Source organism: Streptomyces sp. ICBB 8177, assembly GCF_003144095.1.
Classification (GTDB): domain Bacteria; phylum Actinomycetota; class Actinomycetes; order Streptomycetales; family Streptomycetaceae; genus Streptantibioticus_D.
Map to the genome: position 1 here is coordinate 1,244,875 of NZ_NSKH01000023.1, position 57,671 is coordinate 1,302,545.

Here is a 57,671-nt window from a genome sequence, read left to right on the forward strand (position 1 = left end):
GTCGGTGGCGCCGGTGGCGGGCATGCCGCCCGATCCCGTGCCGGGCATCATCGGCATGCCGCCGCTGCCGGCCAACTTCTCTTCGTCCGCGCCGAGTTCGCCGGGGAATGCCTCGGCTTCGTCGTCGGTGGGGAGGTTGTCGAGTCCTTCGCCGCCTGCTTGGGTGCCGTTGCCGCCGATGTCGTCGGCGACGCCGGGGTCTCCGGTCCAGGGTTCGGCGTCGGAGTCGAGGAGTCCTGAGGCGTCGCTGGGATCGGTGGCGCCGGTGGCGGGCATGCCGCCCGATCCCATGCCGGGCATCATCGGCATGCCGCCCGCCCCGGTCCCGGTGCCGCCGGGGAAGCCCTCCGCCTCCTCGTCGTCGAGGGCGCCGGGCGACTCCAGCGCGTCGTCCAGCGTGGCCGGCGTCTTCAGCTCGCCGGGCAGGCCCGACTCCTTGGCGAGGTCACCGGGGAACGCCTCGGGCGCGTCGTCGCCGAGTGCGTCCGGAGAGCCGAGCGCACCGGTGCCGCCGACCCCGGTGTCGCCGGGGAAGTCCTCGGGCGCCGCGTCGTCGCTCCACGCCTGCGGGTTCTCGTCGGCCAGCTTCTCGTCCGGCGAGAGCCCGTCACCCGTGCCGGTGCCGAGGCCGCCGAGGAACGCGCTCGGCGTGAGCGTCGGCATGTCGCCGCCCCCCACCCCGTCGCCGCCCTGGAACGGGGTGGGGTTGAGCGCCCTGTCCAGCGCCGCGGGATCGAGGGCGTCGTTGGCCAACCCGTCGTCCGCCCCGCCCAGATCCGGCGCGTCACCCCCGACGCCCGTTCCGCCGCCGAACGGGGCCGGCGACGCCGCCAGGGCGTCCATCGGGCTGAGGGCGTCCATCGTCGGGGCGTCCACGCCGGTGGTGTCCGGGACCGAGAACTGCTGCGGCGTGCCGGGATCGACCGCCTGCAACTGGGGGGTCGACAAGTCCGGATCGGGAACGTCCGGGGTGTCGTCCGGGGGAGTGTCGGTGGGGTTGGTCACCGGCGTCGGGTTCTTCACCGAGTCGATGGTGACCTGGTACTCGCCCGCCAGACTCTTGAGCACCGCCCGCATGTCGTTGGTCATCATGTCCACGAGTTGGGGCTTCTCGTGGATCGGGATCAGCCCGTTGCTCATGGGCTGCACGCCCATCTTCACCGCCTGGTCGGCGTACCAGGAGTCGATGTCGGCGATCTTCGTCTGGGCGTTGTAGAGGTTGACCGAGTTGTCCGCGAGCTGCTGCGGCACGGAGTTGCCCGCCTCGCCGCCGGAGAGCACGTCGACCGTTGCCTTCACCTGACGGGAGAAGGTGTTCATCATGTCGAGGAACGCGTCGGCGGCGTCGCCCTTCCACGGCCCGTTGTCACCGGCCAGGGCGGTGGCCTGGTCCGCAAGGCTCTTGGCGATGCCGGCCAGCACGGTCTGGGCGTCGAGGAAGTACCCCGCGGCGTCCATCAGGGACTGGGGGTCGGCGATGCCCTTGGCGCGGGACTCGTTCGAGGACGAGTCGGTTCCGGCGGACATGCCGTTGATGGCCGCCATGATCTGCTTCCAGTCCCAGGAGTCGTAGTCCTGGATCGACCCCGGATCGCTGGTGGGATCGCCGAAGGTGCCGTCGTCGGTGGTGCTGAACCCGCCGCTGTCGTCCGGGCTGTCACTCATGTGTTGCCCCAGTCTCCGCTCACGCCCGTGTCATGCCCGCCGTCCCCCGGTGCCGAGGTGCCCGGCACCGGGGGACGGCGAGACCGTCCGTCAACTGTTCCCGCCGCTACCGGCCGTGCCGCCGGCGTCGGTCATCATGGTGGTGAAGTCGCTGTCGGTGCTCTGCATGGCGTTCTGCAGGTCCGTCGCCTTCATCGTCCCGGCCTCCTCCAGGGTCGTGTACTTCTGCGCCAACTGCTTCACGCCGTCGCGCAGATCACCCAGACCCTGGGCGAGGTCCTGGAACACCTTGATGTACTGCTCCTTGAGCCCGGAATCCGCGTTGAGGCCGTTGACCTTCGTGCGGATCTGGTTCGCGTGGTAGAACGCACCCGGCTCGGCCTGGACGCCCTGCAGCTTGGTCGCGGCGTCCTTCGCGGGCTGGATGAGCTTGTCGACGTTGTCAGCGAACAACAGCATCGACGGGGTGTCCACGCTCGTGCCGCTGCCGGGCGCCCCCGAACCGCCGGGCACGTTCGGCGCGTTGAAGGGCGTCGCCTGTGGCAACGTGCCGTGGCCGGCCGGCACCGTGGTGCCGCCGTCGTACGCCTTCGGCTGGTAGGGGGGCGGCTGCTTGTGCGGCTGCCTGACGGGAGGGACATACATCCGGCGTCACCCCCAGAGCTGAACGCCCTGGCGTTCACCGTTGGAGTAGTACTCGTTGATGGTGCCGAGCATCTGGGTGGCGGCGGCGGCCTTCTGGGTCATGTCGGCGGCGGCGGCGTCCCACTGGGCCTTGACCTGGGCGTAGGTCTGCTGGGCGTCGCTGGTCCACTCGCTCAGGTTGACCTTCGACTGGTTGTCGAGGTCGGCGAGGGTCTGGTTGATGCGCTGGGTGATGGAGTTCATCTCGCCGACGATGTAGTCGACCTGCTCCATCTGAACGGTGTACGTGGCCATCTTCTGTCCGGCTCCTTCGCGGGGGACGGCGGTATGGGTCGGAAAGCGGGTGTCAGGAGGGGAAGCCCGGCAGGCCGATGCTGCCGGAACCCATCTGCTGGGCGACCTGCTGGGCCTGCTGCTGGGTGTTCTCGTGGGTGTTGGCGTACACGTTGGTGTTCTGCGCCAGCTTCTCCAGCATGGTGCGCAGCGCCTGGTTGACCTTGTCGAAGTCCGACAGCCACTCCTGCATGGCGTTGTGGTAGATGGTGGCGGCCTCGCCGGTCCAGTTGGACTGCAGACCCTCGATCTGCCCGTCCATCTGCGCGTACGAGCTGGTCGCCTCGTCCAGAGCGGTCTGGAACGTCTGCTGGGCCGCAGTCATTCCCTGCAGTTCGACTGACGTCAGTGCCATCGTGTGGTCCCTTCGTGTCCAGCGGCGCCGGCCGGGGCCGTTGACAGCGACAGCGCACCCGTTGCGGGTGCGTGTCCGCGCCGGTTGATGGGTGGTTCACCCGCCGGCCGCCGCGTCGCGCGACCTCGCGCGCGTCGCGGCGGTGGCGGACGCTTCATGTGCGCACCAGGGATTCCGCTTCCTGGGGCGGTGGCCCCGCCGGTCCCGGCGGTGGTTGCGCGGGGCCGGACGCGGGGCTCGGTGGGCTGGTGGTGTCCGAGGGCGCCGAGCCTTTGCCGGAGCCTGTCGGCGCCGGGGCCCGGGGCAGGTCCGGGACGGAGACGGTACGGGTACGCGCGCAGGCCACCAGGCGTTCGGCGAGCCGGTGCGCCTCCCAGGCACCGCCACGCGGCGGCGACGCCTCGAACGACGCCGCCAGCACCTTGGCCGCGTCGTCGGCCAACTTGAAGCCGTAGTCCCGCATGCGACCTCGGGTCAGCTCGATCGCCTGCTCGGCCGTGTACGGCTCCAAGCGCAGGTATTCGGCGAACTCCTCGGCGATGCTCGCCCGTTCGGCCATCAGGGCGCGCAGCCCTTCGGGCGAGCCGCACAGGGCCAGCACGGTGTCGCCCGGCACCGCGGCCAGGCGGCCGAGCCCGTCGAGCACCGCGCTCCGCTCGGCCGGTGACCGGCGGCCGAAGGCCTCGTCCAGCTCCACCACCAGCACACCGCCCTCCGCCTCCGTCAGCGCGGCGGCCAGCAGGTGCGTGGGCTGCTCGGGCCAGCGCACCGGCACCGCGGACAGCTTCACCTCGTGCACGGTGCCCGACGTCAGCAGTCCCGCCTCGGTCAGGCAGCGCGCGTAGACCCGGGCCAGCGCCCTGCGCCCACTGCCGGGCGCGCCCTCCAGCACCACGTTGGCCTGCGCCGACAACGGCTGGGCCCGCTGCTCCCGCGCCGCGCCCAGCGCTTCGAGCCGGGTGAGCAGCGCCGCGCGGGCGGCGTCCAGGCCGGTCATCGCCGCGAGCTTCCGCAGCCCGCCGGACGGACCGTCCTCCCCGGCCGGTCGCCCACTCGACGGGCGCGCCGCACCGGACGGCCGGGCGGCGGCGGAGGTCCTCGCGCCCGTCGTGGCATCGGGCGCTGCCCTCGTGGCCGGCGCGCCGGTGCCGCCCTTCGCCGCGTTCGGGTCGGCGGGGACGGTGATGACGTCGGCGCCGGTGAGGCGGGAGAGTTCGTCGTCGTGGGTGGGGGGTTGAGTGGCGAGGCGGGAGGCCTGGCGGCTGATCATTTCTTCGAAGACCTGGCGGGCGACGCGGCCGTTGCCGAAGGTGGCGGTCTTGGGTACGTCCTCGAAGTAGCGGTTCAGCGCGTCCAGCGCTGAGGGGGTCAGTTCGTAGTAGTGCTTGCCGCACAGTCCGCGCACGATGGTGACGAGTTCGGTGGGGCTGTAGTTGGGGAATTCGACGGTGCGGGCGAAGCGGGAGGCCATGCCCGGGTTGGAGGCGAGGAACTGGTCCATCTGGGCGGAGTATCCGGCGACGATGACGACGATTTCGTCGCGGTGGTCCTCCATGAGTTTCATGAGGGTTTCGACGGCTTCCTGGCCGAAGTCGGGTCCGGTGCCGCGGGACTGGTTGGTGAGGGTGTAGGCCTCGTCGATGAACAGGACGCCGCCGAGTGCTTTGTTGAAGACTTCGGTGGTCTTGATGGCGGTGCCGCCGATGATCTGGGCGACGAGGTCGGCGCGGGCGACTTCGACGATGTGTCCTTGGGCGAGGATGCCGAGTTCGGCGAGGACGGCGCCGTAGAGGCGGGCGACGGTGGTCTTGCCGGTGCCGGGGGGCCCTGCGAAGACGAGGTGGCGGCTCATGGGGGGCATGGGCAGGCCCATCTCCATGCGCCGCTGGGTCATCTTGTTGAGGTTGATCAGGCCGGTGACCTCGCGCTTGACGCTCTCCAGACCGACCAGCGCCTCCAACTCCGCCAACGGGCCGGTGGACACCTCGCCCGCCGCCCGGGCGTCGGGCCCTCCCGGCTGCTGCGCGCCGTCCGCGGTGGTGGCGGTGCGGCCGTGCGGGTCGCCGCCGGTGTCGACGCGTTCCACGGACACCTGGGCGGATTTGAGCTGGTGGACGGGGCGTCCGCCGTTGTCGCGCACTTCGCAGTCGTGGACGCGTACCGGTTCGTCGGTGTTGCAGCGCACGCCGTCGCCGCCGTTGTCGAAGACCGCGCAGTTGGTCAGCTCGGCACGCGACGACGCCTGCACGGTGACCCCGTGCCCGCGGGCCCCGTTGATCCGGCATCCCACGGCGGTCAGCGCGCCACCGCTCGTCACCCGCACACCGTCGGAGTCCGACCGGCTGAACTCGCTGTCACGGGCGGTCAGTTCGGCCTCCGCGCCGACGAGCGTGAGGCAGCCGGTGAACTCGCAGCCGTCCACCTCCGCACGCGCCCCGGACGCCAGCGCGAGACCCGTACCGCCACCGGAACGCAACCGCACCGACGACAACGCACCGACCGCACCCTCCTCCAACTCCACCCCCACCGCACCACCGACCGCCAGCTCGGCGTCCCGCACCGTCAACCGGGCACTCGCCCCCGTCGCCCGCGCGGCGGGGCCGCCGCCCTCGGTCGTCAGACGCTCCAGGACGGCTTCGCCACCGGCCGCGTGCACGGCCGCCGTCGCCGCGTCCTCCACAGTCAGCCCGGCGCACTCGGCGTGTGCGTCCTTCTCCACGAGCAGCCCGACCGGAGTACCGGTCACACGGCACTCCTCCAGCCGGGGCCGTCCGCCCGGCGCCACGTGCACGCCCTCGCGCCTGGCCCCGGACACCACGCACTCGCGCAGCACCGGAGCGCAGCCGGTGCCCACGTGCAGCGCCTGGCCACCGGAGCCGGTGAACACACAGCGCGTCAGGGCGACGTCGGAGGCGCTGGTCAGGTAGGCGTCCAGCGCCGCGCTGCCGGTGACCTCGACGCCGGTGAGCTGCGCGCGGGCGTTCTGCTCGACGGCGAGAGCGGGCTTGCCCGTGCCGGTGACACGCGTGGCCTCGACCGTGACGGTGGCCTGCCCGTTGGCGCAGATGCCGTTGCCACGGGCCCGGTCCAGCTCGCACTCCCGCAGCGTCAGGCGGCCGTGCTCCGCGACGACGACGGCGGAGGAGGCGACCTCGCTGATCCGGGAACGTTCGACCGCGTTGCCACCACCGGAGGTGACGACGATGCCCGCGCCCTGGGAGTTGGTGATCCGGCAGTCGCGCAGCGCGATCACGCCGTCCTGCCACGCCAGGACGGCGGCCCAGGCCTCGCCGGACAAGTGGCAGGCGTCGAGGGCGGCCTGTCCGCGCCGTACGTCCAGCACGGGGACCTCGCGGTCGGTGCCGGACAGGTGCAGGCCGGTGAGCTGCACGGCCTCGGTCTCCAGCACGAGGGTGCTGCCGCTCGCGGAGGTGATCTCCACCGTTCCCGCGGCGCCCTCGGCGGCGAGCGTGACCGGGCGGGTGACGTAGAGAGTCTCGTCGTAGCGGCCGGGGGCGATGGTGATCAGGGCACCGTCGGGCGCGTCCGCCAAGGCGTCCTTGACCGCTCGGTAGGTCCCCGGACGATCCGGGGACACCAGTAGCACGGACCGGCTCACAGCTTCGCTCCCTCGTCAGACACACTCACACCGCCATCGGCTCCCGGCCGCCGCACCCGAGCACCGCCGATCAGGCCCGGAGGCGTCGCCAGGGGCCCTTCCTCGCGGCGCTCGCCGCGCTTGCCCCGCGCCGCGGTGTCCTCGCTCCGGCGCAACGCGGAGACCGCCCGCTCCAGTCCGTCCAGGGCGATCTCGTCCAGCGGCACCCGCCGGACGTCGACCCTGCCCTCGCCGTCCATCTCCGAGGGCGACAACTCCCGCATCAGGACCGGGCCTTCACCGTCCGAGGCGCGCAGCACCTTGAAGGTGGTGCCGGGCAGGAAGACGATGCGGAAGGGGTCGGCCGGGTCGATGAGGGCGGTGCGGCGGGCGGTCATCGACCAGATCAGGAAGTCGGTGCCGTCCGGCGGGCCGGGGCGCGGGGCGCTGTGCGCGGTGCAGAACGCCCACTCCGTGGCGAGCCGCCCCTCGCGGTACCAGTCGCGCTCGGCCGCGGTGGTCCGGGCGCGCAGCAGCGCCGCCCCGCGGTACGACGGCAACCTGCGCAGACCGGCCGCCACGCACCGGGCGAGCGGCACGTGCGGGCCGACCGAGGCCGACCGCACGGCCTCGTCGACCTGCGCGCTGTCGCCCGACAGGTACAGCCGTACGGCCACCAGGTCGGTCAGCGCGTCGGCCGCCTCGCTCCGGCTGCCGCCCCGCAGGCCCGGCGACTCGGACATCACGCGCGAGACGGTGCCCGCGACGGCGTTGTACTGCGCGCTGAAGGTGCGCCGGACCCAGTCGCGTTCCTGGCCCGTGCCACGCTCCGGCGGAACGGCGCAGGCGGACGTCTTCGGCACCGGCTGCACCCGGACCCCGGCCGCCGCCGCGCGGGGCGCGGCGGCGGGACCCTCGGCGGGCACGGGCCGCGCGGGCGAGGGCCCGGCCGGCCCGGCGGGAGCGCCCGGTCCCGGGCCGGGATCCGGCTCGACGGCACGCGTCGGGGCGGCGGCCGGTGAGTCGGACTCCAGACGGATCATCCGGGCGGGCGAGGGCGCCGCCGGACGCGCGGGCTCGCGAACCGCGGGCGCGGCCTGCGCCACCGCGTCGGGTGGAGGGGACGCCTCCGGAGCCTTCGGCGCGGCGAGCGCGTCCGGGTCACGCGGTGGCTCAGGGCCGCGTGGCGGTTCCGGTGCGCCGGGCGGCCCGGACGCCACGGGCAGGCTGGGCAACTCGGGCCCAGGGAGGGCGGAAGGCTCGGGCGTGCGGTCGGACGCCGCCGGGTCCTGCCGCCCGGCACCCGGCGTCACGTACGGCAACGGCTCGCCGGTGGGCGGCTGTTCGGGAGCACGCTCGGGTCCGGCGGGCGGGGCGTCCCGCTGCGGGACGGGGGCCGGCGCGGGCGCGGGTGCTGCGCCCGTGGCGGGCGGCGGCGTGGCCTGTCGTTCGGCGGTCGTCCCCGAAGTCGCCACGGCCGTGCGTCCCTCGTCCGCCACCCCGTCACCGCCCCCCGCCTCCGGGGCGGTGTATTCCGTGCTGGGCAACGGAGTCGACGGCACGTCGGTTTCGGTGCGGGCGGACTGCGGTGCCGGAGCCGGTGCGGCGGGGGCGGCGGCGTCGGGACGGCTGACGACGGAGGCGTACGACGGGTCGTCAGGGTTGAGGCTGGCCAGCGCGGACGCGGGGCCTCCCTGCGTCTCCCGCGGCGCCGCGGTGTGCTCCTGCGCCTCCGGTACGGCGGACTCCGGCGTCCAGGGCGCGATGTCGGCCGGACGGCTGTGCACCCCGCGGGCCGGTGCCACGACGGCCTGCGGCCCTGAGGCCGCCGGGTCCTGCGGCGACCACAGATAGGCGTCCTCGGCCGGCCCGGACCGCACGCCCGGCTCGTCGGCGGGCGCGACCGTGAAGCCCTCGCGCGTGTCGGGGTCGAGCTTCCAGAGCATGTCCTCGGCGAGCGAGCGCATGCGCTCCTCGGTCCCCGGGACGCTGCGGTCGTAGAGGATGGCCGCGTACCCGGGGGTCGCGGGGATGCGGCGCACGGCGTCGCCGTCGGCGGGCTCGGTGTGCGGGCGCATCCACAGACCGCTCTGGACGACTTCGAGCACCGCGTCGGAGGCGTACTCGTAGACGCCCGTGGTGATCTCCGGCACGCCGTACAGGGGTGCGCGCAGGCCGAACAGGGCGGGCGGCGGCGCCGAGCGGGACGTGCGCGGGAAGTACATCAGCTCGCTGACGAACGGGCGGGCGCCGAGCGTGCCGTCGCAACCGACGGACACCACGTCGGGCGAGTCGAGACCCCGGCGCGGAGTGACGGGCAGGCCCGCGTACAGCACGACCTGCTGGCGCAGCGTGTCGGCGAGGTGCTGGCCGAGCGACTCTGCGGTGTCGGGCAGCGCGACCGGCCCGAAGTGCAGGAAGCGGACCCAGGAGCGGGCCGACGGCAGGACGGTGTCCCACCACCGGATGATGTCGGTCAGCGGCAGGGGCGGGCAACCGGGGGCGCCGAGGACGGCCGTGAGGATGTCCGGGTGGCTGGGCAGGTGGTCGACGAGCCACTGGCGGCCACCGGGGAAGGCGTCGGTGGAGCGGTTGTGCAGCCACACGCCGCTGGGGACCGGCTCGACGACGGCGTGGCTGCTCGTGGTCCAGGGCCGGTCGAAGGTGGAGAACTCCCAGCGGGGCTTGGGGAAGCGCTGCGAGTCGCGTTCCGGGGTACGGCCGGGGCGGTAGCGCAGCCACCCCGCGCCGTGGTCGCTGGGTACGAACAGTCCGCCGTCGGCGGTCGGCAGCACGTGGCCGTCCGCGGCGAGCACGAGGCGGTCGAGGCGTTCCGCGACGTGCTGCGCGGTGCGCCGGGCCTCTTGCGCGGTCGCGCGTCCGAAGACCAGGCGCAGACTCGGCCCGTACGGCGTCAGGTGCCGCGCCAGCGCCTCGGCGGAGGCCTCCAGCGTGCCGAACGGCAGGTCGACGACGGCCAGGGCGTGCTGGGGGTCGGGGGCGAGCCGGGTCGCGAACGCGACGGCGCGCGGGTCGGGTTCGCCCTTGGCGTGGACCAGGACGGCGTGGCCGGCGCCGCGGCTCTGCAACGCGGTGCCCGCGGTCTTGACGCCACCGAGGCCGATGCGCACGCCCCTCACCCGGCCTTCGCCGAACCGGTGGGCGCCGGACGCCTGGACACCGACGGCGCGGGGGCACTCACCGCCGCCCGGCGGCCACTCGCCGCCCTGGAGCCCCGGGCGGCCCCGGACCCGCCGCCCACCGGCGCGGACGCGGGCGCCGGCGCGGACGCGGACGCTGACGCGGGCGCACTCGGCGAGGCCGCGGGCTGCTGACCCTGCACCGTCGCCGCCGCGGCCGTACGGTCGAGCGCCGGCCCGTGCGGCAGCGCCGCCAGCACGCTCCCCGGCAGCGCCGTCTCGGTGCCGCCGCCGATGCCGAGATCCTGCGCGGCGGAGGAGTCGCCGAGCGGGTAGGCGACGCCCTGGTCGGTGATGAGCCAGGTCTGCGGGTTCGACGCCTGCGCGGCCAACTGCCCCTGGTCGACGGCGTAGACACCGTGTGAGGGCGGTACGAGGACCGGGTCGGCACCGGTCGCCGCCGCGCCGGACTCGACCGCCGCCTGCGCGGTCAGCCGTGTGCCCTGCGAGGACTCGCGCAGGCACACGGCCCGCGTGGTCGTGTCCACCGACGGGGCGTTCAGAACGTCCGGCAGCGCGCTGGTCATCGACTGGTCGTCGGAGACGCGGGCGGCGGCGATGTCGGACACCGAGACCTGCCGCGGCGCCGGTGCGCCGTGCTGCGCCGCGAGCAGTGCCGCCTCCGTGGCGCTGACCGGGGCCACGCCCGCCGACGTCATCACGTAGAAGCGCTTGGCCCCCGCCGCAGATGTGCTGAACAACTGGCCGACGGTGGACGGCTGCCCGCCGACCTGCCCGGCGGACTTGCCCACGCCCTCGATCCGTGCCGGGGCGAGCGCGACCCCGGTCGGTACCCCGGCCAGCCAGGCGGCGGGCGCCGCGATGGAGCGGTCGGCGTCCAGCCCGAGGGCGATCAGCGTGGAGTCCGACGGCACCGGGTACTTCGTTCCCTGCCACAGCACGTAACGCGTGCCGTCCGGCGCGGCCAGCAACGCCTGCTTGCCGGAGGGGAAGGCCGCGGCCCGCGCGCCCGGCGCGAAGTCGAAGACCTGACCCGCCGCCAGGTCCGGACGCAGGCAGTCGGTCCACGACGGCGACAGCAGGTTCGCGGCCGTCGGCACGGAGTCGGGGGCGCCGTCGATGCCGACCGGCGCGCCGTGCGGTACGTCCGCCAGCGCCTTCGACGCGACGGTGCGCACCGCCGCGCCCTTGCCGGTGAGCAGCAGCGCGGAGGCGTAGTTGCGCACCGGGCGCAGTTCGCCGCCGAGGTAGAGGTAGCGGTTGCCGGTCTCCTTCTCCACGATGATCGAACCCGGCTGCCGCCAGGCCGCGGTGGTCACCGGCGACAGCTTCCCGTAGATGAGGAACCCGACGCTCAGCAGGACGACGATGCCCGCGCCGAAGAACGTGCCCAGGGCGGCGCGTCTGGTCGGGCTGTCGCCCCGGCCCGGGTCGCCGGTGACGAGAGCGGTGGCGAGGCGGCCCATGGCGAACTGGTACGCCTGCATGTGATCGCGTCGTGTCTGCACGGTCGGTGTCTCCCTCTGCCTCGGTCAGCTCGTCAGGGAGCGGAAGGCGGAGTAGGCGTGCAGGGCTTGCAGCAGCAGGGGCAGCAGCGCGATCGCCGTGATGGTCTCCAGCAGGTCGCCGCTGTGCCCCCACACCGGCAGCAGCCGCCCGGTCGGCAGCCGCCAGGCGGCGGCCAGCACGGCGGCCACGGCCGCGAGGAGCACGACCACCACGGCGAGCCGCGCCCCGGCACCGAGCGGCGCGAAACGGGCGAGCGCGACGGTGATCAGGCCGAGCGCGCCGGCCACGACCATCGGCACGCGCTGCGCCGAGCGGTTCAGGCCGCGCGAGCGCAGCAGGACGGCACCGGCGAAGACCAGCGGCAGCAGCCAGCCGATCCAGCCGCTCTCGCGCGTCATGTACCAGAAGCCGGCCACGTACACGAGCGCGGAGGAGACGCTGAGGGTGTCCAGGTAGGCGCTGGCGGCCTGGACCTGCTCCTGGATCCGCTCCCCGGAACCCGGCTCGATGTCCTCCTGCAACTCCTCGGCGTTGTGCGGCAGTCGGGGCACGCGCAGCCGGGACATGCGCAGCGACAGCCGCGGCCCGAAGTGCCCGAGCACGAACATCGCGACGGCGACACACGTCACGGCCTGCGCGCCGTGCCATCCGGTGGCCCGCATCAGTCCGGTGCCGACGGCGGCGGCCAGCGCGGTGAGCAGGACGGTACCGGGGACCACCAGCGGCAGCGGCCGCAACGCCAGCAGCGCGGCCGCCAGGACGACCACGCACACCGCCGCCGCCAGCACCCCGGGCAGCCCGGGTGCGTAGCCCCCGTGCGGTCCGTGGCGGAACGTCAGTCCGGCCAGGGCACCGAAGGCGATCGAGCCCAGGCCCGCCACCAGTACCGTGCCCCGGTCGGCGTCCAGTCGCGCCGCGGCCACGCACCCGGCGGCCAGTGCGACGGCGATCGCCCCGGCGCCGACCGCGGTCCCGGTGCCGGGGCCGAAGCCCAGCAGCGCGGCGGCCAGCGCGGGCATCGCCAGGACGGCCATCGCCAACGCGAGGGCGCGGGTCAGCCGGGGCGTCCAGCGGCCGGGCAGCGCGTCGACGGCCTGGGCGACGCCGTCGGCGACGTCGTCGAAGTGCAGCGCGGGCAACGGCTCCTGCGCGGGCCGCAGATGCAGGACGTCACCGTGGCGCAGCCCCAGCGTGGCGGGTGTGCCGTCGGCGTCCAGCGGATCCTCGCCGAGCCGTTGCAGCACCCACGGCGTCCCGCGTTCCGCGGGGTCCTTCGTCACGTGCCGCGCCAGCACCGGGAGCAGCGCGGAGACCGGAGTGCTCAGCGGGATCGCGAGATCGGCCCGCCCGGCCGGTCCCACGACCGTGACCCGGCACACCTCCGAGGCCGGTGCGGTGACCGCATGTGCCGTGGTCATCGGGTTGCTCCTGGGGTGCGGTGGTTCGGCAGGGACGGGAGCGGACACGGGATGCCGCCATGGGCGAACGGTGAACGGCGCGTCGGCAGGGCACGGGTCACGGGGTCACCAGTCCGGTCTGGACGAGTTTGACGGAGCGGCGGGTGACGAGTTGGGCGCGGCCCTGGGGGAGGGTGCGGGGTTTGGCCTCGCCGAGGAACTTGCCCTCTTCCTTGGGGTAGGAGAAGAGGAGGGCGGGGTTGCCGAGTTCCCACAGGCGGCGCAGGACGGGGTCCATCATGGCGCGGATGGCGCCCGAGGTGCTGCGGGCGACGACGAGGTGCATGCCGATGTGCAGGCCCTGGGCGAGGAGGGGGACCAGGGGTGCCATGGGCGAAGGGGCGCCGGGGGTGCCGGAGAACAGGTCGTAGTCGTCGATGAGGACGAACAGCAGGGGGCCTTCCCACCAGTCGCGGCGGGCGAGTTGCTCGGGGCTGACGTCCGGCCCCGGGACCCGCTTGCCCACCGACACCGCCGCGTTGCCGGCGAGTTGGGTGAGGGCGTCGCTGTCGACGACGTAGCCGACGCGGTACTCCTCCGGCACGGACTTGAGCAGGCCTCGACCGGGGTCGGCGACCATGATGCGTGCCTGGTCGGGCGTGTAGCGCGAGGTGATCGACCGGATCATCAGGCGCAGGGCGTTGGTCTTGCCGGTCTCCCCGTCGCCGAAGACCATCAGGTGGGGGTTGGTGGAGAAGTCGTGCCAGGTGGGTTCGAGGCGCTGTTCGTCCCAGCCGAGGCACACGCGCAGGTCGCCTTCTGCGGGCGGGAGCTGGGCGGCGGGCAGGCGGGTGGGCAGCAGACGGACGCCCGGCGCGGGGTTGCCGGTCCAGAAGGTGTCGATCTCGGCGACGGCGGCTTTGGTGGCGGCGGTGAGGTCACCGGTCTCGCCGGAGCTGTCGAGGCGGGGGAGCGCGGCCAGGAAGTGGTGTCCGCCGGCGGTCAGGCCGCGTCCTGGCTGGTGGGGGACGGCGGCGGCGATGCGGGAGCCGACCTCGGATTCCATGGAGTCGCCGAGGCGCAGTTCGAGTTTGGTGCCGAGCAGATCGCGCAGGCGGGGGCGGATCTCGGACCAGCGGACGGCGGCGGCGACGACGTGGAGGCCGAAGGACAGGCCGCGGGCGGCCATGTCGATGACGCGGGCTTCGAGGTCCTCGTAGTCCTGGCGCAGGGTGCCCCAGCCGTCGACGACGAGGAAGACGTCGCCGTAGGGGTCGTCGATCTCTCCGGACGCCTTGAGCGCGCGGTAGGCGGTCATGGATTCCAGGCCGCGCGAGGTGAACTCCTCTTCGCGCTTTTCCAGCAGTTGGGTGAGTTCGGCGATGGTGCGCAGGACGCGGTCGCGTTCCAGGCGGGTGGCGACGGATCCGACGTGGGGCAGGCCCGCGGTGGAGACCAGTCCGCCGCCGCCGAAGTCGAGGCAGTAGAACTGGGCTTCTTCGGGGGTGTGGGTGAGGGCGAGCGAGAGCATGAGGGTGCGCAGGGTGGTGGACTTGCCGGTCTGGGGTGCGCCGACCAGGCCGATGTGGCCGTCGGCGCCGGACAGGTCGGCGACCAGCAGTTCGCGCAGTTGCTCGTAGGGTCGGTCCACGATGCCCAGCGGCACCTTGAGGGAGGACAGGGCGGGATGCCCCGAGGCGCTCATGCCGCGCACGGGGTCGGGGACGATGCCGGGCAGGAGCTGGTCGAGGCTGGGGGACTCGGTGAGCGGGGGCAGCCACACCTGCCGGGCGGGCGGGCCGCTGTCCTCCAGCCGCCCGATCAGCACCTCCAGCAGACTCTCCTCGGCCTGCGGTTCGGAGCCCGGGGCCGGCTTCTCCGGCTCGCGTTCGGCGGCCCGCAAGGACTGCCCGGCCAGCTCCGCGAGGCTTTCGTCGGCACGCTCGGACAGCAGCGCGCCCTGCTGCTCCAGGCCGAAGACGGTGATCTCCTGGCCGACCCTGGCCTGTTCGGCGCTGCGCTCGGCCTCGGACGGCGGCTCCGGCGCGGGGCCGGAGACGTAGGCGGCCTTGAAGCGGACCAGGTTGGTGGTGTCCACCTTGAGGTAGCCGTTGCCGGGGGCGGACGGCAGTTCGTAGGCGCTGGAGACGCCGATGACGCTGCGCGACTCCATGGAGGAGAAGGTGCGCAGGGCGATCCGGTACGACAGGTGGCCCTCCACCTTGTGGATGCGGCTCTCGTCCAGCCGTTGCGAGGCCAGCAGCAGGTGGACGCCGAGGGAGCGCCCCAGCCGTCCGATGGAGACGAACAGGTCCACGAACTCCGGCTTGCTGGCGAGGAGTTCGGAGAACTCGTCGACGATGATGAGGAGGGAGGGCAGCGGGGTGAGGTTGGTGCCGGCCGCGCGGGCCTTCTCGTAGTCGTAGAGGCTGGAGTAGCCGGATTCGCGCAGGAGTTCCTGGCGGCGGATCATCTCGCCGTTGATGGAGTCGCGCATGCGGTCCACGAGGTGGATCTCGTCGGCGAGGTTGGTGATGACGGCGGAGGTGTGCGGCAGGCGGTCCATGCCGAGGAAGGTGGCGCCGCCCTTGAAGTCGACCAGGACCATGTTGAGGACTTCGGAGGAGTGGGTGGCGACCAGGCCGAGGACGAGGGTCCGCAGCAGTTCGCTCTTGCCGGAGCCGGTGGCGCCGATGAGCAGGCCGTGGGGTCCCATGCCGCCTTGCGCGGACTCCTTGATGTCCAGCTCGACGACCTCGCCCTCCTCCGTGACTCCCAGCGGGACGAGCAGCCGCGCGGACTGCGCCTGCCGGGGACGCCACTTCGCCGCCACGTCGAACGTGCGCGGATCACGGATGCCCAGCAGCGCCGTCAGGTCGAAGTCCGACTCCAGCGGCCGGTCCACCAGGTCGACGCTCCCACTGGTACGCATCGGTGCGAGGGTGCGCGCGAGGGTGTCGGCCCGCGTGAGGCCGAGGGCGTCCGCGCGCGCCGAGACGGTGCTGTCGCCGGAGGGGAACTCGACCTGCCCGTCGCGGGTGGTCAGGCGCAGGACTTTCCGTCCGCCGGTCATGGCGCCGGTGGCGTCGAGCAGGACCACGTTGCGCAGCCCGCCGTGCAGCAGCCGGGAGCTGTCCGGCAGCCGCAGGCCCTGCGCGATCACCACGACGAACGGCTCGGCCACGCTCGGGGAAGCCTCCGGATCGTGATCGGGCCGGTCGCGTACGTCGGAGCCCAGCAGGTCCATCAACGTGTCGTGGTCGTCGGCCGCCAGCCGCACCGGCCCCGCGTCGTCCTCCTCCTTCGGGTGGGCGTTGTGCGGAAGCCACTTGAGCCAGTCCCACTCCTCACGGGCCGACGCACCGCCCAGCAGCGCGATGCGCAATTCGTCGGGGGAGTGGAACACCGCCAACTGCCCGATCATCGCGCGTAGCAGGCCGAGTGCGGGCCCACCCTCACCGGCGAACTCCACACTCGTGAACCGGCGCAGCGCCACCGGGATGGGAAGCTGCGGCACCGTCTGGTGCGCCTTGGTGAACCGCCGCAGCGAGATCGCGGTCAGCGGCTCCAGGTCCTCCACCGGCTTGGTCTGCGGCGGGACAAACTCCAGGGCCGCACGCCGCGTACCCAGGCCGATGCGCACCCGCCCGAAGTCCTCGTGTCCCGGCCGCCGCTCCCACAACCGGCTGCCCATCGCCAGCGCCCACAAGTCCGCCGGATCAGGGTTGTCCCACAGCAGTGCCGCACGCTGCTGCGCCGCCGCCGCCCGCGCCTGACGGCGCTTCTGCGCCAGATACCGCAGATAGTCACGCCGCTCGGCACGCATCCTGCGGCGCCGCTCACCACCGGCCCGCCCGATCTGCGTCAGCGTCATGCTGACCATGGCGATGCCCATCATCCCCGACATCATGTACGTCGTCGGACCGGCACTGCGCATGGAGAACATCAACACCATCGCACCCGTTCCCAAACCCATGGGCAGGTACATCAACGCCGAACCGAAATCAGCGCTCGCCGGCTCCCCCAGAACCGGCGGCTCCGCCAACTCGACCTGTCCCTCGGGCAGCTGGGGACCTTCGACGCGCGGTGAGCGCTTGGCCACCACGGTGCTCAATGCGTGAAACCTCTCTGACGGGCGCATGTCACACGGCTCCTTGTCGATCGTAGCCGCGTCAACTGGTGACGATGAGTTCAACTGATGAAGACGGTGACTCCCCCGGTGGGGTGACAATACGCCTGGATCGCTCGCGTCCGGTGAACGGTCGTTGAACTCGTGAACGTCATTTGAGTAAACGTTGCCTGGACGTTGACCTGTTGTCGCCTGGTGGGCGCGTGGTCGCTGAGCGGGTCGAACGCCGGTCGCTCAATTGCCGTCCGAATGACCCGGGGGGGCGTCCGGTGGGTGCGAGTGCTGCGTATGGCGCGGTCGCCGCGTGCCGGACGGTTCGCGCGGTGGTGGGGCCGTGGCTGTAGGCGCGTTCGGGCGCCGGTGCGCGTGGTGCGTGGTCGCCATGGCCACCCCTCCCGACGGGCGTGCGGCCTCCCGGACCCCGGGATCCGCAACTGCCGCTGCGTACTGTCACTTTGAGCCGCGCCAAATCGGAACGCAACCCCTCGCGCGAGGGGTTGCGCGTCGCCGTCGTCTCTGCCGCCTCACGGTACAACCGTTGGCACGTTCGTCAAACGCCCGGGTCGGCGTCGCCCCTGTTGAGAGGCTTGCCGCAGGGGTCTTCCCGGCGCCTCAAATTACGATCAACACCGTTGACGCGGCACCGGGGAGAGGTGGCCGTTGGATGTGTTCCGCGGTGGCCGTGGCTTACTTTTTGACGTCACGTCACATTGCCTCTGTGGCTGCTGTGTGTTCTCCATCACGGCTGCGACCGCGTCGGCGACATGCCGGGGCCTGGTGCCGCGGGCCGCGTGGTGGCGGTCATTCGCGTTCGACGCCGGGTTCTCGCGCCGGCAGGCCGCGCAGCAGCGTGTCGAGGAAGAGTTCGAAGCGCGGTGCGGCGTCACCGAGGTCGAGCGGGTTCTCGTGGATCGCGAGCCAGCTGACCACGGAGGTGATGAAGATGTACCAGCTCTGTTCGGCCAGTTCGGGGCTCACGCCGGCACCGGCGAAGGCGGTGACGACCTCGCGCCGCAGCCGTTCGAAGGGCCGGGCGGCGTGGCGGTGCGGTCGTGAGGTGCGGGTGGCGTAGCCGGGCACCGCGAGGAACCGGTCGTGCATGGCCCACGCCACCTGCGCCAGCCAGGCCCGCCAGTGCCGTCCGTCCGGGCCTTCCGGCGGCAGGACCCGCTCGACCATGACCTCGCTGACCAGGTCGAACAGCTGGTCGCGGTTCCTGACCCAGCGGTAGAGCGCGCTGTGGCTGGCCCCCAGGCGCCCGGCCAGCTCGCGCATCGTCAGCTCGTCGAGGTTCCCGCTCGAAAGGGCGGCCTCGACGATCCGCTCGCGGCTGAGCTGCGCGGGGCGTCCCGGGTGGGGTCGGTGTGTCGCGGCGTCGGCCATGGCCGGACTCTACGAGACCGCCGCCTCGGTTCCCCGATTGGCCGGAAGTCGCCCTCGGGTGAGAACCCTCACTCCGGTATTAGTGACCACTGGTTACTAAATCGGTTACGCTCGCGGTCCGCCCGGCGGTCCCCGCACTGCATCCGGCGCCACCCGCGTGCGGACGACCGACCGGCCCAGCCGTCGGGACGCCGCGTGCCCGGCCACGCCAAGAGGCCGCAGGAGCGCGCCCGTTCGTCCCGTCCCGTCCACCACGTCGAGGAGTGCCATGGAACCGCTCGATCCCACGACGCCGTCCGCAGGCCGCGCCGAGGCCGTCCCGCCCGAGGGCACCACACTGCTGCTGAGCGACGACGAGGTGCGCGAGGCGTGCCGGATGCCCGCGGTGATCGACGCCGTGGAGACGGCGCTCGGCGAGGCCCCCGGTCCCGCACTGGCACTGCCGCCGCGCTCCGACCTGGAGGCCGGGAACACCTTCTTCCGTGTGCTGCCCGCCATCCTGGGCCGCGCCGGCGTGCTCGGACTGAAGATGCTCCACGGATCGTTCGAACGCGGCGTGCGGTACCTGCTGGTGCTGTGCGACCTCGCCTCCGGTGAGGTCGTCGCCGTACTCGACGCCGCCCACCTGACCGGCGTGCGCACCGGTGCCACCGCGGGCGTGGCGACTCGCCACCTCGCCCGCCGGGACGCGACCGCCGCGGGCGTCATCGGCGCGGGGTTCGAGGCGGAGACCAACCTGACGGCGGTCGCCGCCGTACGCGACCTGCGCACGGTGAAGGTGTTCAGCCCGCGGCAGGCGCGGCGTGAGGCGTTCGCCGCCCGCATGACTGCCCGGCTCGGCATCGAGGTCGTCGCGGTGGACTGCCCGCAGGAGGCGGTCGCCGCGACGGACGTGGTGGTCGTGGCGACCAACACCGGGCACGGCGGCCCGGTCGCGCTGCGCGGTGCGTGGATCGAGCCGGGACAGCACATCGTGTCGATCGGCTCCACCACACCCGGCGTCCGCGAACTCGACACCGCCGTCCTGGCCCGGGCCGGCACCGTGGTCTTCGACGTGGACGCGGCCACCGTCGCGACGCAGTCGGGCGACGTCATCGCCTGGCACGCGCTCGACGCGGCGGCGGCCACGGCACCGCGCACGCTGACCGAGGTGCTGAACGAGCAGGCGCCGGGCCGCCGCGGCGACGAGGACGTCACGGTGTTCAAGTCGATCGGATCCGCCGCGCAGGATCTGGCCGCGGCCGTCGCCGTGTGCGAACGGGCCCGCGCGCTCGGCCTCGGGAGGAAGGTCGACGGCCTCGCCTCGCTCCGCACCTTCTGAAGCGGCCGCGGCCGTCGGTGACCACGCCTCCTGCGCCGCGTGGGCCTCGCCCCGAGCCCGTCCGGTCCTACGGCCGGACTCGGCGGCCTACCGGTAAACTGGTCGCCGAAGACGGCGGAGGGGCTCGCCGCAACCGCGACCGTCACCAGTCGCCAACGGTCCCTACCTGGCACCCGCGTACGACGGGCACAACACGACAGGTAGGAGAACCATGCCCCGGGGCATCTTGACCCCCGCACCCGCTCAGGCCCGCAGCCGCCGCGCCTCGGACGCACCGCCGTTGCCGTCCCGCCCGGACGCCCCCGGCCCGCGAACCGAGACGCGCGGACCCCGCGAACCCGGCGTCGGCCACGACGGCCGCGGGGGCCGGCGCCACCAGCCCGACCACCCCGACGACCAAGGAGGCGCGCCCGTGCCGTCCACCGACCGGCCCAGGACCGGCGAGACGCTGCCGGTCGACCCCGACCTCATCCCCGACGAGTCGCCGCGGCCCCGGCGCCGCCCGCCGCGGTCGCGCCAGTGGGACGTCCTGGCGGTCATCGCGGTCGGCGGCGGCACGGGCAGCGTCGCCCGCTACGGACTGGCGCGGGCCCTGCCCACCTCGCCGGGCGGCTTCCCCTGGGCGACCTTCCTGACCAACGTCAGCGGCTGCTTCGTCCTGGGCCTGTTCATGGTCTACGTCCTGGAGATCTGGCCGCCCTCGCGCTACCTGCGGCCGTTCTTCGGCGTCGGCGTGCTCGGCGGCTTCACCACCTTCTCCACGTACACCGTGGAACTGCGCGGCATGCTCGCCGCCCACCACTGGTCGCTGGCCGACGCGTACGCGCTCGGCAGCCTGGTCGCCGGGCTCGCCGCGGTCTGGACCGGCATCGTGCTGGCCCGGCGGCTCAGCGGCCTGCCGGTGCGCCGGGGCCCGCGCCGCCGTGGCGAGACGGGCCTCGCCCCGGAGCCGGCGCAGAGCGCGCCGCAGCCAGAGGCGGCAACCGGCACCGCGTCGCGGTCCGAGTCCGCGGCCTCCCGGCCGCACCCCGGACGAGGAGGGCAGCGATGAGCCCGCACCTGCGCCACCGGAACGCCGAGGAGACCGAGGCCCCGCGGGCCCGGCAGCCCAGGGAGCCGCTGAGCGGTCCGGTCACCCGGCTGACCGTCCACCTCGGCGACGGCGACCAGTACCACCACCGCCCGCTCTACACCGAGATCGTGCACCGCGCACACCGCGCCGGGCTGGCCGGAGCCAGCGTCCTGCGGGGCGTGGAGGGCTTCGCGGGCGGCGCCATCCACACCTCGCGGCTGCTCGACCTGGCCGAGGGCCTGCCCGTCCTCGTGGTCGTCGTCGACACCGACCAGCGCGTCCGCGACTTCCTGCCGGAACTCGCCGAGGTCGCCGGCGGCCGCCTGGTCACCCTGGAACCTGCGGAGGCCGTCGTGCTGACGCCGCCGGAACCCCGTTCGACCCCCGAGGAAGGTGCCCCCTGATGCCCGTCGTCCTGGTCTTCCTGGGCGGCCTCGTCGGCGCGCCACTGCGCTACCTGCTGGACAGGGCGGTGCAGGCACGCCACGACAGCGTCTTCCCCTGGGGCACGTTCGCCGTCAACGTCACCGGCGCGTTCGTGCTCGGCGCCCTGACCGGCGCCGCCGCCACGCACGGCCTGCCGGGCAACGCCACCTCGCTGCTGGGCACCGGCGTCTGCGGAGCGTTCACCACGTTCAGCACGTTCGGATTCGAGACGATGCGGCTGCTGGAGGACGGATCGCTGGCCGAGGCCGGGATCAACGCGATCGGCAGCCTGCTGCTCGGCGTCGCGGCGGCGGTCGCCGGATACGCGCTGCTGTCCTGGCTGTAACCTCGTACCGCCACGGGCGAGCGGGAGGCATCCGCGGTGGTCGCCGGGAGATGCCCCCGGTGATCCCGTACAACCGGCCCCTTCCGCCCGGCACTTCGGTCCCCGCCCCGGAACCGAATCACCAACACTTGCATCTTTGTGCAACAGTTAGCCGGGGGCCTAGCGGCCGACGAGGCCGAACAGGCCGTGGCAAAGGGGTGGATGAGCAGTGATGAGTGTGAGCCGCCGCCGCAACACCGAGCTGGTGCTCGTGGTGGGCGCGGTGGCGTTGAGCATGTTCGGCTACGCCGGGGCGAGCCTGGCGCTGCGGGACACCGTGCCCAGCTCCCTGTTCACCGTCGGCGGCGGGCTGGGGGCGCTCGCGCTGCTCGCCCACCTCGCCGTACGCCGCTTCGCGCCCTACGCCGACCCGCTGATCCTCCCGCTCGCCGTGATGCTCTCCTCGCTGGGCCTGATGCTCATCGCGCGGCTCGACATCTCCTACCGCGCCGAGTACCCGCACTCCTCACCGGGCGCTCCGGGCGCTCCGGGACAGGTGATGTGGATGAGCGTGGCCGGGGTGGTGTTCATCGGCCTGCTGGTCGTCATCAGGCACCACCGCATCCTCCAGCGGTACTCGTACCTGACGATGGCCGTCGCGCTGGTGCTGCTGCTGGCGCCGGCGTTCTTCCCCAGCGACACCTTCGGCGCCAAGCGGTGGATCTTCATCGGCCCGCTGTCACTGGAACCGGACGAGTTCGTCAAGATCGCCATCGCCATCTTCTTCGCCGGCTACCTGATGGCCAACCGGGACGCGCTCTCGCTCGCCGGGCGCCGGGTGTGGGGGATGAACCTGCCGCGCGGCCGCAACGTCGGCCCGATCCTGGCGGTCTGGGCGGTCAGCCTGCTGGTGCTGATCTTCGAGAACGACCTCGGCACCTCGCTGATCTTCTTCGGCGTCTTCATCGTCATGCTGTACGTCGCCACGGAACGCGGCAGTTGGGTGATCCTCGGCGTCCTGATGGCCGCGCTCGGCGCGGGCGTCGTCGGATCGATGTCGCCGCACGTCAAGGCGCGCGTCGTGGCCTGGCTGCACCCGATGGCGATCTTCCTGCCGCCCGCGCAGCGCCCGCCGGGCCTGATCTCCGACCAGTCGGCGCAGGCCCTGTTCAGCTTCGGCAGCGGCGGCGTCCTGGGCTCCGGCCTCGGCCAGGGCTACCCCTGGCTGATCGGCTTCGCCGGGCGCAGCGACTTCATCCTCACCACGGTCGGCGAGGAACTCGGGCTCGCCGGTGTGACCGCCGTGCTGCTGCTGTACGTGCTGCTGATCGAACGCGGTCTGCGCACCGCGCTGCTGCTGACCGACCCGTTCGGCAAGCTGCTGGCCGCCGGGCTCGCCGCCACCATCGGGCTCCAGGTCTTCGTGGTCGTCGGCGGTGTCACCGGCCTGATCCCGCTGACCGGCAAGGCGCTGCCCTTCCTCGCCCAGGGCGGCTCCTCCACCGTCGCCAACTGGCTGCTGGTGGCGATCCTGCTCAAGCTCAGCGACGCGGCGGGCCGCGCCACGTACGAACGGCAGAACCCCAGCCAGGCGCCCTCGACCGCGGAGGCGATGACGGCGGTCGTGCCGCGCGCGGCGCTGTGAGCGCGCTGCTCCGGCAGGCGGGCCCGGCCACGTCGGCGTGACGCTTCGAGCGCGGCGGCCGTCAGGGTGTGCGGTGCGTGCGCCGCGGCATGCGCTGGAGGGCGGCGCGGGAGATCGTCTCGGCGGTGACCACGCCGACCAGCCGCCCGTCCTCCACGACCAGCACCGGCGGGGTCGCGCCCGCCCGCTCCAGCACCTCCACCAGTTCGTCGTCCGGCGCCGCCACCGTGCACCGCGCCAGCGGCACCGCGGCGTCCCGCAGCCGCACCTCGTCACGGCGGCCGACGGGGACCAGGGCCAGCCGCCGGCCGTCCACCACCCCGCTGGGCCGCCCCTCGAAGTCGACCAGCGGGACCACCGCCCGCGGCCCGCGTCCGGCCGTGCCGGCGAGGAACCGCTCCACCGTCAGCCACTCCGGCACCGCGTCCGGGGCGGCCGACATCAGCCGTCCCACCCGCACCCCACGCAACGCGCCCACCAGCGCGGCCCGCCGGACCTCCGCGATCGCCGCCGACCACACGAACAGCCCGACCAGCGCCAGCCACAGCCCCGAGTCGTAGCCGTACACCACCATCGCGAAGCCCGCGGCGGCCAGCGCCAGCCCCGCGCCCTGACCCGCGCGCCCCGCCACGTGCTCCGCGCGCTCCCGGTCGCCGCCGCGCCACCACACCGCCGCCCGGAGCACCCGCCCGCCGTCCAGCGGGGCGGCAGGCAGCAGGTTGAACGCGGCGAGCAGCCCGTTGAGCCACCCGGTCCACACCAGCACCGCCGCCGGTACCTCCCAGCCCAGCGCCTCCCGCACGCCGAACCCCAGCGCCACCGCCACTCCACCGGTGACCAGGCTGGCCAGCGGCCCGGCCAGCGCCACCATCAGCTCCCCGCCCGGGGTCGAGGGGCGTCCCATACGGGTCACACCGCCCAGACCCCACACGGTGATGTCGTCCACCCGCACCCCGAACCGCCGGGCCGTCAGCGCGTGCGCCGTCTCGTGCAGCAGCAGGCTCGCGGTCAGCAGCAGCGCGCCGACCAGCCCGGCCGTGTCGTAGACGGCGCGCGAGCGGCCGGGCACCCACGCGGGCAGGGTCTGCCCGGCCAGGCCCACGCCGAGGAACAGCACCAGGACCGGGGCGGACCAGTGGACGCGCAGCGGCACGCCCAGGACCCTGCCCAGTGGTGCGGAGCCGTTCATGTCCGCTTCCCGTCGCCGACGCCACGGCCGGAGCCCGACGACTCCCGCCGACAGCCGGAGCCCGAAGGCTCCCGCCCCTTCAATCTCGCGCGTGCGGCGGCGTACGCAAAGAGGCCGTCCGTCCCGGGCGCGGCCGGTCAGCCCTCGCCGTGAGCGCCGTGACCACCGCAACCGCCCGGACCACCAGGTCCGTCGCCCTCCCCGAACGCGTCCAGCAGCCGGTCGGCGGCCAGGGTAGCGGTCAACGTGCCCTCCCTGACCCGCTGTTCGAGCTCGGGAACCAGGCGGCGCACCGCCGGGTGCTCGCGCATCCGGGTCAGCAGCCGCTCGTGCACCATCGCCCAGGTCCACGCCACCTGCTGGTCACGGCGCTTGGCGGCCAGACGCCCGGTGGACTCCAGCAGCGTGCGGTGCTGCTCCAGCCGCTCCCACAACGCGTCCAGGCCGCTGCCCTCGCGCGCGCTGCAGGTGAGCACCGGGGGAGTCCAGGCCGCGTCCACCGGCTGCATCAGCCGCAGTGCGCCCGCCAGTTCACGCGCGGCCGCCTTCGCGTCGCGCTCGTGAGGACCGTCCGCCTTGTTGACGGCGACGACGTCGGCGAGTTCCAGCACGCCCTTCTTGATGCCCTGCAACTGGTCGCCGGTCCTGGCCAGGGTGAGCATCAGGAAGGTGTCCACCATGCCGGCCACGGCGGTCTCCGACTGGCCCACGCCCACGGTCTCCACCAGCACCACGTCGTAGCCGGCGGCTTCCACCACCACCATGGTCTCCCGGGTCGCCCGGGCCACCCCGCCCAGCGTCCCCGAACTCGGCGAGGGCCGCACGAACGCCGCCGGGTCCACCGCCAGCCGCTCCATCCGGGTCTTGTCGCCCAGGATGGAACCGCCGGTACGGGACGAGGACGGGTCCACCGCCAGCACCGCCACCCGGTGGCCCATGCCGGTCAGCAACGTGCCCAGGGCGTCGATGAACGTCGACTTGCCGACCCCCGGCACACCCGTGATGCCGATCCTGCGGGCCCGACCGGCGTGCGGCAGCAGCTCGACCAGGAGCTGCTGCGCGAGCCCGCGGTGGTCCGGCCTGCTGGACTCCACCAGCGTGATGGCCCGCGCCACCTGCGCGCGCGAGCCGTCCAGCACACCCTTGACGTACGCGTCGAGATCGATCACCCGCGCCATGCGATCACAACTCGTGACCGAGCGCGGCGGCCAGATCCGTCAGCAGGTCGTAGGCCGCGTCCGGGATCACCGTGCCCGGCGGGAAGACCGCGGCGGCGCCCATCTCCTTGAGCGGCTCCACGTCCTGCGGCGGGATCACGCCGCCCACGACGATGGTGATGTCGTCGCGGCCCGCCCGCGCCAGCTCCTCGCGCAGCGCCGGCACCAACGTCAGATGGCCCGCCGCCAGCGACGAGACCCCCACGATGTGCGCGTCGGCCTCCACCGCCTGCCGCGCGACCTCCGCGGGCGTCTGGAACAGCGGGCCGACGTCCACGTCGAAGCCCAGGTCGGCGAAGGCGGTGGCGATCACCTTCTGGCCGCGGTCGTGACCGTCCTGCCCCATCTTGGCGACCAGGATGCGCGGCCTGCGGCCCTCCGCCTCCTCGAACGCCTCCACCAGCTTGCGGGTGCGCTCCACCCCGGGCGAGGTCCCCGCTTCGTCTCGGTACACACCGGAGATGGTACGGATCTGGCCCGCGTGGCGGCCGTACACCTTCTCCAGGGCGTCGGAGATCTCGCCGACCGTCGCCATCGCACGGGCCGCGTCCACCGCGAGCGCCAGCAGATTGCCTTCCAGGCCGTCCCCGGAGGGGCCCTGCTCGGCGGCCCTGGTCAGCGCGCGCAGCGCGTCCTGGCAGGCGGCCTCGTCGCGTTCGGCCCGCAGCCTGCGCAGCTTCTCGATCTGCTGGGCGCGCACCGAGGAGTTGTCCACCTTGAGCACGTCGATCTGCTCGTCGGACTCCACCCGGTACTTGTTGACGCCGATCACCGGCTGGCGCCCGGAGTCGATGCGCGCCTGGGTGCGCGCCGCGGCCTCCTCGACGCGCAGCTTGGGAATCCCCGCGTCGATCGCCTCGGCCATGCCGCCCGCCGCCTCGACCTCCTGGATGTGCTGCCAGGCCCGCCGCGCCAGGTCGTAGGTGAGGCGCTCGACGTACGCGCTGCCGCCCCACGGGTCGATCACCCGGCAGGTGCCCGACTCCTGCTGGAGCAGCAGCTGGGTGTTGCGGGCGATGCGCGCGGAGAAGTCGGTGGGCAGCGCCAGCGCCTCGTCCAGCGCGTTGGTGTGCAGCGACTGGGTGTGGCCCTGGGTCGCCGCCATCGCCTCCACGCAGGTGCGGGTGACGTTGTTGAAGACGTCCTGCGCGGTCAGCGACCAGCCCGAGGTCTGCGAATGGGTGCGCAACGAAAGGGACTTGGGGTTCTTCGGGTCGAACCCCTTCACCAGCTTCGCCCACAGCAGCCGCGCCGCGCGCAGCTTGGCGACCTCCATGAAGAAGTTCATGCCGATCGCCCAGAAGAACGACAGCCGCGGCGCGAACGCGTCCACGTCCAGCCCCGCGCCCAGGCCCGCCCGCAGGTACTCCACACCGTCCGCGAGCGTGTAGGCCAGCTCCAGGTCGGCCGTGGCCCCGGCCTCCTGGATGTGGTAGCCGGAGATGGAGATCGAGTTGTAGCGCGGCATCCTGCGCGAGGTGTACGCGAAGATGTCGGAGATGATCCGCATCGACGGCTGCGGCGGATAGATGTAGGTGTTGCGGACCATGAACTCCTTGAGGATGTCGTTCTGGATGGTCCCCGCCAGCATCGTAGGCGGCACGCCCTGCTCCTCGGCCGCCACGATGTACAGCGCCAGCACCGGCAGCACCGCGCCGTTCATCGTCATCGACACGCTCATGCGGTCCAGCGGGATGCCGTCGAACAACTGCCGCATGTCGTAGATCGAGTCGATCGCCACGCCCGCCATGCCGACGTCACCGGTCACCCGGGGGTGGTCGCTGTCGTAGCCGCGGTGCGTCGGCAGGTCGAACGCCACCGACAGGCCCTTTTGACCCGCCGCCAGGTTGCGCCGGTAGAACGCGTTGGACTCCTCGGCGGTCGAGAATCCCGCGTACTGCCGGATCGTCCAGGGCTGGTTGACGTACATCGTCGGGTACGGGCCGCGGAGGTAGGGCGCGATGCCCGGATAGGTGCCAAGGAAGTCGAGCCCGGCCAGGTCGTCCGCGGTGTACAGCGGCTTGACGCCGATGCCCTCGGGCGTCTCCCACACCAGGTCCTGCGGCCCCTTGCCGGTCGCCTCGGCGACCGCGTCACGCCACTGGCCGGCATCGGTCCCGGGCGCGTCGCCGTCGAGCGGGACGTCGCAGAAGTCCGGGATGGAGGCCGGCTGTCCGGCACTGCCCTGCATCACGCCACTCCCAACTGGTCGAGGACGGCGGACAGTACGGCCGCCGCGTCACCGCCCGCGAAGACGAACTCGTCAACTCCCGCGCGTTCCAAGGCGCCTTGCAGCTCGCCCGGCCGCCCCGCGAGGAACACCCGCTGCGCACCGGCCGACCTGAGCGCCCCGGCGACCGCCTCGGCCTCCTGCGCGTACAGCGCGTCGCTGGAACACAGGCACGCCACCCGGGCGCCGCTGCGCGCGAACGCCTCCGCCGCCGAGGCCGCGTCCACCGTCACCGGGTCGTGCACCGGCTGGATGCCGCCCGCCTGGAAGAGGTTGGACGCGAAAGTCACCCGGGTGGTGTGGGCCGCCGCCGGACCGAGCGCGGCCAGGAAGATCGCGGGCCGCTGCCCGGTCGCCGCCAGGTGCGCGTCGGACCGCGCCCGCAGCGCCTCGAACGCCTCGTCGCGCCGGACCCTCGGCAGCCCGCCCGCAGGGCCCGTCGGCGCGGGCTCGCGCACGACCGGCTGCTCGGCCAGCAGCGGGAACTCGCTGACGCCGGTGATGGGTTCGCGCCGCCGGGCCAGCCTGCCGGAACGCTCCCGCCAGGCCGACTCCAGGCGCTCGGCGACCAGCCCGGTCCGCAGCGCAGACTCCTGGCCTCCGGCCCGTTCGATCTCCTGGAACCACGCCCAGGCCGCCCGCGCCAGTTCGTCGGTGAGCCGCTCGACGTACCAGGAACCGCCCGCCGGATCGATGACCCGCGACAGGTGCGACTCCTCGACGAGGATGGAGGAGGTGTTGCGCGCTATGCGCCGGGCGAAGGCGTCCGGCAGGCCGATCGCTTCGTCGAACGGCAGCACGGTCACAGCGTCCGCGCCGCCCACCCCGGCGCCCAGGCAGGCCACCGTCGTGCGCAGCATGTTCACCCACGGGTCGCGCCGCGTCATCATCACCGGCGAGGTCACCGCGTGCTGCCGCTGCGCGCCCGAGCCCGGCGCCGCCCCGGACACCTCGGCGACCCGCGACCACAACCGCCGCGCCGCGCGCAGCTTCGCGATGGTCAGGAACTGGTCGGCGTCCGCCGCGTAACGGAACTCCAGCTGCCCGCACGCCGCGTCCACCGAAAGCCCGGCCTGCGTCAGCAGCCGCAGGTAGGCGACGCCGGTGGCGAGGGAGCAGCCCAGCTCCTGCGCGGGCGAGCCACCCGCCTCGTGGTACGGCATCGCGTCCACCGTCAGCGCGCGCACACCGGGGTACGCGTCCAGGCACCGCTGCGCGAGCCGGCCCGCGGTCCGCGAGTGCTCCGCGATCCGGTCGTGGCGGCCGGTGCGCGCGGCCAGGCCCAGCGGATCCGCGCCCAGATTGCCGAGCGCGGCGGATCCCGGCACCTCACGCTCGCCGTACAGCGCCAGCAGTGCCTCGGCCGCCGCCTCGAACTCCTCGCCCGCCTCCAGCACGACCGGGGCCAGGTCGAGATAGACGCCGTCCAGCGCCCTCGGCAGGTCCGCGACCGCGAGCCCGGCGGCACCGGTGACCAGCCACAGGGAGGTCGCGCCGTTCTCCAGGTCGGCGAGCACGGCCGCGTTGGCCCGCTCGGGATCGGGGTCCACGTGCCGCTGGCGTACGTCCCAGCCTGCGGCCGTGGTGCCGTCCGGCCGTCCGCCGCGCAGATACGGCGGGAACCCGGGGAAGCCCGGATCCGCCCCCGTGCCGTCCTCGGCCGCGTACAGCGGACCGGTGACCAGCGCGTCCTGGAGCCTGGTGGCCAGTGCGTCTTCCGCCGCCGTGCCCGACACGTCGTCCTTACCCGCCTTGCGCAGCACGCCTTCGACGAGGCGCTGCCACTGCTCGCGGGTGGCTTCGGGGAAGTCGGCGGCCAGGGAAAGCCCGTCGTCGGGTAGGACCGTCATGGGGAAAGGCTAGGGGAGACGCCGTTGGCGCAGCAGTTGCCATGGCTGTGACCTTCCCCTCTTCCGGCACGTGGTCGAACGCCGTGACCTGGCGGAGTGAGGGAGAGCAGTCGGGGGGATGCGGGCCGTTCGCGACATAGCGGGCGGCCTGCGGCGGGGGCACTTCGGCGACGCTTCGGGGGCGTACGGGAGTGCGTGCGGAGTCGTACGTGCGCGGATGTGCATGGTGGGCGCCGGGCGGGGCGCGGACGCCGGCGCGTGCGGCCGGACGCCGCGCTCCGTGCCCGTCGTCGTCCTGCCGTTCAGGCCGTCCCTCAGCCCGGTGTCGTCGTGCGGGTCGTGTCGGTGATGACGAGTGAGACGTTCTGCCCGCCGAAGCCGAAGGAGTTGGTGAGCACGGCCTCCTGGGGGACGTCTCGTCGCTCGGCGACGACATCGAGGTCGATGTCGGGTCCGACGCCGGCCGTGGCGAGGTTACGGGTCGGCGGGATGACGCCGTGCTCCACACTGAGGACGGCGACGAGCGCTTCGATCGCACCGGCCGCGCCGAAGAGATGGCCGAGTGCCGCCTTGGGGGCCGTCACGGTGGCGCGGCCGAAGACCTCCCGGATCGCACGCGCCTCGGCGACGTCACCGACCGGGGTTCCGGTGGCGTGGGCGTTGACGTGGCTGATCTGCTCGGGACGCAGGCCGGCTTGCGCGAGGGCCTTTCGCATGGCCGAGATCTGACCGGAACCGTCCGCGGCGGGCGCCGTGATGTGGTGGGCGTCGGCGGCGACGCCGGCTCCCGCCAGCACCGCGTGGACGCGCGCGCCCCGGGCGCCTGCGTGCTCGGCGCTTTCCAGCACCACGACAGCGGCGCCCTCACTGAGGACGAACCCGCTGCGGTCCGCGGCGAACGGCCGGGACGCGGACGCGGGTTCGGCGGTGTGGCGCGACAGCGCTTGAGCCTGGGCGAAGCCGGCAACGGTGATCGGTGTGATCGCGGCCTCGGTCCCGCCCGCGATCACCACGTCCGCCTCGCCGGCACGGATGAGCCTGGCCCCCAGCGCGATCGCCTCGGCGCCGGACGAGCACGCCGAGACCGGCGTGTACGCGCCGGCCCGCGCGCCGTATTCGATGCTGATCAGCGCCGCCGCCGCATTGGGCATGAGCATCGGGACCGTGCGTGGCGAGACGCGCCGCGTCCCGGCCGACTCCAGTACGTCGTCTTCCCTGAGCAGCGTCCCGACGCCCCCGATGCCCGTGCCGACAGCCGAGGCGAGCCGGTCCGGGTCCACCTCCGGCGTACCGGCGTCGGCCCAGGCTTCGGCCGCCGCGACCAGGGCCGCCTGCTGCGAGCGGTCGAGCCGCCTGGCCCGCACCGGCGGCAGCGCCCCGGCGGGGTCGGTCGCCATCGTCCCCGCGACGATGCCGGGAAGGCCGGCGTCCTCGTGGCCGCGCAGGACGCCGCCGCGGATGCCGGACTCGCCGGCCAGCAGGGCGTCCCAGGTGGACGCCACGTCCGCCCCGAGCGGTGTGATCGCGCCGAGTCCGGTCACCACGACCTCAGTCCGGTGCATGCCCTTCAACCCTTCTTGTATGCGATACAAGTGAACGCTGTTGTTGTATCACATACAATTCCGGTGTGGAGAAGAAGCGAACCGAAGCCCGGCCACCGTCGGCTCGGCCGCGCGACCGCGGTCGCGCGACGAGGCACCGGCTGATCGAGGCGGCCGCACGGCTCTGCGCGGAGCGGCCCGGCGCCGAGGTGAGCGTCGCGGAGATCGCGAACGCGGCGGGCGCCTTCCCCAACCAGGTCACCTACTACTTCGGCTCCAAGGACTCGCTCCTCGTGCACGCCGCCTTCCTCGGGCTGCTGCACGACGCCCGGCGGATCGAACGCATCGGCCGCCAGGCCCCCGACGCGGCGACATTCCGACGCAACATCGCCCGCGCCGTACTGGCCATGCCCTCGCTCCCGTCGGTCACGCGAGCACTCGCCTCAGGGATCTCCAAACCCGAACTCGCCCCCGTGGTCGACCAGCACCTCCAGTTGCTGTTCCGTCAGTCCGAGCGCTTCGTGAGCCGGCTCGTCGACAGCCGCGGCTGGAGCGCCCGACGACCGCTCAACGTGGAGGCCAGGACGTTCTGGAGCACCGCGCTCGGTGCGGTGCTGCTGGTCCGCGCCGGGGCGCACGGCACCGTCGCCGAACTCGACCTCGCCGGAGCGTTGACCATCCACGACGGGCCCGGTCCCGCTCAGTCCGGCTGAACGGGCCGGCGACGCAGGCCCCCGCCGCCCGGGGGAAACCACCCCACCGAGCGGCATCCACGAGTGGTTGCCGCGGTGGTGGCGCGGGCCGGCGGTGGTGCTGCGGCGGCACACTGGCGGGACCCACCGTCACGCGCGTTCGGGAGTCTCCATGCCAGAGCCCTCCGCCAGGTCCCGCGAAGCGGACACCCGTCCGGCCGTCTGCGGCCACACGCACCTGTTCCCGGGGGCTCGCTGCCGTGTGCAGGGGTTGTCCGACCCCCGTGCGTTCGCCGCGGACCCGTGGCCGGTCGAGCTGGATCTGCGCTTCTCGGACGGGGTGGTCGCCGACGCCGTACTGCGCACCGGCGGACCCGAGGGCGCGGTCCTCGTGGTCCCGCCCTACACCACGGGCGCCGGCACGTCGATCGACGGCCGCACCTGGACGATCCGGGAGTTCGCCGGGACAGGGGAGAGGTGGAGCTGACCATCGGCCGGCACGCCTGTGCCTGAGCGGCATCCGGTCGGCGCCCACCGTGAATCCCCGGTTCCGTGCGGGTTCCGTACGGCGGCTTCCATCGGCCGAAACCCGTCAACTGGCGTGCGCGGTAAAGGGGATGACATCGATGTGCTACCAGCTAGGATGGATGGCCGGGTCGGTCGGGCGCGTGGTGGCCGGGGCCGGAGCGATCGGGACGGACCGAGGGAGGTGGCGGATGGCTCCGCCGGAACCGACGGCGGCGACACCTCGCCCGCAGGCGTCGACGCTGGCCGAGAAGATCGACGCGCTGTTCCGGGTCGTACGACGGCCCAACCACGAGCAGTTCAGCCACGAAGAGGTCGCCAAGGCCTGCCGCGAGGCGACCGGGGAGAGCTTCTCGGCGACCTACCTGTGGCAGTTGCGCACCGGCCGCCGGGACAATCCCACCAAACGCCATCTGGAGGCACTCGCCCAGTTCTTCCAGGTTCCCGTCGCCTACTTCTTCGACGACGACCGCGGCGCCGCCGTCGCCAAGGAACTGGAACTGCTCGGTGCGCTGCGGGACGCCGGAGTGCGCAGCGTCGCGCTGCGCGCGGTGAACCTCTCGCCCGAAGGCGTGGGCACCATCAGCGACATGATCGACGTGATCGCCCGCCGGGAGCGCGGCGGTGGTGGCACTCTGGGACCCGGCGACTGAGCGCGCTCCCGCGCTCGTCGGCCCGACCGGCGCGGGATCAGGCGCACTCGGCACGGCGGAAGAGGTACGGCGGGTGAGTACGGGTGGGCGCCTGCGCGCGCTGCGGGAAGGACGCCGGCTGAAGCTGCGGTGCCGGCAGACGGTGGACGCGCTCGAACTGCCGCGCCCGTTCGACGCGTTCGCCTTCATCGCCTCGCTGGCCCGGACCCGGGGCAGGCCGATCGAGCTGATACCGGTGACCGACCGCCCCCACACACCCTGCGGGCTGCTGGTCACCACCGACCGCGCGGACTGCATCCTCTACGCGGCGGACACCACCCCCCTGCACCAGCAGCACATCCTGCTCCACGAAGCCGCCCACATCATCTGCGGCCACTACGACACCGCCCCGTCGGCCACCTCCGCCGCGCGGCTGCTCATGCCCAATCTGCCCCCGGCACTGGTCCAGCGGGTGCTGGGACGCACGGTCTACACCGAACCGCAGGAACGCGAGGCCGAACTCGTCGCCTCACTGATCCGTTGCCGGGCCGCCCGCGACGACGGACTGCGGCCACCGGCCCTCGTTCCGCGCAACCGGGTCGAGTCGCTGCTCAGCCCGACGGACTGCCGGGGCGCGCACCGTGGTTGAGCTGATCGCGTACGTCGCGGCGGCCGTGCTCGCCGGGTTCGGCGGCTACCGTGTCCTGCTCGCCCGTGGCCACGGCGCCGACCCCGCGCAGCGCTACGTCTGCGGTTTCGCGCTCTGCCTCGGGACGTCCCTCGTCCTGCTCACCCCGGCGACGCTGTCCTGGCTGGACGCCCTGCTGCCGGGGGCCGTGGTCGAGTTGGCCGGCAACTCGGTGAAGACGGCAGCCCTGAGCTTCCTGGCCCTGCTGGCGCTCTCGCTCGCGAACGAGGCCCCTTACGAGGTGGCGCCTTCCCCTCTAGCCGCCCCGACGGCCCGTCGAGAAGGGTCCCCTCGGACCGACGGCGCCGCCGACTCCGTCCCCGTAGGGCCGGACCTGCGATGCCACGTGCTCGTCGCGGTCGCGGTCCAACTCGTCTCCGCCGTACTGCTGTTGGGCGCCGACCCCAGGGTGAGCGGCGGTTCCATGGCGGTTCACGGGCCGGCCGCGCGGATCCTGCTGTCGTCGTACGACGCGTTGTTCACCTGCTACGCCATCTGGTGTCTGTTGGTGCTGACCCGGGTGATCGTGCCGCACGCCCGCCGCGCGGGACCCGGGCCGCTGCGCTTCGGTCTCGGACTGACCACCGCGGCGATCGTGGCCGGTGCTTTGTGGACCGCGTGGTCGCTGGACGACGTGGCCGACGTGCTGCTCGGCGGCGTGCAGGACGGCGGCGAGGACACGCTCTCCAACGTGCTCGGTGTGATCTGCGCCGTGCTGACCGTCTCCGGTGCCACCGCGACACTGTGGGGAACCCGCGTGGCCGCCCCGTTGCGCTGGCTGCGGGCGCACCGGCGGTACCGGGCGCTGGAGCCGCTGTGGTCCGCGCTGCACGCCGAACTCCCCGAGATCGCGCTGGCCCCCGGACGGCCACCGCACCGACTGCCGCCCTGGCGCGCGCAGTTCGCGCTCTACCGCCGCATCATCGAGATCCACGACGCCGCCCTCGCGCTGCGCCCGTACCACGATCCTCACGTGGCCTCCCGGATCGCCGATCTGGACCCGGCGGGCCCGCGCGGGCCCGTGGCGGAGGCTGCCACGCTCGCCGCCGCCCTGGAGAACCGCAGGCACGGCCGCCGCCACGGGGAGGACCCGGAGGCGGGACACCCTGCCCCGACGCTGCCGGGCACCATCGACGCGGAGGCGCTCTGGCTGGTCCAGGTGGCCGAGGCGTTCCGCGGCTCCGAGGTGAGCGCGTACGTCCGCGGGCGAGCGGCGCGCACGGCGCTCGGCAGCGGAGCGCGCGAGGAGTGACGGGCACCCGGCGGCGCGCCGACGCACCGTCCCGGCACGGCACTTGGCCGGGGCTCCCTGTCCGCAAGCTGTGCGGCGAACGGTACGATCGACGCGCCGATGGCAGGAACATGCCCGGCATCGAGAGCCGACCGAGGAGCACCACGTTGTCCCGTGTGAAGACCGCGTCCCGTGTGCGGACCGCCGCCGCGGCCGTCACCCTGGCCGCCACCGCCGTGCTGGCCACCGGCTGCGCGAGCCACCACCACACCACGACCGTGGTCCACCACACCGTCGTCCACCACACGGTGACCCACCACGTCGTCACGCATCACGTCGTCACCCACCACACGGTGACCCACCGCCACTGAGCGCGGGAGGTGCTGGACTACGACGGCGAGGCGGCCCGGTACGACGCCACACGCGGGGGAGTGCCCAGGGCTCGGGCCGCGGCGGAAGCGGTGCTGCGCCTGCTGCCCGCGTCCGCCGGCGACCTGCTCGACGTCGGCTGCGGGACCGGGCTGGTGCCCGAGCGGCTGCGCCGGCCGGGTCTGCGGGTCGTCGGCGCGGACGCCTCGGCGGGCATGACCGCGGTCGCGGCGCCCCGGCTGGGCGGCCGGGTCGTACGGGCGGACGGCCTGCGACTGCCCTTCGCGGCGCGGTCCTTCGACGCCGTGTGCGCGGTCTGGCTGCTGCACCTGCTGCCCCGGGCGGCCGACGTCGTCTCCGAGGCGGCACGGCTGCTGCGCCCGGGCGGCGTCCTCGTGACCACCGTCGACAAGGACGCCGGTCACGACGTCGGCAGCGACATCGACGCCCTGCTCGCGCCGTACCGGGTGAGCGGCGCTCGCGACGCGGCCGACGCGATCACCGCGCGCGCCGCCCGGGCGGGCCTGCGGCCCGCGGGGGAGACCGCCTTCACCGGGTACGGCCAGGGCCGCACCCCGCTGGGCGTCGCGGCGGACGTGCGTGCCGGAAGGCTGCCCTCGGCCGTACGCGTCACGGACGACGCGGCCGGGCGATTGATCGGCCTGCTCGCCGCGCTGCCCGATCCGCGCGGCGCCCGGCGCGACCCGGTCTACCGGCTGATGGCGTTCGAGCGGACCACGTGACAGGACCGCGCTGACGCGGGGACCCCGCCGGATCGGGTCCGAGGCGCCGTGGTGCCGGGAGTCGGGCGCCGTGTGGCGGGTGCGTGGCGGCGCGTGTGGCGCGAACGCGACGTGTACGACCGTCATGCCTCCGGGTGGGCCCGTGCGCGGCATCGCCGCCCGTGACGAACAGCGCCCGATCGGGCATACTCCAACCGCCACAGACCGCTGATCAGCCCAGACCGCGACCCGGCGGGAGATCATCGGCCGAGGGTACATCCATGCGGCGGCGCTGCCCCACCCCTGGCCCGCCGCCGACCCGCCCGACAGGGAGGAACGCCGCCATGCCCGCCGACGGCCCGCAGCCGGTCGAACGTCACCTGCCCACCGAGGAGGCCCGCGACCTGCTCGGCCTCACCCGCGACATCGCCGCGCGGGAGATCCGGCCCCGGGCCGCCGAGGAGGAGGACGCGGGGCGCTTCCCGCGCGAGGTCTTCACCACCATCGGCGCGGCCGGCCTGCTGGGCCTGCCGTACCCGGCGGAACACGGCGGCGGCGAGCAGCCGTACGAGGTCTACCTCCAGGTCCTCGAAGAGCTGGCCGCGGTCCGGCTCACCGTGGGCCTCGGCGTCAGCGTCCACACCCTCGCCTGCCACGCGCTCGCGGAGTTCGGCACCAAGACGCAGCGCGCCGAGCACCTCGACGCCATGCTGGGTGGCGAACTGCTGGGCGCCTACTGCCTGTCCGAGCCCAGCGCGGGCTCCGACGCCGCCAGCCTGCGCACCCGCGCCACGCGCGACGGCGACGACTGGGTCATCGAGGGCACCAAGGCGTGGATCACCCACGGCGGCGTGGCGGACTTCTACACGGTGCTGGCCCGCACCGGGGCGGAGGGGCCGCGCGGCATCACCGCGTTCCTCGTCCCCGGCGACGCGCAGGGCCTGAGCGCGGCGGCCCCGGAGCGCAAGATGGGCCTGAAGGGTTCACCCACCGCGCAGGTCCACTTCGACGGCGTGCGGGTGCCCGACACCCGGCGGGTCGGGGAGGAGGGCCAGGGCTTCTCCATCGCGCTGTCCGCCCTCGACTCCGGGCGCCTCGGGATCGCCGCCTGCGCGATAGGGGTCGCACAGGGCGCGCTGGACGAGGCGCTGCGGTTCCTCGCCGAGCGGCGGCAGTTCGGCCGCCCGCTGGTCGACTTCCAGGGGCTGCGCTTCATGGTCGCCGACATGGCCACCGCGATCGAGGCGGGCCGCGCGCTCTACCTGGCCGCCGCGCGACTGCGGGACGCCGGGCAGCCGTTCGGCAAGCAGGCCGCGATGGCCAAGCTGCTGTGCACCGACACCGCGATGAAGGTGACCACGGACGCGGTCCAGCTGATGGGCGGCTACGGCTACACCGCCGACTTCCCCGCCGAGCGCTACATGCGGGAGGCCAAGGTGCTCCAGATCGTGGAGGGCACCAACCAGATCCAGCGCATGGTGATCGCCCGTCACGTTGCGGGCCCGGAGAGCCGGGGCTGAACCGTACGGAAGGGGCCGTACCTCGCGGCGGTGCGGCCCTTCTCCGTCTCCGACGTGCCGTCAGTGTTCAGGGTGACCTGCCGTCAAGTGACTGCACGCGGAGGGCAGTTCGATGGCCCGTGCTGTCTCTCCCGCCTACGTCATGTCAGGCGCGCGGGGTGCGCATCTCGGGCAGGCGCATGGGGCGCGACCCCGGGCCGCCCGCGTGCGAGAACGGCTGGGTGCGCCAGTCGAGCCCCGCGGGCAGGGTGAGCAGGGCGGCGACGTCCCCCTCGGTCCCCTCCTCGTCCTCCTCGACCGGCCGTGCGTCCGCGACCGAACGGCCGGAACCGGCGCACACCGTGAGGCCGAACGGGTTCCACGGCGACGGGCACAGCGCGTGCTCCGGGAGCGTCTCCTCGTCCGCGAGCAGCGCTATCGGCCGGGCGCAGTCCGGGCAGTGCACCCGGAAGATGCCGAAGGACTCCTCGTCGAGGTCGCCCAACTCCCCGGCGGCTTCAGCCGTGTCGAACTGCTCGTCGGTGTCCTCGGCGTCGGCGATGCCGTCCTCGACGGCCTGCGGAACGGCCGGGCCGGGCTCGTCTTCGAGCGCGGACCGCGTGCGGTCACCGCGGCTTTGCCGCTTCAATGCGCGCATGGTGGTTCTCCCCCTGTGACGGGCGCCCCTTGGCGGGCGGGTCGGGCCGGACGCGACGTCCACGGCCCGAGCAGAGCATTTCCCGCCACGCCCAGCCGATAATCGCCCCGGCGCCAACCCACCGGAGCACGGCCTGTGGCATTCGTCACACGAGGGGGCGCACGGGGCGCGCAACCCCACGCGCGCCCTGATCCCCGCGAGGCGATAGGTTGGGCGGCGTGGAGGAGCTGGACCGGCGGATCGTGGAGCTGCTCGTCGCCGATGGGCGGATGAGCTACACCGACCTGGGCAAGGCCACCGGCCTGTCCACCTCGGCCGTGCACCAGAGGGTGCGCAGGCTGGAGCAGCGAGGGGTGATCCGCGGCTACGCGGCGATCGTCGACCCCGAGGCGGTCGGCCTGTCCCTGACCGCGTTCATCTCGGTCGCGCCCTTCGACCCCAGCGCCCCCGACGACATCGCGGACCGGCTCGCCGACGTCCCCGAGATCGAGGCCTGCCACAGCGTCGCGGGCGAGGAGAACTACATCCTCAAGGTCCGCGTGGCCACCCCGGGCGCACTGGAACACCTGCTGGCCCGCATCCGCAGCCTGGCCGGCGTCTCCACCCGCACCACCGTGGTCCTCTCCACGCCCTACGAGGCCCGCCCCCCGCACCTGTAGCCCCTCCCGGCCGCCTTCGCCGCGCTCGGGGCCGCCGTGGATCAACCCGGGTGCGGGCGCGCCGCCGGCAGGCGCCAGACTGGTGCGCATGAACGACGAGCGCCCCCCGGGCACCGTGCTGCTGCGAGGCGGCAGCGTGTACAGCCCCGCCGACCCCTTCGCCACCGCCATGGTCACCGACGGCCCCACCGTCGCGTGGATCGGCTCCGAGGGCGCGGCGGACGGCTTCGCCGACTCCGTCGACGAGGTCGTGGACCTGGACGGCGCGCTGGTCACCCCGGCGTTCACCGACGCCCACGTGCACACCACCTCCACCGGTCTCGCGCTCACCGGGCTCGACCTGGCCGCCGCCACCGGCCTGGCCGACGCCCTCGCCCGGGTCGCCGAGCACGCCGCCGCCCGCCCCGCCGACCAGGTGCTGCTGGGACACGGCTGGGACGAGACCCGCTGGCCCGAGCGCCGCCCGCCGTCCCGCGCCGAACTCGACGCCGCGTGCGCCGGCCGTCCCCTCTACCTCAGCCGTACCGACGTCCACTCGGCGCTCGTCAGCACCGCGCTGGCGCGGCGGGCCCGAGGCCTTGACGGCTACCACGACGACGCCCCGCTGACCCGCGACGCCCACCACGCCGTGCGCCGCGCCGCGCTGGCGGCCGTCACCCCCGCCCAGCGCGCCGACGCCCAGCGCACCGCCCTGCGGCACGCCGCCTCCCAGGGCATCGGCGCCCTGCACGAGTGCGCGGGGCCCGACATCTCCTCGCAGGACGACCTGACCGGCCTGCTCGCGCTGGCCGCCGCCGAACCGGGCCCGCGGGTCTTCGGCTACTGGGCGCAGGCCGTGAGCCGCCCCGCCGACCTGGACGCGATCCGCGACCTCGGCGCGCTGGGTGCCGCCGGAGACCTGTTCGTCGACGGCTCCCTGGGCTCCCACACCGCCTGCCTGAGCAGCCCGTACGCGGACGCCGGGCACACCGGCACCGCCTACCTGACCGCAGAGCGCATCGCCGACCACGTGACGGTGTGCACCGAGGGCGGGGTCCAGGCCGGGTTCCACGCCATCGGGGACGCCGCCGTCGCCGCCGTGCTCGACGGGGTGCGCCGGGCCGCCGCCCGCGTCGGCGTCGAGCGGGTCCGCGCCGCCCGGCACCGCGTGGAGCACGCCGAGATGCTGGACGCCGCCGCCATCGACGGCTTCGCGGAACTGGGCCTGGTCGCCTCCGTCCAGCCCGCCTTCGACGCTGCGTGGGGCGGCGACGGGGGCATGTACGCGGCCCGCCTCGGCGCCGACCGCGCCCGCGGTCTCAACCCGTACGCCGCGCTGCTCAAGGCGGGCGTGCCGCTCGCCCTCGGCTCCGACAGCCCGGTCACGCCGCTCGACCCCTGGGGCGCCGTGCGCGCCGCCGCGTTCCACCGCACCCCGGAGCACCGGATCTCGGTGCGTGCCGCCTTCACCGCCCACACCCGCGGCGGCTGGCGGGCGATCCGGCGTGACGACGCGGGCACCCTGGTGCCCGGCGCGCCGGCCGACTACGCCGTCTGGGGGGCCGGTGACCTCGTCGTCCAGGTGCCCGACGAACGCGTCGCCAACTGGTCGACCGACCCCCGCTCCGGCACCCCGGGACTGCCCGACCTCACCCCGGGGCAGCCGCTTCCGCACGCCCTGCGCACCGTCGTGGCGGGCCGTGTCGTGCACGCGCGGCCGAACGGGTGACCCGCGGTGGCGCGCGTACCGCCGAACGATGATCCCTCGGCCTGTCGCGCCTGCCCGGCAGGCCCCGCACTGACCTGCTGATTTGTCGAATTGCCGCAGGTCACACGGGTGTTGACAGGCTGCGGTCGCGGGCGAGTAGGTTCGGCGGAGTCCACCACAGGACGTCCGACCCGGGATCCCTCGTGCTTCCCGGCGACCGCAGCTGGGCCATGGGGTGGCGCGCGGCACGCGCACCACCACTGGGAGCCAGGTCCAGGGCTCGCGGTACGCCGAGCACGGCCCGCCAGGGCCCCTTCCCCGCCCGAGCGGGTCAGGGGGGATGCCGCCCGGGCGGCGGGTGCGACCCGGGTGGGGCCCGGACGCTCAGTAGACAACGGCTCTCGGTCGATCCGCAGCCAGCGGGTTCCAGGTCGGCCCGAAGGGCGTTCCGGGCCCCCATCCGCAGTTCCCGCACCGCAGCCGGCGAACGCGGCCGAGGGCCACCGGGGAGCCTGCGGGCCCCTGTCGGGGAAAGACCGGGCAAAGCGGCCCGTGGACAACCCTTTGCGCCCCCGTACGCCCTCCTGGCACCGTTGCGTTGTACCGTCACTGGACCACGGGTGGCCCAGCCGCCCGGTCGTCCGCGCCGCGACCGTCCCCCAGGTGTCCGCGGCGGCAGAAGCAGAAGAGGTAAGACCCGCGTGTCTCCGCGACCCGACACCGCCACCGCGTCGCCACCCGGCGGTACGGGCCGCCGGCCCAAGGGCGCGCAGGGCGGCCAGGCCGGTGCCGCCGCGCCGCGCCGGCCCGGCCGTGTGCGCCGCACGGCCGCGGCCCTGCGTGCCGACTGGCGCCGCAGCGTCCTGGCCGTCCTCAGCGGCCTGGCGCTCGCGGCCGCCTTCCCGCCCTACGGCTACTGGCAGCTGTCCGTCGTCGCGGTGACCGCGCTCGCCCTGCTCACGAAGGGCAGACGGCCCAAGCAGGCCGCCTGGACCGGCTTCGTCTTCGCGGTGCCGTTCTTCGTCTGGCTGCTGCAGTGGCTGCACGTCGTCGGCTGGGACGCCGTGGTGGGCCTTTCGGTCATCGAGGCGGCCTTCTTCGTCCCGCTCGGCGCGGCGCTCGCCCTGGCCTCACGGCTGCCCGGCTGGCCGCTGTGGGGCGCCTGCGTGTGGGTGGCCGAGGAGGCGGCCCGCGACCGGCTGCCGTTCGGCGGCTTCCCGTGGGGGCGGCTGGCATTCGCCAACGCCGGATCGCCGTTCACCCCGTTCGCGGCGCTCGGCGGCGCGCCGCTGGTCACCTTCGGCGTCGCGCTGTGCGGCGGGCTGCTGGCCGCGGGCGTCCTGGCCCTGTGGCGGCTGCGCGGCGAGGGCCGCACCGTGCGCGCCGTGACCGGTGCGGCGGCGCGGGTCGTGCTGGCCGCCGCCGTGCTGTGCGCCGCCTTCGCGGTGCCGGTGCCCACGAAGGCGGACGGCACCATGCGGGTCGCCGTCGTGCAGGGCAACGTCGCCCGCCCCGGCATGCACTTCCTGGGCCGCCCGATGCAGATCCTCGACAACCACGTCCAGGCCACCCTGCAACTGGCCAAGGACATCCAGGCGGGCCGCGCGCCCAGGCCGGACCTGGTGATCTGGCCGGAGAACTCCTCCGACCTCGACCCGTTCGCCTACCCGCAGGCCTACGCCAAGATCACCCAGGCGGTGCGGGCGGTCGGCGTGCCGGTGCTGGTCGGCGCGCTGGTCGACGGCCCGGACACCCAGCACGTGCAGAACGAGGGCATCCTGTGGGACCCGCTGAGCGGCCCGGGCGCGGAGTACACCAAGCAGCACCCGGTGCCGTTCGGCGAGTACGTGCCGTTCCGCAAGGAACTCACCAAGGTCATCAGCCGCCTCGACGAGATCCCCAAGGACTTCTACCCCGGCAAGCACACCGGCGTGATGCAGATGGGCCCGGCGAAGCTCGGTGACGTCATCTGCTTCGAGGTGGCCTACGACGGCATCGTCCGCGACACCGTCGACGCCGGCGCCCGCGCCATCGTCGTACAGACCAACAACGCCACCTACGGGCGCAGCGGGCAGCCGGAGCAGCAGCTCGCCATGTACCGGCTGCGCGCCGTCGAGCACGGCCGCGCGGTCGTCGCGGCGGCCACCAGCGGCATCAGCGCCCTCGTCGCCCCGAACGGCAAGGTCGAGGCGCACACGAAGGAATTCACCCGGGCGGTCCTCGACGTCAACCTCCCGTTGCGCGACCAGACCACCGTGGCGGACCGGATCGGCGCGGTACCGGAGTGGACACTCGCTATCGTGGGCGTCCTGTCCTGCGCCGCCGCGATCTGGCTGAGCCGGCGGGGACGTCCGGAACGTAAGGGGAAGCAGTGAACGACGGCGGAAAGGCCACCCTCGGCGACACCAGGGGCAGGCAGTTCGGTCCGCTCGGCGAGGTCCTGGTCATCATCCCGACCTACAACGAAGCCGAGAACGTCCAGCCGATCGTGGGCCGGGTGCGGGCCGCGGTGCCCGAGGCGCACGTGCTGGTCGCCGACGACAACAGCCCGGACGGCACCGGGAAGCTCGCCGACGAACTCGCCGACGCGGACGACCACGTCCACGTGCTGCACCGCAAGGGCAAGGAGGGGCTCGGCGCCGCGTACCTGGCGGGCTTCCGCTGGGGCATCGACCACGGCTACGGGGTGCTGGTCGAGATGGACGCCGACGGCTCCCACCAGCCGGAGGAACTGCCCCGGCTGCTGACCGCCCTCAAGGGCGCCGACCTGGTGCTCGGCTCGCGCTGGATCCCCGGCGGACGGGTCGTCAACTGGCCCAAGTCGCGCGAGTTCCTCTCCCGCGGCGGCAGCACCTACTCGCGCCTCATGCTCGGCGTCCCGATCCGTGACGTCACCGGCGGCTACCGGGCCTTCCGCAAGGAGACCCTGGAGGGCCTGGGCATGGACGAGGTGGCCTCGGCGGGCTACTGCTTCCAGGTCGACCTGGCCTGGCGCGCGGTGAAGAAGGGCTTCCACGTGGTGGAGGTGCCGATCACCTTCGTCGAACGCGAACGCGGCGACTCCAAGATGAGCCGCAACATCGTCGTCGAGGCGCTGTGGCGGGTCACCACCTGGGGCGTCGGCGACCGCGTCACCCGGTTGCGCGGCGGAGCCAGGCACAATTGAGGCATGACCACCGGCACGCCTGATCCCAGCACCCGCCCGCGGCGGCCCCAGGGCCGCTCCCGCGTCCGCACCGCCGTCCTGCTGACGGTGGCGGTGTGGGCGGTGCTGGAGATCTGGCTGCTGACGGTGGTGGCCCATGCCGTCGGGGGCGGCACGGTGCTGCTGCTCCTGCTGGCCGGCCTGGTGCTCGGCGGGATCGCGGTCAAGCGGGCCGGGCGCCGCGCCTGGCAGAGCCTCACCGCCTCGGCCCGGTCCGGGCAGCCGGTGCCCGGTGCGGGCGCGGGCGGCGCGGGCCTGGCGATGCTGGGCGGGCTGCTGCTGATGGTCCCCGGCTTCGTCTCCGACGCGGTCGGGCTGCTGTACCTCTTCCCGCCGACGCGCAAGCTGCTGGCCGCGGGGGCGGGCGCGCTGACCCGCAGGCTCGGCGCCCGCCAGTACCCGCCCGGTTCGTTCGGCGACGCCTTCCAGCAGGCGCGGATGCGCATGCCGGACGGCAAGGTGGTCCCGGGCGAGGTCGTCCGCGACGACCACCCCTCGGGGGCGCACCCCGGCGGCGGCCAGGACGGCCCGCCGCGCGGCAGGCTCCCGCGCTAGCGGCGTCCGCGGCGGAGACATGGCCCGACGGACGCGCGCCCGGCAACGGGCGACAGGGGCCCGGCCCGGAGCAGCGCGGCAGGGGAACCGGCCTCGGCGCTCCAGCGGCCGCTCAGCCCGCCCCCGGCGCTTCGACGACCACCCGTGCCCACACGGACGCAGCGGCAGCCCTCCGTCCCGCGTGCCGCGCAGTCGTCAACCGGCGACGGCAGCCGTCCAGCCCGCGCACAACGCAAGGCGCTCGGCCGCAGGCACCCCCCGACCCGCCCGGGGCATCCCCCAAGAAGCACGCGGCGCAGGGCGCCATCCAGCCTCCGACCGCCGTACGGGGCGCCCCAGAAGCGCGGCGCAGCGCGAAACGCACGCACGCGAACGGGCCTGACGCCACGCTCTCGCGTGGTCGCCGGCCCGTTCGCGTCGCTCGCCGCCGTGAGGCGCTTCGCGCTGGTTATGCCGTCTTGCGGTTGTCGCGCGGATGCACCGCGATGTTCATCCCACCGGAGCGCAGGACCGCCAGCCGCTCGGCCAGCACCTCCTCCAGCTCCTCCCGCGTGCGACGCTCCATGAGCATGTCCCAGTGCGTGCGCGCGGGCTTGGTCTTCTTCTCCTCGGGGCCCTCTCCGTCCACCAGAAGAGCCTGAGCACCGCAGGCGCGGCACTCCCACTCCGGCGGAATCTCAGCCTCCATAGAGAACGGCATCTCGAATCGATGGCCGTTCTGGCATGCGTACTCCACCGTCTGGCGCGGGGCCAGGTCGATGCCGCGGTCGGTCTCGTAGCTGGTGGCCCCGAGTCGCGTGCCGCGGAGAGCTCGCTCACTCATGAATCGTGCCTCCCGGGCTTGTCGCCCACAGGACAGGTGTCGCTGTCGTCGTCATCCGGTCAACGTCCGGTCGGCGGTGAAGATTCCCGAAATCGGAACATGCGCCCGCCGGAGGCGCTGCGCGCCGCCTGTCACTTTCGCGCCGCCCCTTTTTGTACCCGTCGCCGCCCGTTTTGTCACATCTGACAGGAGATATCACCCGTCGTTTTCGTATCGTCAGCGCGCAGTAACGGTCCATCCGCCTGGCCAACGGCGTACACTACCCGCCCCGGGCCGCAGGACCTAAATCACATCCGGCACCGGACGGCCGGTGGCCGCCACCGCGCGTGCCACCGGCACACGGGCCAGCAGCACGAAACCGACCGCGAAGAACACCACCAGGGACACGATGGCCACCCGGTAGCTCCCGGTCAGCTGGAACGCGAGCCCGAACATCAGGGGCCCAAGCCAACTCGTGCCCCGGTCGCTCACCTGGTACACCGCGAAGTACTCGGCTTCCTTGCCGACCGGCACCAGGTGCGAGAAGAGCGAACGCGACAGCGCCTGGCTGCCGCCGAGCACCATGCCGATGGCCGCGGCGAGAACGAAGAACCCGATCGGCTGCCCCGAAGGCAGGAAGTACCCGATGCCCACCGTGACCGTCCAGGCCACCAGCGAGCCCAGCACCGTGCGCTTGGCGCCGAAGCGGCGGGCCAGCCGGCCCAGCAGCAGTGCCCCGGCCACCGCGAGCACCTGCACCAGCAGCACCGCGGCGATCAACGTCGTCTGGCCCAGCTTCAGTTGCTCGGAGCCGTAGAGCGACGCCTGCGAGATGACCGTCTGCACGCCGTCGTTGTAGATCAGGTAGGCGAGCAGGAAGCTCAGCGTCAGCGGATAGCGCCGCAAGTCGCGCACGGTTTCGGCCAGTTGCCGGAAGCCCTGCCCGACCCCCGCCGACTCGGCCGTCCGCGTCACCGGGCCGTCGCGCAGGGCGATCAGCGGTACCAGCGTCCAGATCGCCCACCACACCCCGGCCGAGGCCAGGCACATCCGCACGGCCGTGGTCTTCGTCAGCCCGAACGCGTCGTGGTCGAGGAACAACGCGAGGTCGACCACGAGCATGCCCGCCCCGGCCACGTAGCCGGAGGCCCAGCCGCGCGAGGAGACCGCGTCGCGCTCGTGCGGCTCGGCGATCTGCGGCAGGTAGGCGTTGTAGACGACGATGGAGGTGCTGTAGCTGACGTTGGCCACGACCAGCAGCGCGCCGCCCAGCAGATAGCGGTCGCCGTGCAGGAAGAACATCCCCGTGGTGGCCGCGGCGCCGATGTAGGCGAACAGCCCCATCACCGGCTTCTTGCGCCCGGTCCGGTCGGCGATCGCTCCGGCCAGCGGCATCACCACCACCGACAGCAGCACGGATGCGGAGACCGCGTAGGCGAAGTACGCCCCCGCGCGCACCGGGATGCCCAGCGGGTGCACGAAGCCGTGCGCGTCGGCCGCGGCGTTGGTGATGTCGGTGAGGTACGGGCCGAGGAAGACCGTCAGCACGCTGGTCGAGAAGACGGTGACGGCGAAGTCGTAGACGTACCAGGCGCGTTGCTCGCGTCGCCGCGCCGGATCCGGCGTCGTCGTCGCTCCGCCGCCGGTCCCGGAATCCGTGCCGGAGGCGTCGTCGGCCACGGCCGTCACGGCCGTGGTGTCCTTCTGGCGCGAGCCCACGCTGTCCCCTCGTCGGTCCCCGTCGTCCGCCCGCCCGGGCGGGCGGGGGCGCTCAGACCGGATCCGGCCAGGCTCCTCGCTCGGCCAGCACGGCGCGCAGCGTCTCGATGTGATCGGTCATGATGCCGTCGACACCCAGGTCCAGCAGCGCCGACATCCGGTCGCGATCGTTCACCGTCCACACGTGAACCTGCAAGCCCCTGTGACGCGCGGCACGCAGGAAGCGCCGGTCGACCACCGCCACCGGCCCCGACCGGTCCGGCACCTGCACACAGACCGCCCGGCCCGGCACGGCCTCCCGCACCGGGTCGGGTACCGAGCGCTCGAAGGGGCTGCGCAGCCGCAGCGCCAGGACCTCGCGCACCCCCATCGAGGTGGCCAGCCGGGGTCCGGCCAGCCGCCGCACGGCGTCCAGGCGGGCCTGGGAGAACGAGCCGACGCACACCCGGTCCCAGGCGTGGGCGGCCCGGATCGCCTCCACCAGCGGGGCGATCGCGCCGGGCGCCTTGACGTCGACGTTGAACCGGGTGCCGGGGAACTCCTCCAGCAGGTCGGCGAAGAGCGGCACCGGCTCACGGCCCGCCACCTTCGCCCTGCGCACCTCGCGCCACGGCAGGTCGGCGATGGCGCCCTTCCCGTCGGTCACGCGGTCCAGCGTGGCGTCGTGCAGGGCCACCAGCGTGCCGTCCGACGTGGCGTGCACGTCCGTCTCCAGGTAGCGGTAACCGAGGTCCACCGCGCGGCGGAAGGCGGTCACGGTGTTCTCCAGGCCGTCCGCCGCCCCGCCGCGATGGGCGAAGGCGAGCGGGCCCGGATGATCGAGGTAGGGGTGCGTCACGCAGGCAGTATGACCTGACCGCGTCACGCGTGATCATCCGTGTGGCCGACGTCATGCCGCTCCCCGGCCCCGGGCAGGGCGAAGACCCGCAGGAAGAGCTGGGCGAGCGGTCCGATCGCCAGGGCGTACGCGAGCGTGCCGACGCCCACCGAGCCACCGAGCGCGAAGCCCGCGACCAGCACGGTCACCTCGATGCAGGTGCGCACCAGCCGGATGGAACGCCCGGTGCGCCGGTGCAGCCCGGTCATCAGGCCGTCGCGGGGGCCGGGTCCGAAGCGCGCGGAGATGTACAGGCCGGTCGCGGCGCCGTTGAGCGCGATCGCCCCGGCGAGCAGCGGCCCGCGCACCACCAGGGCGTGCGGGGCGGGCACCAGGTCCAGCGTCGCGGTCATCGACAGGCCGATCACGAAGACGTTGGAGACGGTGCCGAGCCCGGGCCGCTGACGCATCGGCCACCACAGCAGCAGCACGAGCGCGCCGACGACGATCGACACCGTGCCGATGCCGATCCCGGTGTGCCGGGCGACGCCCTGGTGCAGCACGTCCCACGGGTCGAGCCCGAGTCCGGCGCGCACCAGCAGCGCGTCACTCACGCCGTACAGCACCAGGCCGACGTACAGGTGGACCAGCCGCCGGGCGACCCGCCGCGCGGAGGCGCGTTCCGCAGGGGCGGCGCGGCGGACGCGGGCCGGTGAGTGGACCGACGGGTGGCTCGGTCCTCGCGTGGTGGCAGGGTCGGTTGGAGCGGGTGTAACGGACAAAACAGGCACCCCCCTGGTGAGACTGGCTGATCGCATGCCACTCTGGACTCAGGTCGCGGTCCAATTCCACGGCCAATCCAGGGAAGGTGGACTGGTTCGCATGGCTCAGTGGAGTGCCACCGTGGGCGCCGCCCAGCTGGCGCGGCTGCTCGCGCCGCAGGACGAGGCGGCCGCTCACGACAACGGCCGGAGGGTGCCCGCGTACCGCGGACTCGCCGAGCGGGTACGGCTGTTGGTGCTCGAAGGCCGTGTGCCGGTCGCCGCCCGGCTGCCCGCCGAACGTGAACTCGCCGTCGCGCTGGGCGTCAGCCGGACCACCGTCGCCGCCGCCTACGAAGCGCTGCGCGCCGAGGGATTCGTCAAGTCCCGTAGAGGTGCGGGCAGTTGGACCGCCGTTCCGGACGGCCGCCCGGTGCCCGCCGGGGGACTGGAGCCGCTGCCGCCGGAGACCGCCGCCTCCGTCATCGACCTGGGCTGCGCCGCGCTGCCCGCCCCCGAGCCGTGGCTGACCCGGGCCATCGAGGGCGCCCTGCCCGAACTGCCCGGCTACGCGGCCACCCACGGCGACTACCCCGCGGGCCTGCCGACGCTGCGCGAGGCGATCGCCGACCACTACACGGCGCGCGGCGTGCCGACGATGCCCGAGCAGATCATGGTGACCACCGGGGCGATGGGCGCCGTCGCCGCCGCCTCCCGGCTGCTGGCCGGACCCGGCGAACGCATCGCGGTCGAGTCGCCCAGCTACGCCAACGTGCTGCAACTGCTGCGGGAGAACGGCGCCCGCATCGTGCCCGTCGCCATGGCGGACGGCGCCGCCGGATGGGACCTGGCCGCGTGGCGGCGGGTGCTGCGCGACGCCGCGCCGCGCATGGCCTACGTCATCCCCGACTTCCACAACCCCACCGGCGTCCTGGTCGGCGACGAGCAGCGCAGGGAACTGGTCGAGGCGGCGCGCGCCTCCGGTGTCGTGCTGGTCGCCGACGAGACCATGGCGGAGCTGGCCATCGACCCGGTGGGCGGCATGCCCCGCCCGCTCGCCTCGTTCGACAAGGGCGGCGGGACCGTGCTGACCGTCGGCTCGGCCAGCAAGACCTTCTGGGCCGGCATGCGGATCGGCTGGGTGCGCGCCGCGCCCGAGGTCGTGCGGCACATGGTCGCCGCCCGCGCCTACCTCGACCTCGGCTCGCCGGTCGTCGAACAGCTCGCGGTGGCCTGGCTGCTGCGCGGCGAGGGCTGGGGGCGTGCCCTGGAACTCCGCCGCGAGCAGGCCAGGGCCAACCGTGACGCGCTGGTGGACGCGCTGCGCCGCCGGGTGCCCGACTGGGAGTTCGAGGTCCCGGCGGGCGGGCTGACGATGTGGGTGCGCACCGGCGACGTCTCCGGTTCGCGGCTGGCGGTCGCGGGGGAGCAGTTCGGCGTACGGGTGCCCTCCGGGCCGAGGTTCGGCGTGGACGGCGCCTTCGAGGGGTACATCCGGCTGCCGTTCAGCGCCCAGGCGACGGTGGCCGACGAGGCCGTGGCCCGGCTGGAGCGGGCCGCGGAGGCCGTCCGCGCGGGCGGTCCCGCGTTCGGTCTCCAGTCCGCCGCGGCGTCGCTGGTGGCCTGAGCCCCGGTCAGCCCTCCGTCACGTCGACGGTCTCCCGCCGAGGCGCCTTCGCCGGGTCGGGCGCGGCGAGCCGCACGGCGGGCGCCTCGGCGAGGCCGGCGGAGGCGGGCTTCGTCATGTCCACCGGTGCGGCCTTGACCATGCTCACCGGAGCGGCCTTCGTCATGTCCACCGTCGTGGGGACCGCGGGCAGCAGCGCCAGCACCGCCCTGCGGTGGCCGTCCTCGGTCTCCTCGTCGTGCGGGTCGGGCGTGCTCGGCACCTGGAGCCGGTGCACCGGCCCGTCGCCCAGCCGGGCGTAACCGCGCCCCGCGGGGGTGTCACCGGACGGTGTGGTGTGCGGCGGCACGCCGAGGACCGCTTCCACCTCACCGGGCCCGGCCGGGCCCAGCACGACCCGGGCCCGGGTGTGGCCGCGCACCGTCGCACCCAGGGCGTCCGCCGCGTCGAGAGCGTCGGCGAGCGCCACCGTCACGCCCGCGGCGCGGCCGTGCAGCAGCGGGGTCTCCAGCAGTTCCTGCGGATCGGGGCGGCCCTCGGCCTGCGCGAGCCGGCTGAGCGCGGTCGGCCGGTCGACCAGCACCCACAGCGGACGGCGGCAGTCCTCGGGCGCGGGACGGTCCGCCTGCCGGGCCCGGTTGACGGCGATCAGCCGCCGCTGGGTCTCGTGCGCGGCCCACTCCAGCACCGCGAGCGTGCCGGCGAGTCCGCTCTCGACGGCCAGCACTCCCGGCCGGCCGGCCAGGAAGGCGTGGTCCCCGGTCCCGGCGCCGTCCACCACCACCACGTCGCCGTGGTGCAGCGCCTGGAGGGCCAGCGACCGCAGCAGCGTGCTGGTGCCGCTGCCGGCACGCCCCAGGGCGAGCAGGTGCGGCTCCGTGGAGCGCGGGCCGGTGCGCCAGACCACCGGCGGCGCGTTCCAGGTGCGGTCGCCGTCGCGCACCGGGATGGTGCGGCGCACGTGCAGGTCGTCGGTGAAGCCGAGGACGGTCTCGCCCGGCGCGGTGACGAACCGCTGCGCGCTGATGCCGGTGGCCAGGGGCGCCAGCGCGGTGAGGGTGAGGTGGTTGTCCTCCTCGTCCCAGTCGAAGCGGTACTCCCTGCCGCGTCCGGCCTTGGCGTGCAGCAGCCGCTCCACGCGGGCCCGGGAGGCGGGCTCGCCGTCGGTGAAGTAGGCGGGGTAGCGCAGTCGCAGCCGCGTCAGCCGCCCGTCGTCGAAGGCGTAGGAGGCGAACACCTGCTGCCAGTCGCCGTCGTGCGCGTAGAGCGGGGCCGGGTCGTTCGGGTCCGACAGATAGGGCACCAGCGCCTCGTAGAGCGCCTTGAGCTTGGCGGTCTCGGCCGGGTCCGGCCCCTCGGGCTCCGGCGGGGTACGGTCCCGCCCCGCCCACGCCGCCGACCCCATCAGCCCGATGGCGGCCAGCAGCGGCCCGTACGGCATCAGCGCGACCACGGCGATGCCGGTCGCCACCAGCAGCAGCGCGGGCCCCCGCTTGTCCTTGGGCGCCGCCTTCCACCAGTCGCGGGCCCAGGCCAGGTGGTGCCGCAGGCCGCGGCCGATCGTCAGGACCGGCTGGAGGACGTCCCCGGCCCCTTCGGCCGCGGACCGCGCGGCCCGGGCGACGTCTCGCCCACGGGCCAGCGACGGCCTGGGCCGGTTGGTCAGGATGCTGGGGAGGGGGCGCCGGGCCACGAATGCTCCTGGAGGTGCCGGAGGGATGCGGGGATCGGGGCCCGGAGCGGGATGCCCCGGTCCGGGCCCTTCGGGGAGGGGAGGCCGTCCCGTCGCAGCCGGCGGTGAACGGCTGCCGACCGGCTCGGGCTAGATCTTGATCCCGCCGAGCATGCTCGCCAGGCTGGCGCCGCCCGCCTTGATGCTCGGCGCGATGGCGGTCCCGGCGAGGTAGAAGCCGAACAGCGAGCAGACGATGGCGTGCGAGACCTTGAGCCCGTCCTTGCGGAAGAACAGGAAGGCGATGATGCCGAGCAGGACGACGCCGGAGATGGTCAGGATCATGGGTTCTCCTGTGGGATAGGGACGGTCACCATGAGTGTCACCACGATCGCAAAAAGTAATAAACGGTTAAAGGGGTCATTCGGGTGATCCCTCGGACTGTTCACCGGGGTGGCGGGGGGAAGTCGTCCCGGTCGGCGCGACGGGTGCGCCGCACCGCGTGCCCGCATAGGGTGAGGCGCCATGACGCACTCCACCCCGGGGGCAGGCCCCGAGTCCGAGCCCGCGCACGACCCCGAGGTCATCCAGCTCGCCGCCAAGGTCTTCGACCTCGCCCGGCAGGGCGCCACCGACACCCTCGCCGCCTACGTGGACGCGGGCGTGCCGGTCAACCTGCACAACGACCGCGGGGACACGCTGCTGATGCTCGCCGCCTACCACGGTCACGCGGAGGCGGTCGCCGCCCTGCTGGCCCGCGGCGCGGACCCCGACCGGGCCAACGACCGGGGCCAGACCCCGCTGGCCGGCGCGGTCTTCAAGGGGGAGGACGCGGTGGTCACCGCGCTGCTGGACGGCGGCGCCGATCCGCTCGCGGGCACGCCGTCGGCGCTGGACACCGCCAGGATGTTCGGCAAGCAGGAGCTGGTGGCCCGCTTCGAGCGCGGCTGACCGGACCGCGGACGGCCCTGTCCGGCGGACGTCGGGACGGGGCCCGGCGTCCGCCGCGCGGTGAGCCGTCAGACGCGGTACGTGACCGTCACCGGGGCGTGGTCCGACCAGCGCTCGGCGTGCGTGGCCGCCCGCTCCACCACCGCCTCCACCGCGCGCGCCGCCAGGGCCGGCGTCGCCACGTGGTAGTCGATGCGCCATCCCGCGTCGTTGTCGAACGCCCTGCCCCGGTACGACCACCACGAGTACGGGCCGGTGGCCTGCGGGTGCAGGGCGCGCACCACGTCCACGTAGCCCGTCTCGTCGAAGACGCCGGACAGCCAGGCGCGTTCCTCCGGCAGGAAACCGGCGTTGCGGGTGTTGGCCCGCCAGTTCTTCAGGTCGGCCTCGCGGTGCGCGATGTTCCAGTCGCCGCAGACCAGCACCTCGCGCCCGGCCGCCTCGGCGCGCGCCCTCAACTCGCCCAGATACACGGCGAATTCCTTGCAGAACCGGTCCTTCTCCGCCTGCCGCTCGGTGCCCACCTCGCCGGACGGCAGGTAGAGGCTGGCGACGGTCAGACCCGGCAGGTCCGCCTCGACGTAGCGGCCCGAGGCATCGAACTCGTCCGAGCCGAATCCCACCCGCACCCGCTCGGGCTCGCGCCGGGTGTAGAGCGCGACCCCCGCCCGGCCCTTCGCCGCCGCCGGCGCGTGCACCGCGTACCAGCCGTCCGGCTCCCTTACCCCGTCGGGCAGCTGCGCGGCCTCGGCCCGCACCTCCTGCAGGCACACCACGTCGGCCGCGGTCCCCGCCAGCCACGGCACGAAGCCCTTCCTGGCGGCGGCACGCAGCCCGTTGACGTTCACCGACGACACGGTCAGCACGGGCATCCTCCGATCGGCACGACAGCCCCGGCAGCCTACGCGACCCGGACGCGGACGCCCGCCCCGGCCGCGGCCGGCGTCCCGTACCCTGCCGGGGTGGAGATACGACACGTGCGCTACGACCACCCGGACGCGGTACTGCTGACGACCCGGGTGCAACAGGAGTACGTGGAGCGCTACGGCGACCCCGACGCGACCCCGGTCAATCCGGGCGACTTCGAGCCGCCGCGCGGGCTCTTCCTCGTCGCCTACCTCGACGGGGTGCCGGTGGCCACCGGCGGATGGCGCGCGCAGGACGCCTCGCCCGAGGGGCACGAGGACGGCGACGCCGAGCTGAAGCGGATGTACGTGGTCCCCGAGGCACGCGGACGCGGCCTGGCCCGGCGGGTCCTGGCCGCGCTGGAGGACAGCGCCGCCGCCGCGGGGCGCTCCCGGATGGTGCTGGAGACCGGCACCAGGCAGCCCGAGGCCATCGCGCTCTACACCTCCTGCGGCTACGCGCCGATCACCAAGTTCGGGCTGTACCGGGACGATCCGCTGAGCCGCTGCTTCGGCGTCGAGCTCGCCGCGCGCCCGGTCCGCCGGAACGTCTTGCAGGCCGAGGCGCCGTGCCGTTAGCGTCCGGCCCACCATGACCTTCGCCATCGCGCCCATGTCGGCCGAGCACGTACCGGAGTCCGCCGCCCTCCTCGACCGCTGGTACGGCAGAGCGCGCAGGCCCCGCGGCTACGCGGGTGCCGGAGGCCGGGGGGCCGCCGCGGCCGGGCAGGACGGCGAGGCGCTGATATCCGCGCTGCTCGGTGCGCCCGGCGCGCAGAGCGCGCTGGCCCGCGACAGCCGCTCCCGGCTGGCCGGTTACCTCGTCGCCGCGCCCACCGAGGGCCTCGGCGACGACCGGCCCGACGACCACGGCCACGCGGGCAGCGCCCTGGTGGGCCACGGCGGCCACGCCCTCCACCCGGGCCAGGAGACCGCCGTGCTGCGCGAGTTGTACGCGGCGGTGGCCGAACGCCTGGTGGCGCGCGGGCGGTTGGTGCACCACGTGTGGCTGCCGGCGGACGACGCCGTGGCGATGGCGTGGTTCCGGCTGGGCTTCGGCCTCGAACAGCTCCGCGGGGTCATGCCGGTACGCGCCACCGGACGCCAGCCGCGCGGTGTCGAAGGGCTGTCCATCCGCCGCGCCGGGCCCGCCGACCTCGCGGCGATCGGGCGTATGGCGGCCGACGCGGCGGCCCACCGCAGGGAGGCGGGCATGTTCCAGCCGCAGCCCGAGGAGGTGCTGATCCGCCAGCGCCTGCGGTACGCGGACGCCCTGGCCGACCCGCGCTGCGGCGCGTGGCTGGCGGTGCGGCGCGGCGAGGAGGCCGGGATGATCGTGCTGACCCCGGCGCCGCCGGACCCCTTCACGCCGGAGCCGGCCGCCGAACTGGCCGAGGCCCACGTCGAGCCCTCCTCGCGCGGCGAGGGCGTCAGCAGGGTGCTGCTCGCCACGGCACTGGCCTGGGCGTATGGCAGGGGCTACCGCCACGTCGCGGCGACCTGGCCCACCGCCTCCCGGCTGTCGGCCGGTCACTGGCCCAGTCTGGGCTTCACGCCGATCGCCTACCGGCTGTGCAGAGTCCTGGACCCCCGCGTCGTCGCACACGGCTGACGTGGTGTCAGGTCGGCCGGGCGGCCCGCGCCGCGGTCCCGCGCGCCGCGCGGAAGCGGTGCGGGTGCCGCGAACAACCGGCCCGTGGGAATGAATTCGCGCGAGGTGGATGCACGCGCAGCTGCATGTGCATCGCGCTATCATTCCCGCCGGTGAGAACGCACGTTCCAGGAGGTTGAGAGTGCGGCGCACGTACAACGGCATGGCTGCCACCGAACTCCAGGGCGTCGTGTGGCAGAAGAGCCGGCGCAGCAACTCCCAGGGAACGTGCGTGGAGTTGGCGAAGTTGCCGGACGGTGACGTGGCGGTGCGCAACTCCCGTTTCCCGGAGGGACCCGCGCTGATATACACCCGTGCCGAGATCGAGGCGCTGCTGCTCGGGGTGAAGGCCGGCGAGTTCGACCATCTGGTGCGCCCGGCGCCCTGACGGCCCGCGCACGCGCGGGTTCGCGGCCACTGGCGGAATTCACCGTATTCCCGCCGTGTTATCGCGCGCGTATTCCGGTCAGTCGGCGGCGTGCGCCGGTATCGGAAAGAGCGCCCAGACGACCTTTCCGCTCCCCGGCAGCGGATGCCATCCCCAGGCCCCGCTGCACGACTCGACCAGGTGCAGGCCGCGGCCGGACTCGGCCGCGAAGTCCGGCGTGGCCGGGACCGGTCCGCGATCACTGGGATCGCGGACCGAGCACACCACGCGCGACGCCCAGTGGGCCAGGCTCAGCCGGACCGGCGCGGTGGTGGAGGTCTGCGCGGCGTTCGGGTGCGGCCCCGTGCCCGTCCCGACGCCGTGCCGCAGCGCGTTGGTGACCAGTTCCGACGTCACCAGCGCGACGTTGTCGAACAGCTCCGCCAGCCCCCAGCCCGCGAGCGTGGCCCGGGTGAAGCGCCTCGCCTGCGCCACGGACTCGTACCGGGCGAGCAGTTCGCACGCCGAGGTCGCCAGTCGGTCGGTCGCGGGCGCCACACCCTTTAAGGGGGCGAGCACGCTGGGGCCGTCACTCCTCATGGCAGGCACCTCGGCTGTCGTGAGCTGTGGTCGACGTGTGCACGACGAACATCGTCCCCAACGCCCTTTCCATATGCAAGGGCGGATGCACGTGCATCTGCAAACTTGGCATATGCAGGCGCAGGTTCACGTGCATCGTTTCGGCCACCGGCCGGTGCAGCGCTGGTCCGCGAGGCCGGGGAAGGTGGCAGACTGCGCCTGTTCGTCGTCAGGAGGGGCCATCCAATGTCGACAGATCAGTCCGCGGGCACGCATCCCGGCGGCGGATCGATGGTGCGGCGCATCCTGCTCGGCTCCCAGTTGCGCAGGCTGCGGGAGTCGCGCGGGGTCACGCGGGAGGACGCCGGGTACTCGATCCGGGCGTCGGAGTCCAAGATCAGCCGGATGGAGCTCGGCCGGGTGAGCTTCAAGGAACGCGACGTCGCGGACCTGCTCACTCTTTACGGTGTCACCGAACAGGCCGAGCGCGACGCCTTGCTGGGGCTCGCCCGGGAGGCCAACGTCACCGGGTGGTGGCACAGTTACGGAGACGTACTGCCTGGCTGGTTCCAGACGTACGTGGGCCTGGAGGAGTCGGCTTCCGCCATCTCCACCTTCGAGGTGCAGTTCGTCCACGGCCTGTTGCAGACCGAGGAGTACGCCCGGGGCGTCGTCCTGCTCGGGCAGCCCAACGCGTCGCGGGACGAGGTGGCCCGCCGGGTGGACCTGCGGATGCGCCGCCAGAAGATCCTGGCCGGCGACCGCTGCCCCGGCTTCACCGTGGTGCACGACGAGGCGGCGCTGCGCAGGCCGTTCGGCGGCCGGGCGGCGATGCGCGGACAGCTGGAACGGTTGCTGGAGATGTCGGACCACCCGGGTGTGGACCTGCGCGTCATGCCGTTCGCGCAGGGTGGCCACGCGGCGGAGAGCGGCGCGTTCACCGTACTGGGATTCCCCGAGTCCGACCTGCCCGACGTCGTCTATCTCGAACAGCTCACCAGCGCGCTCTACATCGACAAGCGGGACGAAGTGGCGCAGTACATAAAGGTGATGGACCGGCTCCTCGCCGACAGCCTCCCGCCCGAACCCACCCGGGACCTGCTGCGTTCCCTTCTGCGAGAGCTGTGATCCGTGTGTACCCACGGCCCGTGACGTAGCGTCAAGCCATTCAAGTCGCTTATCTGCTCCGTACTATGAGGCCGCGTCAGGACAATTCGCCGCGCGCCCGACCCGATCCTGTGAGAGGTATGGCATGTCCCTTTCTTCCGAATTGGCGCTCCAGTACATCGACGGTGAATGGAAGTCTGGGAGCGGCTCCTGGGGCATCATCGACTTCAACCCGTACAACGGCGAGAAGATCGCATCCATAACCGTCGCCACCGTGGCCGAGGTCGACCAGGCCTACCGGGCGGCGGAGCGGGCGCAGCGGGAATGGGGCCGGGTCAACCCGTACCAGCGCCGGATGGTCTTCGAGCGGGCGCTGCGCATCATCGAGGAGCGCGAACGGGAGATCACCGAGACCATCATCGAGGAACTCGGTGGCACCCGTCTGAAGGCGGGCTTCGAACTCGCGCTGTCAAAGGACATGTTGCGCGAGGCGATGCAGCTGGCGCTGCGCGCCGAGGGGCGGATCCTGCCGTCGCCGGTGGACGGCAAGGAGAACCGCCTCTACCGGCTGCCGGTCGGGGTGGTGGGCGTCATCAGCCC

General features: G+C 73.6%; 50 protein-coding genes (1 of these 50 running past the window's edge). 26 read left to right on the plus strand and 24 right to left on the minus strand.

The features are described from left to right. From CK485_RS25865 to eccCa, 9 genes are all read right to left on the minus strand, one after another. The coding region (locus CK485_RS25865) for a WXG100 family type VII secretion target (RefSeq protein ID WP_199239502.1) at window positions 1-1,665 on the minus strand (1,665 nt) is incomplete at its 3' end. A gap of 90 nt (window positions 1,666-1,755) precedes the next feature. After that, window positions 1,756-2,310, minus strand: coding sequence for a hypothetical protein (locus tag CK485_RS25870; RefSeq protein ID WP_146214582.1), 555 nt, complete (start codon window positions 2,308-2,310; stop codon window positions 1,756-1,758). A 6-nt stretch (window positions 2,311-2,316) separates the two neighbouring features. Then, on the minus strand, window positions 2,317-2,604 hold the full coding sequence (locus tag CK485_RS25875) for a WXG100 family type VII secretion target (RefSeq protein WP_109454231.1): 288 nt from the start codon (window positions 2,602-2,604) through the stop codon (window positions 2,317-2,319). 52 nt (window positions 2,605-2,656) lie between these two features. Next, the gene (locus CK485_RS25880) at window positions 2,657-2,998 is read right to left on the minus strand and encodes a WXG100 family type VII secretion target (RefSeq protein ID WP_109454232.1); all 342 of its coding nucleotides are present in this window, start codon (window positions 2,996-2,998) and stop codon (window positions 2,657-2,659) included. Window positions 2,999-3,152: 154 nt separating this feature from the next. Continuing rightward, window positions 3,153-6,617 carry a right-handed parallel beta-helix repeat-containing protein gene (locus CK485_RS25885; protein WP_109454233.1) on the minus strand — a complete coding sequence of 1,155 codons (3,465 nt, stop codon included), beginning with the start codon at window positions 6,615-6,617 and terminating at the stop codon, window positions 3,153-3,155. Further along, entirely contained in the window at window positions 6,614-9,727 is a 3,114-nt protein-coding gene (locus tag CK485_RS25890) for a hypothetical protein (RefSeq protein WP_146214583.1), read from the minus strand. The genes CK485_RS25885 and CK485_RS25890 overlap by 4 nt, the downstream gene beginning before the upstream one ends. 5 nt (window positions 9,728-9,732) lie before the next feature. Beyond that, window positions 9,733-11,265, minus strand: a complete 1,533-nt coding sequence (eccB, locus tag CK485_RS25895) for a type VII secretion protein EccB (RefSeq protein ID WP_109454235.1) — start codon at window positions 11,263-11,265, stop codon at window positions 9,733-9,735. A gap of 24 nt (window positions 11,266-11,289) precedes the next feature. Further along, window positions 11,290-12,684 carry a type VII secretion integral membrane protein EccD gene (gene eccD / locus CK485_RS25900; RefSeq protein ID WP_109454236.1) on the minus strand — a complete coding sequence of 465 codons (1,395 nt, stop codon included), beginning with the start codon at window positions 12,682-12,684 and terminating at the stop codon, window positions 11,290-11,292. Window positions 12,685-12,781: 97 nt separating this feature from the next. Beyond that, the gene (gene eccCa, locus CK485_RS25905; protein WP_241968619.1) at window positions 12,782-16,651 is read right to left on the minus strand and encodes a type VII secretion protein EccCa; all 3,870 of its coding nucleotides are present in this window, start codon (window positions 16,649-16,651) and stop codon (window positions 12,782-12,784) included. On the opposite strand from eccCa, the gene CK485_RS29845 reads away from it, so the two are divergent. After that, entirely contained in the window at window positions 16,545-16,784 is a 240-nt protein-coding gene (locus CK485_RS29845; RefSeq protein ID WP_241968621.1) for a hypothetical protein, read from the plus strand. The two genes, eccCa and CK485_RS29845, sit on opposite strands and share 107 nt — an antisense overlap. An 809-nt stretch (window positions 16,785-17,593) precedes the next feature. On the opposite strand, the gene CK485_RS25910 is transcribed toward CK485_RS29845, so the two are convergent. Beyond that, on the minus strand, window positions 17,594-18,175 hold the full coding sequence (locus tag CK485_RS25910; protein WP_109454238.1) for a TetR/AcrR family transcriptional regulator: 582 nt from the start codon (window positions 18,173-18,175) through the stop codon (window positions 17,594-17,596). Window positions 18,176-18,443: 268 nt separating this feature from the next. On the opposite strand from CK485_RS25910, the gene CK485_RS25915 reads away from it, so the two are divergent. From CK485_RS25915 to CK485_RS25935, 5 genes are all read left to right on the plus strand, one after another. After that, entirely contained in the window at window positions 18,444-19,496 is a 1,053-nt protein-coding gene (locus CK485_RS25915; RefSeq protein WP_109454239.1) for an ornithine cyclodeaminase family protein, read from the plus strand. Window positions 19,497-19,908: 412 nt separating this feature from the next. Continuing rightward, window positions 19,909-20,547, plus strand: a complete 639-nt coding sequence (crcB, locus tag CK485_RS25920) for a fluoride efflux transporter CrcB (protein WP_241968579.1) — start codon at window positions 19,909-19,911, stop codon at window positions 20,545-20,547. Then, window positions 20,544-20,972: a DUF190 domain-containing protein gene (locus CK485_RS25925; protein ID WP_109454241.1), complete on the plus strand. Its 429-nt coding sequence runs from the start codon at window positions 20,544-20,546 to the stop codon at window positions 20,970-20,972. Before crcB (CK485_RS25920) ends, CK485_RS25925 begins: the two co-directional genes overlap by 4 nt. Beyond that, a complete protein-coding gene (crcB, locus tag CK485_RS25930; protein ID WP_109454242.1) occupies window positions 20,972-21,340 on the plus strand; it encodes a fluoride efflux transporter CrcB in 369 nt (122 codons plus the stop codon). The genes CK485_RS25925 and crcB (CK485_RS25930) overlap by 1 nt, the downstream gene beginning before the upstream one ends. A gap of 211 nt (window positions 21,341-21,551) precedes the next feature. Continuing rightward, window positions 21,552-22,964 (plus strand): FtsW/RodA/SpoVE family cell cycle protein, encoded by a 1,413-nt coding sequence (locus CK485_RS25935; protein ID WP_109454243.1) that lies wholly within the window; start codon window positions 21,552-21,554, stop codon window positions 22,962-22,964. A 61-nt stretch (window positions 22,965-23,025) separates the two neighbouring features. On the opposite strand, the gene CK485_RS25940 is transcribed toward CK485_RS25935, so the two are convergent. The 5 genes from CK485_RS25940 to CK485_RS25960 form a co-directional block, all read right to left on the minus strand. Continuing rightward, entirely contained in the window at window positions 23,026-24,153 is a 1,128-nt protein-coding gene (locus CK485_RS25940; protein WP_109454244.1) for a M50 family metallopeptidase, read from the minus strand. Window positions 24,154-24,290: 137 nt separating this feature from the next. Beyond that, window positions 24,291-25,331, minus strand: coding sequence for a methylmalonyl Co-A mutase-associated GTPase MeaB (meaB, locus tag CK485_RS25945; protein ID WP_109454245.1), 1,041 nt, complete (start codon window positions 25,329-25,331; stop codon window positions 24,291-24,293). 4 nt (window positions 25,332-25,335) lie between these two features. Continuing rightward, window positions 25,336-27,561: a methylmalonyl-CoA mutase gene (scpA, locus tag CK485_RS25950; RefSeq protein WP_109454246.1), complete on the minus strand. Its 2,226-nt coding sequence runs from the start codon at window positions 27,559-27,561 to the stop codon at window positions 25,336-25,338. After that, on the minus strand, window positions 27,561-29,450 hold the full coding sequence (locus tag CK485_RS25955) for a methylmalonyl-CoA mutase family protein (protein ID WP_109454247.1): 1,890 nt from the start codon (window positions 29,448-29,450) through the stop codon (window positions 27,561-27,563). The genes scpA and CK485_RS25955 overlap by 1 nt, the downstream gene beginning before the upstream one ends. A 314-nt stretch (window positions 29,451-29,764) precedes the next feature. Then, window positions 29,765-31,012 carry a beta-ketoacyl-[acyl-carrier-protein] synthase family protein gene (locus CK485_RS25960; protein WP_109454248.1) on the minus strand — a complete coding sequence of 416 codons (1,248 nt, stop codon included), beginning with the start codon at window positions 31,010-31,012 and terminating at the stop codon, window positions 29,765-29,767. A gap of 65 nt (window positions 31,013-31,077) precedes the next feature. Between CK485_RS25960 and CK485_RS25965 the strand changes: the two genes are divergently transcribed. The 8 genes from CK485_RS25965 to CK485_RS26000 all read left to right on the plus strand — a co-directional run bounded on the left by CK485_RS25965 (window position 31,078) and on the right by CK485_RS26000 (window position 37,370). Further along, the gene (locus CK485_RS25965; RefSeq protein WP_109454249.1) at window positions 31,078-31,704 is read left to right on the plus strand and encodes a TetR/AcrR family transcriptional regulator C-terminal domain-containing protein; all 627 of its coding nucleotides are present in this window, start codon (window positions 31,078-31,080) and stop codon (window positions 31,702-31,704) included. Window positions 31,705-31,855: 151 nt separating this feature from the next. After that, complete coding sequence (locus CK485_RS25970) at window positions 31,856-32,170, plus strand: hypothetical protein (protein WP_241968580.1); 315 nt, start codon at window positions 31,856-31,858, stop codon at window positions 32,168-32,170. A 229-nt stretch (window positions 32,171-32,399) separates the two neighbouring features. Further along, window positions 32,400-32,861 carry a helix-turn-helix domain-containing protein gene (locus CK485_RS25975; protein WP_109454250.1) on the plus strand — a complete coding sequence of 154 codons (462 nt, stop codon included), beginning with the start codon at window positions 32,400-32,402 and terminating at the stop codon, window positions 32,859-32,861. A gap of 73 nt (window positions 32,862-32,934) precedes the next feature. After that, complete coding sequence (locus CK485_RS25980; RefSeq protein WP_199239504.1) at window positions 32,935-33,489, plus strand: ParH-like protein; 555 nt, start codon at window positions 32,935-32,937, stop codon at window positions 33,487-33,489. After that, complete coding sequence (locus tag CK485_RS25985; protein WP_109454251.1) at window positions 33,482-34,780, plus strand: MAB_1171c family putative transporter; 1,299 nt, start codon at window positions 33,482-33,484, stop codon at window positions 34,778-34,780. The genes CK485_RS25980 and CK485_RS25985 overlap by 8 nt, the downstream gene beginning before the upstream one ends. Window positions 34,781-34,926: 146 nt before the next feature. After that, window positions 34,927-35,130: a hypothetical protein gene (locus tag CK485_RS25990; RefSeq protein ID WP_199239505.1), complete on the plus strand. Its 204-nt coding sequence runs from the start codon at window positions 34,927-34,929 to the stop codon at window positions 35,128-35,130. Between the two features lie 9 nt (window positions 35,131-35,139). Continuing rightward, on the plus strand, window positions 35,140-35,871 hold the full coding sequence (locus tag CK485_RS25995; protein ID WP_109454253.1) for a class I SAM-dependent methyltransferase: 732 nt from the start codon (window positions 35,140-35,142) through the stop codon (window positions 35,869-35,871). Window positions 35,872-36,194: 323 nt separating this feature from the next. Continuing rightward, the gene (locus CK485_RS26000; protein WP_109454254.1) at window positions 36,195-37,370 is read left to right on the plus strand and encodes an acyl-CoA dehydrogenase family protein; all 1,176 of its coding nucleotides are present in this window, start codon (window positions 36,195-36,197) and stop codon (window positions 37,368-37,370) included. Between the two features lie 145 nt (window positions 37,371-37,515). On the opposite strand, the gene CK485_RS26005 is transcribed toward CK485_RS26000, so the two are convergent. Continuing rightward, complete coding sequence (locus tag CK485_RS26005) at window positions 37,516-38,007, minus strand: hypothetical protein (protein WP_109454255.1); 492 nt, start codon at window positions 38,005-38,007, stop codon at window positions 37,516-37,518. 218 nt (window positions 38,008-38,225) lie between these two features. Between CK485_RS26005 and CK485_RS26010 the strand changes: the two genes are divergently transcribed. The 5 genes from CK485_RS26010 to fxsA all read left to right on the plus strand — a co-directional run bounded on the left by CK485_RS26010 (window position 38,226) and on the right by fxsA (window position 44,113). Beyond that, window positions 38,226-38,666: an Lrp/AsnC family transcriptional regulator gene (locus CK485_RS26010; RefSeq protein WP_109454256.1), complete on the plus strand. Its 441-nt coding sequence runs from the start codon at window positions 38,226-38,228 to the stop codon at window positions 38,664-38,666. 88 nt (window positions 38,667-38,754) lie between these two features. Next, complete coding sequence (locus CK485_RS26015; protein WP_109454257.1) at window positions 38,755-40,374, plus strand: amidohydrolase; 1,620 nt, start codon at window positions 38,755-38,757, stop codon at window positions 40,372-40,374. Window positions 40,375-41,168: 794 nt separating this feature from the next. Then, on the plus strand, window positions 41,169-42,728 hold the full coding sequence (gene lnt / locus CK485_RS26020) for an apolipoprotein N-acyltransferase (RefSeq protein ID WP_241968620.1): 1,560 nt from the start codon (window positions 41,169-41,171) through the stop codon (window positions 42,726-42,728). Further along, entirely contained in the window at window positions 42,725-43,519 is a 795-nt protein-coding gene (locus CK485_RS26025; RefSeq protein ID WP_109454258.1) for a polyprenol monophosphomannose synthase, read from the plus strand. The genes lnt and CK485_RS26025 overlap by 4 nt, the downstream gene beginning before the upstream one ends. A gap of 3 nt (window positions 43,520-43,522) precedes the next feature. Further along, window positions 43,523-44,113, plus strand: a complete 591-nt coding sequence (gene fxsA / locus CK485_RS26030) for an FxsA family membrane protein (protein ID WP_109454259.1) — start codon at window positions 43,523-43,525, stop codon at window positions 44,111-44,113. 448 nt (window positions 44,114-44,561) lie between these two features. Here fxsA and CK485_RS26035 read toward each other — a convergent pair whose 3' ends face one another. The 4 genes from CK485_RS26035 to CK485_RS26050 form a co-directional block, all read right to left on the minus strand. Beyond that, window positions 44,562-44,936 (minus strand): RNA polymerase-binding protein RbpA, encoded by a 375-nt coding sequence (locus tag CK485_RS26035; RefSeq protein ID WP_109454260.1) that lies wholly within the window; start codon window positions 44,934-44,936, stop codon window positions 44,562-44,564. 282 nt (window positions 44,937-45,218) lie between these two features. Beyond that, entirely contained in the window at window positions 45,219-46,634 is a 1,416-nt protein-coding gene (locus CK485_RS26040; RefSeq protein ID WP_241968581.1) for an MFS transporter, read from the minus strand. Between the two features lie 52 nt (window positions 46,635-46,686). Further along, window positions 46,687-47,472: a glycerophosphodiester phosphodiesterase gene (locus CK485_RS26045; protein WP_109454261.1), complete on the minus strand. Its 786-nt coding sequence runs from the start codon at window positions 47,470-47,472 to the stop codon at window positions 46,687-46,689. Window positions 47,473-47,495: 23 nt separating this feature from the next. Further along, window positions 47,496-48,101, minus strand: a complete 606-nt coding sequence (locus CK485_RS26050; RefSeq protein ID WP_109454430.1) for a hypothetical protein — start codon at window positions 48,099-48,101, stop codon at window positions 47,496-47,498. A gap of 232 nt (window positions 48,102-48,333) precedes the next feature. Here CK485_RS26050 and CK485_RS26055 point away from each other — a divergent pair, with 232 nt between their 5' ends. Further along, on the plus strand, window positions 48,334-49,839 hold the full coding sequence (locus CK485_RS26055; protein WP_109454262.1) for a PLP-dependent aminotransferase family protein: 1,506 nt from the start codon (window positions 48,334-48,336) through the stop codon (window positions 49,837-49,839). Between the two features lie 7 nt (window positions 49,840-49,846). On the opposite strand, the gene CK485_RS26060 is transcribed toward CK485_RS26055, so the two are convergent. Next, window positions 49,847-51,532, minus strand: a complete 1,686-nt coding sequence (locus tag CK485_RS26060; protein ID WP_109454263.1) for a hypothetical protein — start codon at window positions 51,530-51,532, stop codon at window positions 49,847-49,849. A 129-nt stretch (window positions 51,533-51,661) separates the two neighbouring features. Continuing rightward, complete coding sequence (locus CK485_RS26065; protein ID WP_109454264.1) at window positions 51,662-51,856, minus strand: hypothetical protein; 195 nt, start codon at window positions 51,854-51,856, stop codon at window positions 51,662-51,664. 180 nt (window positions 51,857-52,036) lie between these two features. On the opposite strand from CK485_RS26065, the gene CK485_RS26070 reads away from it, so the two are divergent. Continuing rightward, entirely contained in the window at window positions 52,037-52,462 is a 426-nt protein-coding gene (locus CK485_RS26070) for an ankyrin repeat domain-containing protein (RefSeq protein WP_109454265.1), read from the plus strand. A 68-nt stretch (window positions 52,463-52,530) separates the two neighbouring features. Here the strand turns inward: CK485_RS26070 and CK485_RS26075 are convergent, their stop codons facing one another. Further along, window positions 52,531-53,334, minus strand: a complete 804-nt coding sequence (locus tag CK485_RS26075; RefSeq protein ID WP_109454266.1) for an exodeoxyribonuclease III — start codon at window positions 53,332-53,334, stop codon at window positions 52,531-52,533. 90 nt (window positions 53,335-53,424) lie between these two features. On the opposite strand from CK485_RS26075, the gene CK485_RS26080 reads away from it, so the two are divergent. The 3 genes from CK485_RS26080 to CK485_RS26090 all read left to right on the plus strand — a co-directional run bounded on the left by CK485_RS26080 (window position 53,425) and on the right by CK485_RS26090 (window position 55,406). Further along, window positions 53,425-53,946: a GNAT family N-acetyltransferase gene (locus tag CK485_RS26080; RefSeq protein ID WP_199239506.1), complete on the plus strand. Its 522-nt coding sequence runs from the start codon at window positions 53,425-53,427 to the stop codon at window positions 53,944-53,946. Between the two features lie 13 nt (window positions 53,947-53,959). Continuing rightward, window positions 53,960-54,979, plus strand: a complete 1,020-nt coding sequence (locus CK485_RS26085) for a GNAT family N-acetyltransferase (protein ID WP_109454268.1) — start codon at window positions 53,960-53,962, stop codon at window positions 54,977-54,979. Window positions 54,980-55,160: 181 nt separating this feature from the next. Further along, window positions 55,161-55,406: a DUF397 domain-containing protein gene (locus tag CK485_RS26090; RefSeq protein ID WP_109454269.1), complete on the plus strand. Its 246-nt coding sequence runs from the start codon at window positions 55,161-55,163 to the stop codon at window positions 55,404-55,406. Window positions 55,407-55,484: 78 nt separating this feature from the next. On the opposite strand, the gene CK485_RS26095 is transcribed toward CK485_RS26090, so the two are convergent. Continuing rightward, window positions 55,485-55,985: an ATP-binding protein gene (locus tag CK485_RS26095; protein ID WP_109454270.1), complete on the minus strand. Its 501-nt coding sequence runs from the start codon at window positions 55,983-55,985 to the stop codon at window positions 55,485-55,487. 225 nt (window positions 55,986-56,210) lie between these two features. Here CK485_RS26095 and CK485_RS26100 point away from each other — a divergent pair, with 225 nt between their 5' ends. Together CK485_RS26100 and CK485_RS26105 are read left to right on the plus strand one after the other, a co-directional pair. Continuing rightward, on the plus strand, window positions 56,211-57,092 hold the full coding sequence (locus tag CK485_RS26100) for a helix-turn-helix transcriptional regulator (protein WP_109454271.1): 882 nt from the start codon (window positions 56,211-56,213) through the stop codon (window positions 57,090-57,092). A gap of 124 nt (window positions 57,093-57,216) precedes the next feature. After that, on the plus strand, window positions 57,217-57,671 hold the beginning of the coding sequence (locus CK485_RS26105) for an aldehyde dehydrogenase family protein (protein WP_109454272.1). It continues 1,003 nt past the right edge of the window; only the first 455 of its 1,458 coding nucleotides appear in the window; its start codon is at window positions 57,217-57,219; its stop codon lies beyond the right edge, outside the window.

Bases quoted from the DNA above. Each gene is read 5' to 3' on its own strand.
- CK485_RS26035 (WP_109454260.1), bottom strand. From the start codon at position 44,936: ATGAGTGAGCGAGCTCTCCGCGGCACGCGACTCGGGGCCACCAGCTAC.
- CK485_RS26055 (WP_109454262.1), top strand. From the start codon at position 48,334: ATGGCTCAGTGGAGTGCCACCGTGGGCGCCGCCCAGCTGGCGCGGCTG.
- CK485_RS26075 (WP_109454266.1), bottom strand. From the start codon at position 53,334: ATGCCCGTGCTGACCGTGTCGTCGGTGAACGTCAACGGGCTGCGTGCC.
- fxsA (WP_109454259.1), top strand. From the start codon at position 43,523: ATGACCACCGGCACGCCTGATCCCAGCACCCGCCCGCGGCGGCCCCAG.
- CK485_RS25960 (WP_109454248.1), bottom strand. From the start codon at position 31,012: ATGCACCGGACTGAGGTCGTGGTGACCGGACTCGGCGCGATCACACCG.
- CK485_RS29845 (WP_241968621.1), top strand. From the start codon at position 16,545: ATGGCGATGCCCATCATCCCCGACATCATGTACGTCGTCGGACCGGCA.
- CK485_RS26065 (WP_109454264.1), bottom strand. From the start codon at position 51,856: ATGATCCTGACCATCTCCGGCGTCGTCCTGCTCGGCATCATCGCCTTC.
- CK485_RS26085 (WP_109454268.1), top strand. From the start codon at position 53,960: ATGACCTTCGCCATCGCGCCCATGTCGGCCGAGCACGTACCGGAGTCC.
- CK485_RS25970 (WP_241968580.1), top strand. From the start codon at position 31,856: ATGCCAGAGCCCTCCGCCAGGTCCCGCGAAGCGGACACCCGTCCGGCC.
- CK485_RS25925 (WP_109454241.1), top strand. From the start codon at position 20,544: ATGAGCCCGCACCTGCGCCACCGGAACGCCGAGGAGACCGAGGCCCCG.
- CK485_RS25940 (WP_109454244.1), bottom strand. From the start codon at position 24,153: ATGAACGGCTCCGCACCACTGGGCAGGGTCCTGGGCGTGCCGCTGCGC.
- CK485_RS25880 (WP_109454232.1), bottom strand. From the start codon at position 2,998: ATGGCACTGACGTCAGTCGAACTGCAGGGAATGACTGCGGCCCAGCAG.
- scpA (WP_109454246.1), bottom strand. From the start codon at position 27,561: ATGCAGGGCAGTGCCGGACAGCCGGCCTCCATCCCGGACTTCTGCGAC.
- meaB (WP_109454245.1), bottom strand. From the start codon at position 25,331: ATGGCGCGGGTGATCGATCTCGACGCGTACGTCAAGGGTGTGCTGGAC.
- CK485_RS25935 (WP_109454243.1), top strand. From the start codon at position 21,552: ATGAGTGTGAGCCGCCGCCGCAACACCGAGCTGGTGCTCGTGGTGGGC.
- CK485_RS26005 (WP_109454255.1), bottom strand. From the start codon at position 38,007: ATGCGCGCATTGAAGCGGCAAAGCCGCGGTGACCGCACGCGGTCCGCG.
- CK485_RS25875 (WP_109454231.1), bottom strand. From the start codon at position 2,604: ATGGCCACGTACACCGTTCAGATGGAGCAGGTCGACTACATCGTCGGC.
- CK485_RS26070 (WP_109454265.1), top strand. From the start codon at position 52,037: ATGACGCACTCCACCCCGGGGGCAGGCCCCGAGTCCGAGCCCGCGCAC.
- CK485_RS25915 (WP_109454239.1), top strand. From the start codon at position 18,444: ATGGAACCGCTCGATCCCACGACGCCGTCCGCAGGCCGCGCCGAGGCC.
- CK485_RS26015 (WP_109454257.1), top strand. From the start codon at position 38,755: ATGAACGACGAGCGCCCCCCGGGCACCGTGCTGCTGCGAGGCGGCAGC.
- CK485_RS26095 (WP_109454270.1), bottom strand. From the start codon at position 55,985: ATGAGGAGTGACGGCCCCAGCGTGCTCGCCCCCTTAAAGGGTGTGGCG.
- CK485_RS26000 (WP_109454254.1), top strand. From the start codon at position 36,195: ATGCCCGCCGACGGCCCGCAGCCGGTCGAACGTCACCTGCCCACCGAG.
- eccD (WP_109454236.1), bottom strand. From the start codon at position 12,684: ATGACCACGGCACATGCGGTCACCGCACCGGCCTCGGAGGTGTGCCGG.
- eccCa (WP_241968619.1), bottom strand. From the start codon at position 16,651: ATGTACCTGCCCATGGGTTTGGGAACGGGTGCGATGGTGTTGATGTTC.
- CK485_RS25910 (WP_109454238.1), bottom strand. From the start codon at position 18,175: ATGGCCGACGCCGCGACACACCGACCCCACCCGGGACGCCCCGCGCAG.
- CK485_RS25975 (WP_109454250.1), top strand. From the start codon at position 32,400: ATGGCTCCGCCGGAACCGACGGCGGCGACACCTCGCCCGCAGGCGTCG.
- crcB (WP_109454242.1), top strand. From the start codon at position 20,972: ATGCCCGTCGTCCTGGTCTTCCTGGGCGGCCTCGTCGGCGCGCCACTG.
- CK485_RS26100 (WP_109454271.1), top strand. From the start codon at position 56,211: ATGTCGACAGATCAGTCCGCGGGCACGCATCCCGGCGGCGGATCGATG.
- CK485_RS25955 (WP_109454247.1), bottom strand. From the start codon at position 29,450: ATGACGGTCCTACCCGACGACGGGCTTTCCCTGGCCGCCGACTTCCCC.
- CK485_RS25870 (WP_146214582.1), bottom strand. From the start codon at position 2,310: ATGTATGTCCCTCCCGTCAGGCAGCCGCACAAGCAGCCGCCCCCCTAC.